The organism is Leptospira abararensis (assembly GCF_016918735.1).
Taxonomy (GTDB): Bacteria; Spirochaetota; Leptospiria; order Leptospirales; family Leptospiraceae; genus Leptospira_A; species Leptospira_A abararensis.
The window spans coordinates 1-57,118 of record NZ_JAFFPR010000035.1 but is presented as its reverse complement, the minus strand read 5'-3'; the positions used below and the strand labels follow the sequence as shown (position 1 = coordinate 57,118).

At 38.9% G+C, this 57,118-nt stretch carries 60 protein-coding genes and 1 pseudogene (1 of these 61 cut by a window edge); 24 read left to right on the top strand and 37 right to left on the bottom strand.

What is annotated here, in order from left to right; all coding sequences use genetic code 11:
- The 11 genes in view from JWG40_RS10845 to JWG40_RS10795 are tightly spaced (at most 57 nt apart) and all read right to left on the bottom strand, a layout consistent with a single transcriptional unit that may run on beyond the window.
- Positions 1–2,219, bottom strand: the 5' portion of a protein-coding gene (locus tag JWG40_RS10845) for an ATP-binding protein (RefSeq protein ID WP_205285820.1). The gene continues 106 nt to the left of window position 1, outside the view; 2,219 of the gene's 2,325 nt are visible here — the first part of the coding sequence; it begins with the start codon at positions 2,217–2,219; its stop codon lies off the left edge, out of view.
- A 57-nt stretch (positions 2,220–2,276) separates the two neighbouring features.
- Positions 2,277–4,109: a molecular chaperone HtpG gene (gene htpG, locus JWG40_RS10840; protein WP_205285819.1), complete on the bottom strand. Its 1,833-nt coding sequence runs from the start codon at positions 4,107–4,109 to the stop codon at positions 2,277–2,279.
- 3 nt (positions 4,110–4,112) lie between these two features.
- Positions 4,113–5,681 carry a BatD family protein gene (locus JWG40_RS10835; RefSeq protein ID WP_205285818.1) on the bottom strand — a complete coding sequence of 523 codons (1,569 nt, stop codon included), beginning with the start codon at positions 5,679–5,681 and terminating at the stop codon, positions 4,113–4,115.
- Entirely contained in the window at positions 5,665–7,296 is a 1,632-nt protein-coding gene (gene batB, locus JWG40_RS10830) for a VWA domain-containing protein BatB (protein ID WP_205285817.1), read from the bottom strand. Before batB ends, JWG40_RS10835 begins: the two co-directional genes overlap by 17 nt.
- Positions 7,293–8,246, bottom strand: a complete 954-nt coding sequence (batA, locus tag JWG40_RS10825) for a VWA domain-containing protein BatA (RefSeq protein WP_205285943.1) — start codon at positions 8,244–8,246, stop codon at positions 7,293–7,295. The genes batB and batA overlap by 4 nt, the downstream gene beginning before the upstream one ends.
- Before the next feature lie 2 nt (positions 8,247–8,248).
- A complete protein-coding gene (locus JWG40_RS10820; protein WP_205285816.1) occupies positions 8,249–9,088 on the bottom strand; it encodes an LB_053 family protein in 840 nt (279 codons plus the stop codon).
- Positions 9,081–9,899, bottom strand: coding sequence for a DUF58 domain-containing protein (locus JWG40_RS10815; RefSeq protein WP_205285815.1), 819 nt, complete (start codon positions 9,897–9,899; stop codon positions 9,081–9,083). The genes JWG40_RS10820 and JWG40_RS10815 overlap by 8 nt, the downstream gene beginning before the upstream one ends.
- Positions 9,900–10,880 (bottom strand): AAA family ATPase, encoded by a 981-nt coding sequence (locus JWG40_RS10810; protein ID WP_205285814.1) that lies wholly within the window; start codon positions 10,878–10,880, stop codon positions 9,900–9,902.
- Complete coding sequence (locus JWG40_RS10805) at positions 10,871–12,190, bottom strand: LIC20035 family adhesin (protein WP_205285813.1); 1,320 nt, start codon at positions 12,188–12,190, stop codon at positions 10,871–10,873. The genes JWG40_RS10810 and JWG40_RS10805 overlap by 10 nt, the downstream gene beginning before the upstream one ends.
- Positions 12,187–12,729 carry a PaaI family thioesterase gene (locus tag JWG40_RS10800; protein ID WP_002991511.1) on the bottom strand — a complete coding sequence of 181 codons (543 nt, stop codon included), beginning with the start codon at positions 12,727–12,729 and terminating at the stop codon, positions 12,187–12,189. Before JWG40_RS10800 ends, JWG40_RS10805 begins: the two co-directional genes overlap by 4 nt.
- Entirely contained in the window at positions 12,726–13,586 is an 861-nt protein-coding gene (locus tag JWG40_RS10795) for an alpha/beta fold hydrolase (protein WP_205285812.1), read from the bottom strand. The genes JWG40_RS10800 and JWG40_RS10795 overlap by 4 nt, the downstream gene beginning before the upstream one ends.
- Positions 13,587–13,678: 92 nt before the next feature.
- Between JWG40_RS10795 and JWG40_RS10790 the strand changes: the two genes are divergently transcribed.
- Positions 13,679–14,107, top strand: coding sequence for a hypothetical protein (locus JWG40_RS10790; RefSeq protein ID WP_205285811.1), 429 nt, complete (start codon positions 13,679–13,681; stop codon positions 14,105–14,107).
- On the top strand, positions 14,104–14,358 hold the full coding sequence (locus JWG40_RS10785; protein ID WP_205285951.1) for a hypothetical protein: 255 nt from the start codon (positions 14,104–14,106) through the stop codon (positions 14,356–14,358). The genes JWG40_RS10790 and JWG40_RS10785 overlap by 4 nt, the downstream gene beginning before the upstream one ends.
- Here the strand turns inward: JWG40_RS10785 and JWG40_RS10780 are convergent.
- From JWG40_RS10780 to JWG40_RS10765, 4 genes are read right to left on the bottom strand one after another with little or no spacing between them, the layout of a single operon-like run.
- Entirely contained in the window at positions 14,344–15,615 is a 1,272-nt protein-coding gene (locus tag JWG40_RS10780; protein WP_205285810.1) for an NAD(P)/FAD-dependent oxidoreductase, read from the bottom strand. The genes JWG40_RS10785 and JWG40_RS10780 overlap by 15 nt on opposite strands.
- Positions 15,603–16,091, bottom strand: coding sequence for a low molecular weight protein-tyrosine-phosphatase (locus tag JWG40_RS10775; RefSeq protein ID WP_205285809.1), 489 nt, complete (start codon positions 16,089–16,091; stop codon positions 15,603–15,605). Before JWG40_RS10775 ends, JWG40_RS10780 begins: the two co-directional genes overlap by 13 nt.
- Positions 16,092–16,766, bottom strand: a complete 675-nt coding sequence (locus tag JWG40_RS10770) for a M48 family metallopeptidase (protein WP_205285808.1) — start codon at positions 16,764–16,766, stop codon at positions 16,092–16,094.
- Positions 16,767–16,789: 23 nt separating this feature from the next.
- Positions 16,790–17,836, bottom strand: coding sequence for a putative porin (locus tag JWG40_RS10765; RefSeq protein WP_205285807.1), 1,047 nt, complete (start codon positions 17,834–17,836; stop codon positions 16,790–16,792).
- A gap of 182 nt (positions 17,837–18,018) precedes the next feature.
- Between JWG40_RS10765 and JWG40_RS10760 the strand changes: the two genes are divergently transcribed.
- Genes JWG40_RS10760 through JWG40_RS10745 form a run of 4 tightly spaced genes read left to right on the top strand, consistent with a single transcriptional unit; the run spans position 18,019 to position 20,887 of the window.
- Positions 18,019–18,945: a ParA family protein gene (locus JWG40_RS10760; RefSeq protein WP_205285806.1), complete on the top strand. Its 927-nt coding sequence runs from the start codon at positions 18,019–18,021 to the stop codon at positions 18,943–18,945.
- Positions 18,929–19,639 (top strand): ParB/RepB/Spo0J family partition protein, encoded by a 711-nt coding sequence (locus tag JWG40_RS10755; RefSeq protein WP_205285805.1) that lies wholly within the window; start codon positions 18,929–18,931, stop codon positions 19,637–19,639. The genes JWG40_RS10760 and JWG40_RS10755 overlap by 17 nt, the downstream gene beginning before the upstream one ends.
- A gap of 7 nt (positions 19,640–19,646) precedes the next feature.
- Positions 19,647–20,288, top strand: coding sequence for a DUF1569 domain-containing protein (locus tag JWG40_RS10750; RefSeq protein WP_205285804.1), 642 nt, complete (start codon positions 19,647–19,649; stop codon positions 20,286–20,288).
- Positions 20,285–20,887, top strand: coding sequence for an NADPH-dependent FMN reductase (locus tag JWG40_RS10745; RefSeq protein WP_205285803.1), 603 nt, complete (start codon positions 20,285–20,287; stop codon positions 20,885–20,887). Before JWG40_RS10750 ends, JWG40_RS10745 begins: the two co-directional genes overlap by 4 nt.
- On the opposite strand, the gene JWG40_RS10740 is transcribed toward JWG40_RS10745, so the two are convergent.
- A complete protein-coding gene (locus JWG40_RS10740; RefSeq protein WP_205285802.1) occupies positions 20,829–21,908 on the bottom strand; it encodes an acyltransferase family protein in 1,080 nt (359 codons plus the stop codon). The two genes, JWG40_RS10745 and JWG40_RS10740, sit on opposite strands and share 59 nt — an antisense overlap.
- Positions 21,909–22,017: 109 nt before the next feature.
- Here JWG40_RS10740 and JWG40_RS10735 point away from each other — a divergent pair, with 109 nt between their 5' ends.
- Positions 22,018–22,458 (top strand): Crp/Fnr family transcriptional regulator, encoded by a 441-nt coding sequence (locus tag JWG40_RS10735; protein ID WP_002975769.1) that lies wholly within the window; start codon positions 22,018–22,020, stop codon positions 22,456–22,458.
- On the opposite strand, the gene JWG40_RS10730 is transcribed toward JWG40_RS10735, so the two are convergent.
- On the bottom strand, positions 22,459–22,710 hold the full coding sequence (locus tag JWG40_RS10730) for a hypothetical protein (RefSeq protein ID WP_205285801.1): 252 nt from the start codon (positions 22,708–22,710) through the stop codon (positions 22,459–22,461).
- Between the two features lie 2 nt (positions 22,711–22,712).
- Entirely contained in the window at positions 22,713–24,215 is a 1,503-nt protein-coding gene (locus JWG40_RS10725) for an HDOD domain-containing protein (protein WP_205285800.1), read from the bottom strand.
- A gap of 87 nt (positions 24,216–24,302) precedes the next feature.
- On the opposite strand from JWG40_RS10725, the gene JWG40_RS10720 reads away from it, so the two are divergent.
- Complete coding sequence (locus JWG40_RS10720) at positions 24,303–24,830, top strand: hypothetical protein (protein WP_232369323.1); 528 nt, start codon at positions 24,303–24,305, stop codon at positions 24,828–24,830.
- On the opposite strand, the gene JWG40_RS10715 is transcribed toward JWG40_RS10720, so the two are convergent.
- Together JWG40_RS10715 and JWG40_RS10710 are read right to left on the bottom strand one after the other, a co-directional pair.
- Positions 24,739–25,287: a hypothetical protein gene (locus tag JWG40_RS10715; protein WP_205285798.1), complete on the bottom strand. Its 549-nt coding sequence runs from the start codon at positions 25,285–25,287 to the stop codon at positions 24,739–24,741. The two genes, JWG40_RS10720 and JWG40_RS10715, sit on opposite strands and share 92 nt — an antisense overlap.
- Positions 25,288–26,565: an STAS domain-containing protein gene (locus JWG40_RS10710; RefSeq protein WP_205285797.1), complete on the bottom strand. Its 1,278-nt coding sequence runs from the start codon at positions 26,563–26,565 to the stop codon at positions 25,288–25,290.
- A gap of 177 nt (positions 26,566–26,742) precedes the next feature.
- Here JWG40_RS10710 and JWG40_RS10705 point away from each other — a divergent pair, with 177 nt between their 5' ends.
- From JWG40_RS10705 to JWG40_RS10675, 7 genes are all read left to right on the top strand, one after another.
- Positions 26,743–27,048: an HU family DNA-binding protein gene (locus JWG40_RS10705; RefSeq protein WP_205285796.1), complete on the top strand. Its 306-nt coding sequence runs from the start codon at positions 26,743–26,745 to the stop codon at positions 27,046–27,048.
- Positions 27,049–27,089: 41 nt separating this feature from the next.
- Entirely contained in the window at positions 27,090–27,542 is a 453-nt protein-coding gene (locus JWG40_RS10700; protein ID WP_205285795.1) for a VanZ family protein, read from the top strand.
- 87 nt (positions 27,543–27,629) lie between these two features.
- Entirely contained in the window at positions 27,630–29,246 is a 1,617-nt protein-coding gene (locus JWG40_RS10695; protein ID WP_205285794.1) for an FAD-binding oxidoreductase, read from the top strand.
- The gene (locus JWG40_RS10690; RefSeq protein WP_205285793.1) at positions 29,246–29,887 is read left to right on the top strand and encodes a TetR/AcrR family transcriptional regulator; all 642 of its coding nucleotides are present in this window, start codon (positions 29,246–29,248) and stop codon (positions 29,885–29,887) included. The genes JWG40_RS10695 and JWG40_RS10690 overlap by 1 nt, the downstream gene beginning before the upstream one ends.
- Positions 29,887–30,813 carry a diacylglycerol/lipid kinase family protein gene (locus JWG40_RS10685; protein WP_205285792.1) on the top strand — a complete coding sequence of 309 codons (927 nt, stop codon included), beginning with the start codon at positions 29,887–29,889 and terminating at the stop codon, positions 30,811–30,813. Before JWG40_RS10690 ends, JWG40_RS10685 begins: the two co-directional genes overlap by 1 nt.
- A 4-nt stretch (positions 30,814–30,817) precedes the next feature.
- Positions 30,818–32,458, top strand: a complete 1,641-nt coding sequence (locus JWG40_RS10680) for a glycerol-3-phosphate dehydrogenase/oxidase (RefSeq protein WP_205285791.1) — start codon at positions 30,818–30,820, stop codon at positions 32,456–32,458.
- Complete coding sequence (locus JWG40_RS10675) at positions 32,459–32,881, top strand: acyl-CoA thioesterase (RefSeq protein ID WP_205285790.1); 423 nt, start codon at positions 32,459–32,461, stop codon at positions 32,879–32,881.
- A gap of 74 nt (positions 32,882–32,955) precedes the next feature.
- Here the strand turns inward: JWG40_RS10675 and JWG40_RS10670 are convergent, their stop codons facing one another.
- Both JWG40_RS10670 and JWG40_RS10665 read right to left on the bottom strand, forming a co-directional pair.
- A complete protein-coding gene (locus tag JWG40_RS10670; RefSeq protein ID WP_205285789.1) occupies positions 32,956–33,948 on the bottom strand; it encodes a P-loop NTPase family protein in 993 nt (330 codons plus the stop codon).
- 98 nt (positions 33,949–34,046) lie between these two features.
- Positions 34,047–36,065 (bottom strand): protein meaA, encoded by a 2,019-nt coding sequence (locus JWG40_RS10665; RefSeq protein WP_205285788.1) that lies wholly within the window; start codon positions 36,063–36,065, stop codon positions 34,047–34,049.
- 101 nt (positions 36,066–36,166) lie between these two features.
- On the opposite strand from JWG40_RS10665, the gene JWG40_RS10660 reads away from it, so the two are divergent.
- On the top strand, positions 36,167–37,498 hold the full coding sequence (locus tag JWG40_RS10660) for a hypothetical protein (protein ID WP_205285787.1): 1,332 nt from the start codon (positions 36,167–36,169) through the stop codon (positions 37,496–37,498).
- Positions 37,499–37,508: 10 nt separating this feature from the next.
- On the opposite strand, the gene JWG40_RS10655 is transcribed toward JWG40_RS10660, so the two are convergent.
- The 3 genes from JWG40_RS10655 to JWG40_RS10645 form a co-directional block, all read right to left on the bottom strand.
- Positions 37,509–38,141: a lytic transglycosylase domain-containing protein gene (locus JWG40_RS10655; protein ID WP_205285942.1), complete on the bottom strand. Its 633-nt coding sequence runs from the start codon at positions 38,139–38,141 to the stop codon at positions 37,509–37,511.
- A 51-nt stretch (positions 38,142–38,192) separates the two neighbouring features.
- Complete coding sequence (locus JWG40_RS10650; RefSeq protein ID WP_232369322.1) at positions 38,193–38,561, bottom strand: response regulator; 369 nt, start codon at positions 38,559–38,561, stop codon at positions 38,193–38,195.
- 80 nt (positions 38,562–38,641) lie between these two features.
- On the bottom strand, positions 38,642–40,045 hold the full coding sequence (locus JWG40_RS10645; RefSeq protein ID WP_205285785.1) for an aspartate ammonia-lyase: 1,404 nt from the start codon (positions 40,043–40,045) through the stop codon (positions 38,642–38,644).
- A 65-nt stretch (positions 40,046–40,110) separates the two neighbouring features.
- On the opposite strand from JWG40_RS10645, the gene JWG40_RS10640 reads away from it, so the two are divergent.
- The 7 genes from JWG40_RS10640 to JWG40_RS10610 all read left to right on the top strand — a co-directional run bounded on the left by JWG40_RS10640 (position 40,111) and on the right by JWG40_RS10610 (position 43,415).
- On the top strand, positions 40,111–40,467 hold the full coding sequence (locus JWG40_RS10640; RefSeq protein ID WP_205285784.1) for a hypothetical protein: 357 nt from the start codon (positions 40,111–40,113) through the stop codon (positions 40,465–40,467).
- A 37-nt stretch (positions 40,468–40,504) separates the two neighbouring features.
- Positions 40,505–41,188 carry an SH3 domain-containing protein gene (locus JWG40_RS10635; RefSeq protein ID WP_205285783.1) on the top strand — a complete coding sequence of 228 codons (684 nt, stop codon included), beginning with the start codon at positions 40,505–40,507 and terminating at the stop codon, positions 41,186–41,188.
- Positions 41,189–41,280: 92 nt separating this feature from the next.
- The gene (locus JWG40_RS10630) at positions 41,281–41,661 is read left to right on the top strand and encodes a TIGR04452 family lipoprotein (RefSeq protein ID WP_205285941.1); all 381 of its coding nucleotides are present in this window, start codon (positions 41,281–41,283) and stop codon (positions 41,659–41,661) included.
- 95 nt (positions 41,662–41,756) lie between these two features.
- Positions 41,757–42,209, top strand: coding sequence for a Spy/CpxP family protein refolding chaperone (locus tag JWG40_RS10625; RefSeq protein WP_135660925.1), 453 nt, complete (start codon positions 41,757–41,759; stop codon positions 42,207–42,209).
- 3 nt (positions 42,210–42,212) lie between these two features.
- Entirely contained in the window at positions 42,213–42,737 is a 525-nt protein-coding gene (locus JWG40_RS10620) for an RNA polymerase sigma factor (RefSeq protein ID WP_205285782.1), read from the top strand.
- The gene (locus tag JWG40_RS10615; RefSeq protein ID WP_205285781.1) at positions 42,718–42,981 is read left to right on the top strand and encodes a hypothetical protein; all 264 of its coding nucleotides are present in this window, start codon (positions 42,718–42,720) and stop codon (positions 42,979–42,981) included. Before JWG40_RS10620 ends, JWG40_RS10615 begins: the two co-directional genes overlap by 20 nt.
- A 146-nt stretch (positions 42,982–43,127) precedes the next feature.
- Complete coding sequence (locus JWG40_RS10610; RefSeq protein ID WP_205285940.1) at positions 43,128–43,415, top strand: hypothetical protein; 288 nt, start codon at positions 43,128–43,130, stop codon at positions 43,413–43,415.
- A gap of 83 nt (positions 43,416–43,498) precedes the next feature.
- Here JWG40_RS10610 and JWG40_RS10605 read toward each other — a convergent pair whose 3' ends face one another.
- From JWG40_RS10605 to gltB, 12 genes and pseudogenes are all read right to left on the bottom strand, one after another.
- Complete coding sequence (locus tag JWG40_RS10605; protein ID WP_205285780.1) at positions 43,499–44,185, bottom strand: sulfite exporter TauE/SafE family protein; 687 nt, start codon at positions 44,183–44,185, stop codon at positions 43,499–43,501.
- On the bottom strand, positions 44,163–44,360 hold the full coding sequence (locus tag JWG40_RS10600) for a cbb3-type cytochrome oxidase assembly protein (protein ID WP_002975779.1): 198 nt from the start codon (positions 44,358–44,360) through the stop codon (positions 44,163–44,165). Before JWG40_RS10600 ends, JWG40_RS10605 begins: the two co-directional genes overlap by 23 nt.
- Positions 44,342–46,804: a heavy metal translocating P-type ATPase gene (locus JWG40_RS10595; protein WP_205285779.1), complete on the bottom strand. Its 2,463-nt coding sequence runs from the start codon at positions 46,802–46,804 to the stop codon at positions 44,342–44,344. Before JWG40_RS10595 ends, JWG40_RS10600 begins: the two co-directional genes overlap by 19 nt.
- Positions 46,801–47,292 (bottom strand): FixH family protein, encoded by a 492-nt coding sequence (locus JWG40_RS10590; RefSeq protein ID WP_232369320.1) that lies wholly within the window; start codon positions 47,290–47,292, stop codon positions 46,801–46,803. The genes JWG40_RS10595 and JWG40_RS10590 overlap by 4 nt, the downstream gene beginning before the upstream one ends.
- Positions 47,292–48,611 (bottom strand): cytochrome c oxidase accessory protein CcoG, encoded by a 1,320-nt coding sequence (gene ccoG, locus JWG40_RS10585; protein WP_205285778.1) that lies wholly within the window; start codon positions 48,609–48,611, stop codon positions 47,292–47,294. Before ccoG ends, JWG40_RS10590 begins: the two co-directional genes overlap by 1 nt.
- Before the next feature lie 2 nt (positions 48,612–48,613).
- Positions 48,614–49,144: a c-type cytochrome gene (locus tag JWG40_RS10580; RefSeq protein ID WP_205285777.1), complete on the bottom strand. Its 531-nt coding sequence runs from the start codon at positions 49,142–49,144 to the stop codon at positions 48,614–48,616.
- Positions 49,145–49,149: 5 nt separating this feature from the next.
- A complete protein-coding gene (locus JWG40_RS10575; protein ID WP_135578242.1) occupies positions 49,150–49,299 on the bottom strand; it encodes a cbb3-type cytochrome c oxidase subunit 3 in 150 nt (49 codons plus the stop codon).
- A 4-nt stretch (positions 49,300–49,303) separates the two neighbouring features.
- Positions 49,304–49,999 (bottom strand): cytochrome-c oxidase, cbb3-type subunit II, encoded by a 696-nt coding sequence (gene ccoO / locus JWG40_RS10570; RefSeq protein ID WP_205285776.1) that lies wholly within the window; start codon positions 49,997–49,999, stop codon positions 49,304–49,306.
- A complete protein-coding gene (gene ccoN / locus JWG40_RS10565) occupies positions 49,999–51,429 on the bottom strand; it encodes a cytochrome-c oxidase, cbb3-type subunit I (RefSeq protein WP_205285775.1) in 1,431 nt (476 codons plus the stop codon). Before ccoN ends, ccoO begins: the two co-directional genes overlap by 1 nt.
- A 194-nt stretch (positions 51,430–51,623) precedes the next feature.
- Entirely contained in the window at positions 51,624–52,595 is a 972-nt protein-coding gene (locus JWG40_RS10560) for an LA_0442/LA_0875 N-terminal domain-containing protein (RefSeq protein ID WP_205285774.1), read from the bottom strand.
- A gap of 208 nt (positions 52,596–52,803) precedes the next feature.
- On the bottom strand, positions 52,804–54,246 hold the full coding sequence (locus JWG40_RS10555; RefSeq protein ID WP_205285773.1) for a glutamate synthase subunit beta: 1,443 nt from the start codon (positions 54,244–54,246) through the stop codon (positions 52,804–52,806).
- Positions 54,239–56,872 (bottom strand): annotated as a pseudogene (gene gltB, locus JWG40_RS10550) (glutamate synthase large subunit); the annotation flags it as partial. The pseudogene gltB and the gene JWG40_RS10555, both read right to left, overlap by 8 nt.
- A 55-nt stretch (positions 56,873–56,927) precedes the next feature.
- Here gltB and JWG40_RS10545 point away from each other — a divergent pair.
- A partial coding sequence (locus JWG40_RS10545) for a glutamate synthase central domain-containing protein (protein WP_232369318.1) occupies positions 56,928–57,118 on the top strand: 191 nt, incomplete at its 3' end.

The following is a 57,118-nucleotide window of genomic DNA, read 5'->3' as shown; positions in this document are numbered from 1 at the left end:
ACAATGGAGAGTCCAAGGCCTGTCCCCCCAATTTTTTTATTATCAGAGGATGGGATTCGAAAGAAACGATCAAAGATTTGGTTTTTGTAATTCGGGTCAATCCCTATGCCTGTATCTTCCACAGTGATTTCAATTTTGCCATTGGTTTCGCGGATAGAGATTCCGATTTTTCCTTTGAATGTATACTTTAGCGCATTCACATAGAGATTGGTTATGATTTGTGAAAATTCAAATTTAATGCCACGTAAGAAAAAACCTTTTTTCAGTGAAAGATTCCATTCGATTGGTTTTCCTTTTGCAAGGTGAGAGTTCATATGAATGACATCTTCAATGACTGGAACTGGGTCAAAAATTTCAATCACCTCGGCTTCTTTGTCTTTTTCTCTAGATGTAGTTAACTTTAATAAGTTTTCGATTAAGAAACTTAGACGTTTGGCATTTTTGTCGATTACTTCCAACATGTTTTTATGTTCGGTGTTAAACGGTAGCGAAGTGTCCGATTTAAAAAATTCCAAATATCCTCTAATATTTGTCATAGGACTTCTGAGTTCATGGCTTACATTGGATATGAATTCATGTTGCAAGCGTTCTTGTTCTTTTCTCTCAGAGTTGGGTCGGAATTGTACTTGGTAGCGTTTTTTTGGTGAAAGGAGAATTGATGTAAAGCTAATGTCTACATCTAGTTTACTTCCATCTTTTGCCAGGATTTCTACATCGGGGAGAGATAACATAGTATCAGAAGAGAGGTCCGAACCAAATCGGAGTTGGTTAGAAACTTGATTTCCCAAAATGATATCTTCAATATTCATTTTGGTGGTATCGCCTCGAGTATAGCCAGTTAGTAAACGGAATTGATTGTTTGCTTCTAATATACTTCCTGTGTCGGCATCCACGAGTGCAATGGCCTCTCTGGAAAATTCAAACAAATACCTATACTTTTCTTCGGAATATTGTAAATCTACGGCAGATCTATCTAATTTGATCTCTAAAATAGAAATTAAATTTTCGAGTTCAGTGATTTCTTCTCTTTGGAGCTCTAACTTTGCATTAAATGAGTCTAACATTGAGTTTACGAGAACCTTCACTCTGTTGTCTAATTGTAATGTTTCATCGGAGTTGAGTCTTGAGTTATAATTGCCCTGAAGGATATCTAATACTACGGAATTTACATCAACGATTAGATGTCTCACTGCATTGAGTTTTCTGTAGTTGATTTGAGAGGGTGCATGGAGTTTGGTTTCTGTTGGCTCTTGGAAACTACTAAGTTTACGCACATCAAATACTTTTTTAGGTTCCAGTGCTGCTAAGATTTCATCAAAATCAAAAGCATTTTTTACAGCATCGGGTTGGATAACCCTACGAATCAGTCGGAAATACACATCTTTTAGGAGAGGATAAAGTGTAGTTGCATCTCCCTTGTAAGAAAAAATTCCTTTTTGGATGAGAGGATGTGCATTCAGAAGATTTTTTGTCTCCCCTACTCGGAGGTGCGGGTAAAAATGAGAGAGTTGTAAATCTTCCCAAAGATTTCCATTACTGAGTTGGTTTGTGTTTTGTAACAGATCGATGGCTTTTTTGACGGCAAGAAGAACACCGGAGATTTCTCTTCCTGTTTTTAATACAGCGTCTCCACTAAACGCTAGTAAGGTGGATGGGAAAAAGGATTTGGTTTCTAAAATCGGTAGTTCAAGTGTATTGGCAAAATCTTGAAAGTTCCTAAGAAAAGGGCTAGAAAATGGATCTGATACGAGACCAAGGCAAGAGGGCTTTAGGAATTCTTTTTCCTCTAAAAATCCTGGTGTATCAATATAACGAACCTTGACTGGATTTTTGGGAGCATACTCTTCTAGAAATTTTTCTGCATAGAGTCTTTCCACAGAGTATTGGTGCGGAACGGGCAAAATGTACGCTTTGTTTCTTGTGAGATCTTCTGGTTTGAATTGGAACCGGGAATAAAAGGAGAGTGGAGAGTGGTAGAGATAAATTCCTTTATAAATGCGTTTTAGTTTGGATTTTTTTAAAAAACTATCTTGTAGGTAGGCGATGGTAGGGACTTCTCCCGCTTCTACTCGACCAGCGTCTAGTAATGGCATAATCGCCTTATGGTGGGTGTTGACGTGAAGCGTTACCTTCACACCAAATTCTTCAAAGTATCCTTTTTTATAGGCAACTACAACCGGTAAAGAACTAAGGCGACTTGTTATACAAATCTGGATCACATGGCAACAATTCCAAAAATAGGAATCGTTGCCAAATCATTATAGGTGGATTTGTGGCTATGTGGAAAAAATCTCTTGGAGAAATTCCGTTGTTCTTTTGGTATACTCCGAAACTTCTTTTTCATCCATAACCTTTGCCGAAAGTAAAGAAAGGTCATAAATGATCCTCGCTAATTTTTTTCCTTTTTCTGGATTTACACCTTCGAATGCTTGTAAGGCGGACTTTACTAGCGGGGATTTCGAGTTTACCATAAGTGTATGTGATTTCAGAATGTTTTTCATGTCTTCTCGGTTTAACATTGAATTCATTTCTGACATTCGTCGCATAAACTCTGGCAAAAGGATGACGCCCGGTACATCTAAAGATTTTAAGGCCTCTACTTTTACTTCCACACCCTCGGACGGTAACGAAGACTGAAACAATGATTGAATTCTGTCGGATTCTGTTTTATTTTCTTCATTTACTAAATCTTTTGCAGCTTCTTTGTCTACGATCTGGTCAGCAATTTCCGAATCCACTCTTTGGAATTTCCAATCAGGGTTTTTCATTTCTAAGTGTTGGATAAGGTGGGAATCAATTTTGGAATCAACTAGAAGTGCTTCCAGTCCTTGCGACTTAAGTAGTTCCATATAAACAGAACCCATTTCCGTTTCATTGGCGTAGAAGATTTTGTTTTGATTCTTATCTTTGTTTTTCTCCCAATATTCGGAAGTTGTTGAGTATCCACCTTCTGAATTTTTGAAAATTAGATAGTCTTTCATTGCATCGTAAAACTTTTCGTCAGTGAGAACTCCGTATTTTACAAACAACGATATATCATTCCAATTTTCTTCATATTTGGTTCTGTTCTTTTTGAAATCTTCGATGAGACGATCGGCTACCTTTTTGATGATATGGTTTGAAATCTTTTTTACTAACGGATCGTTTTGTAAATAAGACCTAGAAACATTCAAGGGAAGGTCTGGGATGTCGATGGTTCCTTTAAGAATGGTAAGGAATTGGGGGATGAGTTCACTAGCATTATCACTGACAAAAACATGATTACAAAATAGTTTGATCCCATTTTTTGAAGCTTCTAGCTCGTGGGTGAGCTTTGGAAAATACAAAATTCCTTGTAAACGGAACGGGTAGTCCACATTCAAATGGATATGGAAAAGTGACTCACCAGAAAATGGGAAAAGGTAAGAATAAAAATCTTTGTAGTCTTCTTGAGAAACCTTTGCCGGTTCTTCGGACCACAATGGTTTTTCTCGATTTGCTTTTTCATCTTGTACATAAATTCCAACAGGTAGAAAATCGCAGTACTTTTTGATTAACTCTTTCAATTTCCATTTGTCTAGGTATTCGCCGGACTCACTGTCCAGGTATAAAGAGATTTTAGTGCCTCTGGTTTCTTTTTCTATTTGTGAGATGGTAAAATCAGTTCCTGATTCACTTGACCACAAAACAGCAGCTTGGTCTTTTTTGTAAGATTTTGTTTCTATTGTGACCTTTTTGGAAACCATAAAAGAGGAGTAAAAGCCGAGTCCAAAATGGCCGATGATTTCAGCTTTGTTTTCTGCATTTTGGTATTGTTTTGCGAAGTCTGTTGCGCCAGAGAAAGCAATTTGGTTTATGTATTTTTTTACTTCTTCTGTGGTCATACCCACACCATTATCTTCGATGGAGAGGATCCTTTTCTCTACATCAAAGTTTAGGTCGATTTTGTATTCGTTTCCACCTTCAAATTCTTCCGATAAGGAAATCTTCTTTAATTTTGTGATAGCATCACTTGCATTTGATACTAATTCCCTTAAGAAAATATCTTTTTCTGAATATAGCCATTTTTTAATGATGGGAAAGATGTTTTCTGTTTCTACACTAATTTTTCCTGTTTCTTCAGCTGACATATGTTACTCCTTGATTTTTAGTTGTTTTTTTATTAATATGACTTTTGTTCTTTCTGGTTTGGATAGATTATGAAACGTTTTTTCTATGGTGTGAATATCCAAATCTCCTAGAAGGTTTATGAGATAGTTTGAAGCCTCTTTTGAGATTCCATTTTTTTCTAAATAGTCTGCGAGGAATACATTTCTTTTTTTTCCAAAGCTCTGAACCATTTCGAGAAATTCCCTAGATTGTTTGGTAAACGTATATCGTTTATATCCTAAGTAGGAAAAAACACCAAAAACCGCAAGAAAAACTAAAAGAAAAATGGAAGGTGGATTTGGGAGGTTAGATTTTTGGGGAGGAACCTGCAGTTCTCTTTTCTTTTCTGGAAGAATTGAAATTTCTGGAAATTGAATGGAAAGTGTTTTATATCGATTCTCTCTTAAAGAGAAAAAGCTAAACTGGTAAGGTGAAAGTTGATGATTTCCTTTTGATTGGATTTGGTACCCATAAAGAAATTTGACTACAGAGTAAAATCCATAGTCACCAGAATCTAATTTGCGAAAAGTTTTGTTTTTCGTTTGTGAGAGAAGTTGGTTTTTCGGATCGGACTGTGGAATCGGATTGATCCCTTCGTGTCCCCCCTCCCCTTCGATCGTAATTTCATAATAAGCTGTTTCCCCTTGATGAACGGTCTTTGGAAAGTTTGTTAAGTTTAATTTGAAATTTCCAATGGCTCCGGAAAATTCTTTTGGTTGATTCGGTGGAAGGTTAAGTACTGTCACAGTTGCTGGCGTTGTATTTACTGTTTCTTGTAAAGAATTAAATCGCAAACTATCGCCGGAAATGAATTTTGTTTTTCCGATTTGGAATCGCCCAGATTTGATCGCCGTTAATCCATAGATTTCTTTATCATAGACTAAGGTTTTTTTTAACCTATTGTTTCTTAATACTTCGGGTTCAATTTGTACGGATACTTGTCTTAAGGTTTCTGATAGAAAATATGGGAATGATATGGATTGGTTTGGATCTCTCTCTAGGAAAGGTTGTCTATATCCATTATAATAAAGTACATAATATCCGACGATCGGTTCTCCTTTATAAAAGACAGATTTATTTGTATGAAAGGATACTTCGGGCGATTCGTCAGAAGGCATCTCATCGATTTCGATAGGGAATGGATTAAAAAATTGGTTTTGGGAGTGTTTGCTTTTTTTGCTTACTTTAAATTGGGTGGGTGGAGATGAATAAGTTTTGTTGTCGTATTCTACGGAAATTTCCGGCAGTTTGAAAGTCCCTTCTGATTCAGTATCAACATAAAAATTTAATATCTGTGATTTAGAAACTTTGAAATTTATGATTTGCGTTTCGGTTCCACTGCCAACAAATCGGACACGAACTCCATTTTGTTTTATATTGGTTTGCAGAGCCCGGAAAGGTTTTTCGCCATGGGCTCGCACTTCTAGTTTTGCATGTTCTCCTAGAGAAAATTCGTTAGGGAAAAATTGAAATTCCACATCAGATGCAAATATCGTACGGAAAGGAATGATGCAAAAGAAAAGAAAAAGATTAAGTTTACCAAAATTTTTCATTATCGAAAGAACCTCCTTTTTTGTTTTTTAATATGGAGTCTTGGGAAAATGGATCTAATATCCTCTCTGCATCAGATTTATCTTCCTTTCCTTTATCCTTTCTTTCTTTTGGCTGATTCTCTGGATTGGAATCATTCTTTTTTTGTTTCTGGTTTTGTTCGGATTCTTTTTTCTTAGTTAGATGTTCGATATTTTTTTTCGCAGATAGATGATTTGGATCTATTTGGAGTGTTTTTGTATAAGATTTTAAAGCTTTTTTTTTGTCACCTAATCTTGAGTAAATGTTCCCGAGATTAAAATTTGTTTTTGCTTTTAGGTCGTTGTCAGATTTAGGATGTGCGAGAATTTTTTCTGCAATTTCTATTGCGTCTTTGTATTGCCCTAGTTGGTAGGCTGCTGATGATTCATTGTATAATAACCTTGGATCGTCAGCAATGTATTCTTTTGCTTTTTCGAATTCTTTTTGGCTTTCATTATAATTCTTATTATTGTAGGATTTGACCCCTCTTTCAATAGAATTACCACCTGGGTCTAATTCCCAGGCTTCCAGATTCCCAACCCCAAATGATAAGAATAAAAGAAGTGGTAAATAAATTCCCTTTGGTGTTTTTTGTAAAACTAAGTTTAGGATTCTTTCTAAAAATAGAAATATAAAAGCTGCGATTAAATAAGGATGAGCTCCATCTTCGTTTTTAAAACGTTCAATCGTTTGGATTTTCTTTTTTTTGACAGTTTGGATGGTATCTAAGAGAACGTAGGCTCCCTCTGCTTGGAATGACACATCATAATAGGATCCGTTATTTTGTTCTGCGATGGTTTTTAGTCTGTCTGGATTTAATTTTGAAGTAACTAAATTTGGTGCTGTTGGAGAAGTAGCGATTCCTGCGTCAATCGTTACATATCCTCCCTGCCCTGTTCCAGGATCGCGATATTCGATATTTCCTCCTTCTTGAGTTCCTATTCCCCATATGATCACCTCGCCTTCGATAGGTGGTAGGTTCTGGCTTTCATGGTCTTCTCCGTCAGAGACAAGAACTGTAATTTGCGAGGTGAGGTTGTTGTTTTTCTTTCTTATTTTGTTCACTCTCTCGAGGGCCAACGCAAGATCTGTACCTTTAGCTCCAACCATTTCAACACCTAGCGCTTGTATGTAGTCGGAGACGGCGGTGATATCTGAAGTTAAGGGACAAAAGGAAAATGATTGGCCTGCAAAAACAACAATGCCTAGTCGATTCCCTTTTAGGTTTGGAAGGATACGTAATGCTAAGTCTTGGAATCTTTTGAGTCGAGTTGGCCGTACGTCGACTGCATTCATTGATAAACTCACATCGACCACGAACAAAATGTCCGCTGATTCGAAATCTTTGGTGGATTCCATTTCTGTTAATTTTATTTTAAATAACGAATAAAATGCAAATATCAGTGAGAAAAGAAAACAAATAATCCTTGTAAGATAGATTTTTGAATTTGCTGTATAAATTCTGTTTTTTAAGCCCTTATGGTCTTCTTTGAACTGGTTTGCCTTGATGTTAATGTATAATTTCCCAGAAAAAATGAGGATCCAAATTGCTATAGATATGATGGCAATTGTAGCTATAGAGTCTAGGTCGATCATAGTTTTTCTGTTAGTGGATAAATCATGAATATTCCAGCAATTCCGAGTAATGTGAAAAAAATAAATAAGGCAATAGGGAAATGGGTTTCATGAATTTCCATGGGTTTGGAAGGAAGTTCTACTGTTTCCAAGCTGTTGATTTCATTTAAAACCTCTAGTAAAACTTCTGGGGACTCTGCACGAAAAAATCTTCCATTCGTGCTTTGTGAAATTGCTTCCAATGATTCATAATTAACTTCATATTGGCCTTGTTCTTTTCCAATGCCTATACAATAGACTTTGATTCCGAAGGTTTTGGCTGCATACGAGGCGGTTTCTGGATCCAGTTTTCCTGTATTGGAAACGCCATCAGTAAGTAAGATGATGACTTTAGATTTGGCTTGGGAATCTTTGAGTCGGTAAGTCGATAATACTAACGCATCCCCAACGGCGGTTCCTTGTTCGTTGATATCTTCGTCGGAGGTATCTGCAATCAATTCGTCTAACGCGTATATATCGTTGGATAGGGGTGATTGCAGATAGGCAGCACCAGCAAATAAAACAATTCCAATTCGATCATATAACCGCTTTTGAATGAATTCCCTCAGAAGTTCCTTTGAAACGGTTAATCGATTTTTGGGTAGAAAATCGTAAGAATTGACCATGGAACCTGAAATATCTAATGCAATCATGATATCGATTCCGTTGGTAATGTCTGGGGTTAGTTTGTATTTTTCTCCTGGACCAGCAGAAGCAAGGATCAGAAATATTCCAGCAAAGTAAAATAATGTCTCGGTGAAACTTAAAAAGAACTTTCTTAGTTTTGTAGGTAAATTTGTTTCAGGCTTTCGATATCTATCAGATTGAATGAGTAAAATGGCTCCGAAAGGTTTTTTTCTCCATTGGTATGCAGCAAGGATTATCAATGGGATGATAAGGAAAAGTAAGTAAGGCCGTTGGAATTGGTCCATGCTCATAACTCAAAATCCTTTTTGATTTTTTCCCATATGGATTGCGCAGATTCTTTTTTTATTTCGATATGATTCGCACTGTACTTCGTATTTCTGAAATAAATTCTAGTTTCTCGTAAAACAGAATCATCAATATGAGTTCGATCAAAAAGTTCTGCCAGAAATTCTGAATCTGTTTTTCCTAATAAATCTTTGTCTAATTTTTTGGAATAAACTGTTTTTAAGTATTCACTGATTTTGAATGCTAATTCTTTTTCGTATATTCTTTCTGATCCTAAATACAGTTCAATGGAATGCAGTCTTTTTGTGGTTTCTTCCAATATGGGCTGTCTTTCCCAAATAGCATCCATTACTTTTGGTTTGGATTTCCAGTAGATATAAAGAGCATACAATAAGTAAATATTGATTGCGGTGAAGGCTAGGATGAGGAGGAGCCGAAAGAAATAAGGTCCAGAAAAATTTATAGGAGGTTCAATATCTTCGATATCGGTTTCATACCCGAGAAGTTGCGATTTAACTTTAATGGTCTCCCTGGATTGAATTCTTTCGCCGTTTTGATCCCAGCTAACAGGTAAGATGAAGTTACCTGGTTTGTAAAAAATAATACAAGCCTTAAGTTTTGTTTTTTCTTTTACAACATCAAAAATTTTATATGAGGGCATTGTGTCGTCTTCATAGATTTCGCCTTCCGCCAAATCTAAGTTGGATTCATCAGACTCTGTGAATTCGATTTGGTAGTGGATCGTATCCCCCACATAAACATTAGTTTCAAATACTATCTCTTTCGGTTTAGCGTATAGAGAAACGGATGATAGTAAGATGATTACAATGTATTTAGCCATTTCTTTTGATCTTGAACAGCGGTAGGATTTGGTTCGAAAGTTTGGTATTGGGATTGATTTGTACAAAATTCACGCCGAAGAAAGACTTTGCTGCTTTTAGGTCTTTTGGATAGGTATTTTCTCGCTTGCGAAAATTGACCTGTTCTTGCGAGATCTCTTGAGACATGCGAAGCCAAAAGGGTAGTTGTATTGTATCTAATTCATCTTGAATCCAAACTCCGATCGGTTCCCAAACTTTATGGATTCTACTTGTAGTAATGTATTTTGAAAAATCTATGAAATCGGATATCCAATAAGATACAGCAAATTTGGGATAAAGTCTGAATGCAAATTGGTAGGCTTCTGCATAATCAGTAGTGTTACCTTGAGTTTGTTTTGTGATACTTGTAAATGTTGAAAAAACATCGGATTCTGTTCTTAACCATTTGCCTGTCGATAGATTATTGCCTGAAAAAGTAACGAGTAAAATCCGATTCCCCATTTTGGTGTGGAATAAGGATAAAAATAGTGCAATTTGGAATGCAGTGTCTTTTTTGGAGTCGCTCATTGAGTCACTCCTATCATAGAATATGATAATGGAAGCATCTCGTTCTTCATGATATTCTTTAGTGTAGAGCTCTCCAGTTCTCGATGTTACATTCCAATCAATATAACGTATATCATCCCCGAAATGATAATTCCTAACTTCTTTAAAATCGAGTCCCCTCCCCCTCTCCGGCATTGCCAAGAATCCTTGCCTAGTGGAAGAAAACTTTTTTTTAGTTTCCCATTGTAAAACTTGAAGGAGTCGTTTTAGTTCCGGAGATAACATTTAAGGAACTTCCGTAACAGATAGAATTCTTTTTATAATAGAATCTGTGCTGATATCCTCGCTAATTGCATCAATCGTTAGGTGAAGTCGGTGTTTTACAATTTCCGAGAAAAAACGTTGGATATCTTCAGGGATAACGAAATCTCTTCCATCCAAGAGAGCGTTGATCCTGCTCACTTTAAGCATCGCAAGACTTGCCCTAGGACTCACGCCATGTTGTATGAAATTTTTTAATTCATTATCGCTTGTGGTTTGGGGTCTTGTGTTTCTTGTGAGGTTTACGATATAGTTTTGAAGTTTTGGTTCGACAAATACTTGGTTTGAAATTTCAGAAATTTTTTGGATTTCTTTTGGTTTCATAATCTTTCTGGCTTTTTTCTTGGAGAAGTCCAGATTGCCATGTTGGTGTAAGATTGCAACTTCATCATCAAAGGATGGATAGGTGACAAGCACTTTGAATAAAAAACGATCCAATTGTGCTTCCGGCAGTGGATAAGTCCCCTCTTGATCGATGGGGTTTTGAGTCGCTATTACAAAAAAAGGAGGTTCAAGATCAAATGTTTCATCGGCAATGGAAACTTGTCTTTCTTCCATACATTGAAGTAGAGCTGATTGTACTTTTGCCGGAGCCCTATTAATTTCATCAGCTAACAGTACGTTGGTGAATATGGGCCCTTTCCGAATTTCAAATGACGAGGTCTTTGGATTAAATATATTTGTGCCGGTGAGGTCAGCGGGTAATAAGTCTGGAGTGAATTGGACCCTTGAAAACTTAGCATCAATGATCGATGCTAAGTTTTTGGCAACAAGCGTTTTCGCAAGACCTGGCATACCTTCGAGTAATACATGTCCGTTGGCAACTAGCCCTACAAAAAGGGACTGGATCACATTATCCATCCCCGAGATTGATTCGGATAGTTCCGATCTAAGTAGTTTTACTTGATCGGAGATTTCTGTAATTTGTTCTTTGTTTATTTGCATTGTGAAGGAGTCATTTTTGGCATTGGTTTGTCAATCATATAGTATTCTGTTTTGCCTCCAATGGTCCAACATCCCATCTTTCTTCCTTGAGGTTCCACAGGTCCTTTTCCTAATTCTCTTCCATCTTCCGAATATTCGGTGGCATCTTCAGTCGAACGAATCACCATTCTTTTTTTCCCAGAAGGATAGAAGTAAGTATAAGGAATGCTTGGTTTGTAATTAAGTTTTAGATCTTGGGTTTCTTCATCGATTTTTACTAGTGAAAAGAATAATTTTCCTTCTCCAAGAATTTTTCCGGTGTTGTCATATACTCTAGCAGATTCTAACATACTTTCGTTTGCCATATTGCCTTGGTACCCAATCTGCCCATTCTTATAGTAGAACTTCCATTCTCCGGTTCTAGTATGTTTTCTAGGTCCAGTTCCAAATATTTTTCCGTCGGCATAGTATTCTTTCCAAATTCCAGTTCTTTCATACTTAATGTCTAAGTTTTCTGAATTCTCTTTTTTGGAATAAGTTCCTTCTGCTAAAACGTTCCCTTTCTGTCCAAACATCTTCCACATCCCAGAACGAACATCTGATATATAAGATCCTTGCGATTCTATTGCCCCATCTTTATAATAATTAATTTCTTGTCCGTTTTTCAGTCCGTTGTTATAGGAAACTTTTGTTTTAATTCCATTTCCATCGGCACCTACAAAATGGTAGGTCCATTCGCCATCTTCCTCGTTTTCTTTGAAAGACCCTTTTTCAACCCACTCACCCTTGTTATTCTTTCTATAGTAAGGACCATTTTTTTTATCATCTATATAAGTTGTTTCTGAAGTTACATTGCCTTGTTTATCGAAAGTTTTAGCGATTCCTTCTTTTTTCCCATCGATCCAAGGAGTTTCTGCAAGGAATTTTTGTGGACTATCAGGATCTGGCTTTTTCCAAATTCCTGTTTTTTTACCATCTATATACTCACCCACTTGGTCTAGAGTAGATTTGTATTTTGGACTTTCTGCTGTTGAGCCAGGTTGTTCGAATTGAATGTATTCTTCCCAAGCTCCATGTTTTGGTAATGACTTGATTTTTGCAGGAGCAAACTTTGCCACTTGGTCTTCTGTGCATCTGGCCCCACCGCATTCCGCTTTTACTTCGCCAACCGCACGGATACCTCCAGAGTTTTTGAAACGTTCTGTTCGAATCCATTTCCCTTTGGAAAATTTTAGTTCGAACTCTTGGTCGCCTGACCCGTCTTTTATGGAAGCACCAGAACATTGTATGGCCAAGGTTATGGTGAGTAAGTAAAGAAGTTTTGGTTTCATGTTTCTATCCTATCAAAGAGATGCGCGCGTTTCAATTTATTTACCGATAACAATTCGTTCGCAATCGCTATTTTCCCGCCGGTCAACTTATCCGAGAAAAAACGGGGAGGTAAAATATGAAAGGCGCCCTCCCCTTTTACATAAAGAATCTCTCCATCGAGTGATGTGAGTTCACATTCTAATAATACTTTGCGTTTTGCTTTTTTGATGGGCCAAGCACGGATGAGTAATTCTTTTTCAACGGGTGTTGCTTTGTGAAATTTAAAACTCATGGTATCTGTCATCACAATATAACCTAAATGAAAGCAAAGACCACCCATCGCTTCATCTAGAACGGTTGATAAAATTCCTCCATGTACAAAACCTGGAGCACCATTATACATTTTTTTAAAACTATAGGTAAAGTTTACTTCCCCAGTTTCATCGTGAAAGGTGAAATCTGCGACGAGTCCTAATGGATTTTCTTTTCCACATCCAAAACATGTGTCATGATGGATTTCATAGCCATGTTTAGAAGGATTTTCTATAGGTTGGTTCATTCATTGTCCTTAATTGTTTCATTTTCTAAAAATTGTAAAACTGCCGAAGAAACTTCTTCTGGAGAATCCATATGTAAGTGGTGTCCACCAGGTAGGATCACTTCTTTTAAATCTTTTACAGCTTCTTTTCTGTTTTTATATTTTTCTGCTATGGGGAATCCCGACTTATCACCTAAGATCAGTAATGTTGGACATTCAATTCGGTTACAGAATGATACAATTTGTTCTTCAGTGTATCGAAAAAATGAATTGTAGTGAAGCCTTAAATCTCTTCTTGGTTTGAACCCTTTGGGAGTTTTTTCTATTCCTCGTTCCATAAGAATGGCAGCGGATTCTATTTTCATATCCCCTGCTCGCATCCGAACCCCTACTGCAGACTCCATATCAGGAAAGAAGGTTTCTTTTTTGCTTCTTGGATGGAGAATTTGTTTGATTGCTTCTGTAAGAATGTCTGGGGCAGAATCGGATAAATTGGTTAATGGACCAAGGGATTCGATTAAAACAAGTTTTTTGATTTTTAAAAGATTTGTTCCTGCAACTAACGTGGAGACTGCGGCCCCCATAGAGTGAGCCATAAGAATGAAATCTTCTAATCCCAATGCTTGGGCAATCGATACAACTTCAAGTGCATATTCGGCGAAGTAGTAAACGGTATTTTCGGGTTTGTGACTTGATTTCCCATGTCCTGGAAAATCGATAGAGATAAAACGATAGTCCTTAAAATATTTTGCGAGTGGTGCAAAACTATTGGCATTGTCCAACCAACCATGAAAGGCAAGGATCGGTGTTCCCTGTGGATTCCCCCACTCCACTCCCTCAATGGAGTGAAATTTTGTGCGAATCGAAATCGGTAACATATACCTAAGGCTTTTCGATTCCGTACCATTGTAAACATTTATCTTTTGGATTTAGGCTTGATTCTTTTTTACTTTTTTAATGAAATTTGTTCATGAGTCGTTTTCTTTTGATTGCCATATTCATTCTGATTGGGTCACCACTATTTGCGGAGTCCACATCAAAGCTTATTTGTGAAAGTATATCGGACTGTCAAAAAAAATCCGACGAAACTCAAATCCATCGAAAAAAAATCAGTTTTTTATCCTTTGCTATTACAGAATATTCCCAAGGGGCTTCTTTTAAGAATTTAGTTCCTTTGTATATGAATAGGGCAAGGGCAACAATTCTGGAAGCCAATGGTGACACAGGTTATAAGGGTGATGTGGTTTTAAAAGTGAGCCACAAACCTGAATACAAACAAACTCAATTAACTAAAGCGGAAGAAGACTTACGTTTTCTTGAATTAAATCAATCCTCTTTATCTAAGAATGAGCTTGCCGAACTTTTAGAATTAAAAGCTCTGTTAGGTCAGTCCAAATGATACGATTTACTTATCTTCTGGCCTTACTCATTTTGGCTTGTTCTCAACTCTCTAGGGAAGATCAATTCCGAGAGGAGTGTGAAAAAACAAGGAACAGAAGTTATACTTTTCTCTTACCAATTTTGGAAAGACATACAGCGGATGGAAATACAGAACTCAATAGAACCGTTTGGATTGGCAATGCTGAGTTAGCTTATAAAAAATGTATTTCCGAGGCTGAAAAAAATCGATATAACTTAAGGTCTAACTGAAAGTTCATCCATCTCTTCTTGGATGAGCCGTGACCCTGCTCGAAATGTTAAATAACTCCAGACCCAGCTAAGCAAAGTGCTTACTTTATTTTTAAATCCAACTTGGTAAACAAGATGGACAAAAAGCCAGCCGAACCATCCTAAAATTCCTTTTAAACGAAATTTCCCGAACTCTGCGACAGCATCGGTTCTCCCAATGGTAGCCATATTTCCTTTATCAAAGTAGTGAAACGGTGAAATCGATTTTTTCTTTTCGATTGATTCGATGATTTTTGCAACATACCTTCCTTGTTGCATGGCAACAGGAGATACACCGGGAAGGGGTCTTGTGAGTCCTTTGCTATAGTTTGCGGCATCTCCAATAACAAATACTTCTGGGTATTCTATGGTTCGACAATATTCATCTACTATGATTCTGTTCGCCTTATCTTTGTTAATTGGTGTATTTTTTGCTAATTCAGATCCCTCTACACCTGCTGCCCAGATTACTGTTTTGGATTCGATTGTTCTGTCACCTAGAATCACTCCCGTATCTGTGATGTCTAAGACAGGAGAATTGGTGAGAACCTCAACTCCCCTACTTTCTAATTTCTCTTTTGTGAAGTTACTGGATTTTTCACTAAAGGCTGCAAGTAACCTCGGCCCTGCTTCTATGAGTGTGACTTTAGTCATACCGGAATCGATATTCCTAAAGTCCTTTCTTATAATATTGTGTGAAAGTTCCGCAATAGAACCTGCAAGTTCTACCCCTGTCGGCCCACCTCCGATAATGACATAGTGCATAAAACTTTTTGCTTTTTCGTAGTTACCAATTAATTCTGCTTGTTCGAAGGAGAGAAGGATTCTTCTTCTAATCGCTAAAGCATCTTTTAGGTTTTTTAGTCCGAGTGTTTTTTCTTTCCAACTATGATTTCCAAAATAACTAGTTCTTGCTCCTGTTGCTAGAATTAAATAATCGTATGATTCCGAATTGTTTTGGAATTTTACTTCTCTATTTTTGAAATCAATTTCTGTTACATCACCTAGTAGAATTTTTACATTTTTGTATTTCGTAGTAATGGATCTGGAAGGAATTGCAATGTCAGCCGGTGACAACACGGCAGTGGCGACTTGGTATAAAAGAGGCTGGAAGAGGTGGTGGTTTTTTTTATCAACGACAGTGATATCGAAGGATTTATGGTTTGCGAGTGATTTGATTACTTGTAAGCCACCGAACCCCGCTCCAACGATTAATATTTTTTTCTTTATTTGAGACATTTCTCTACCCCTAAGAAATTTAGAAAGCCAAGAGAACAATCCTCCACTAGATCTTGAACCAATTCAAATGCAGATTCATTTTTATAATATGGATCGGGAACAATAGGAACACCTTGATCACTTCTAAATTGTCCAAACAGGAATATTTTTTCCTGAATTTTTTTATCATTAGTTAGACTGATTATATCTTGAAAGTTGTTCTGATCCATGACTAATAAATAATCAAAATGAGTTAAATCCTTACTGGTTAATTTCCTGGATCTATGGGTTAAGTGGATTCCTCTTTTTGCTGCAACTTTTCTTGTTCTCGGATCAGGGAGATCCCCATCATGATATCCGGACGTTCCGCATGAATCGATTTCAAACAGATTTTCTAAACTTTTATTTTTTACAAGTTTTTCAAATGCGCCTTCCGCTGCAGGAGACCGGCAGATATTTCCTAAACATACAAAAAGAACTTTTGTTTTTTGTTTCATTTAATTAAGGTAATAGATATTTTTTTTCCCTACTTCTTTCAGCCATTTTTCTGCATCTTTATAGTTAGGGTTCTGTGATTTAACAATTTTCCAGAATTTCGAAGAATGGTTATGTTCGATTGTGTGAGCAATCTCATGTAAAATTATATATTCGATAATATGATCTGGGCAATGAACCAAACTTAGGTTCAGAGAAATTTGGTTTTTGGAATTACAACTTCCCCAAAGGGATCGCATTGTTTTGATTGAGATCTTGGAAACTTTTGTATTTAAGTTGGTGGATACAGAATCGATCATAGGTTCTATTTTTTTTAAAAGTAATTCTTTTAAGATAAGTTTACCTTTGCGGATTCGAGAAAGTTCACTTTTTGTAGCTGGAATCTGGAGGATTTCGTCAAGGAAGCTATATTTTTTTTGCTCAGTCAAGTGGATGGTTGTTAAGTTTCCAAAGATATGAATTTTTTCACCCGTTGTAAATTTAAGTCTTTGAGGTATGTCCTTAGGAATTTGGTTGAGTTTTGACTGAATCCAATCTCTTTTTTCAGATATAAATTCATCTAATTGTTTTTTGGGTACTCGTTCCGGATGTTTTAATACAACTTTTCCATTTTGATAAACTACGAGTGAAATGTTTCTTCCCTTAGTCGTTTTTCTTTCGATTTTGAAATCTATCATTGTTTATTAGATTCTATTATTTATTATTCAGTTTTTGAGTCAATTTTTTCGGGATTTTCTGATTTTGATGACCAATCTAATTTATTGAGGACTCCAATTTCGATTGAATAGTCTTTTATATTGATATGTGATTTGAATCCGCTGACTAAATTGGAAGCTATGTCCTCCGTTGTTAGCCCACCTTGGGAAGTAAACCTACCTTCAGAAAAGAATCTACGGTGATTGATTCTGAGGTAACTTAACCAACTAGAATTGATTTTGTAACCTACTTCTACTTTTGATGCCCAGCCTAAACCATAGTTTTCTGAGAAGAAATTAATGGATCTTTGTACGTGAAAATCTCGGGTTTTGATTCTCCCAAATGAGGGCATAAAATTCAGGTCTAAATAAAAATCCCCTGAGGAATAACGATAACCACCACCGGCAAAGAATTCCCAAAGATCGTTGGAAAAACTGAGACCAATTCCGATGGGTCCGTAAAAAACTGGAGTCGATTCGATAAACTGATTCACATCATAAAAAAGGTATTTGAAGTATGAATATCTAACTCCGGTTGACAGGAAAAATCCAGACCCATTAACCCAGTAATTAGGATTTGCATCTTGAAAATAATATCTTCCATACAATTCTGCTCTATTTTCAAAAACTGTAGACTTTCCTTTCCCATCCGCGAAGTTGCGGCTTCCTGAGTAAATAGTTGCCGAATCTCTATAACTCCACTCGCGGGTTGCGATATTTGTGGTATTCTCAGATGAGATAGTGCCTAGGACAAAGTCTTCGTCTCGTGCTTGGCCTGATTTTTGATACCAACCAGTCGTTTTTAGGGCACCATTAATTTCCCATCGATCTTTTGTGAAGATTCCTTGGATTCCAAAGAGTGAAAAAGTTCGTGGGAAGGTAATTCTAGATCCTCCACGAATTCCCGATAGGTTCGGGTATTTATTTCCTGTCTCGAAAATATATTCCCCGCCGGACTTTTCAACTGTCGGACCCCAGATTATTTCCGCTGAGACTGAAGTTATGTTTAGGAATAAAAATATCAGGGGTAACTTTGAAATTTTAGGCACCAACGTAGGTTCTATTTTACCTATAAGTTGTAAATTCCGAAATTAAAACTGAGGGAGAAGTGAATTGAAGGTTTGTGGTAAGTTTGACCGGTGCGCGCTGTCTCTTAGGGGTGAAACCATTTCACCCCTAAGAGACATAATTAAATTGACAGTATGGGGAGACTAAAGCACTCTTTGGGAAGGTTATGGGCAAAACAGATCCTACATTGACTGAAGAAGAAGCTGCCAAATTTGTTGGTTTGAACATAGATGAGTTTTCTCTTAAGGCATCAAGTTTAAAGATACCTGGGTGGAAATCAGGAGATTTCAAACAATCTGTTTTGCTTAAGTATTTTGAACCAACTCGATCCGATGGTTTTGATAGTCATGTCATTGCGGTATCGAACCAAAAGGGAGGGGAGGGGAAGACAACTATCAGTTTGTATTTAGCGGAGGCCCTGGCTGAAAACCACAAAGTGCTTTTGATTGATTGGGATCCTCAAGCGAATGCAACTCAACTTTTTTTGAAAGATGATGTTCCTTCGGTCATGGATTATTTGGGGTATCGCGGGAAAAAAGCACGGAACATTGAGCCTGCAATCAAAACCATAGGTGAAAATTTCGATTTACTTCCTTCTACTTTGGAGCTCGCAAACTTAACTACACCTTACGAAAGAGATGATTTCGAATTATTAAATGAAGCAATCCTTCCTTTACGCTCAAGATATGAATATATAATTATAGATTGCCCTCCTTCTCTTGGTCTTATTTTAGAGAATGCTTTGATTTGCGCTGATTACATTCTGGTACCGATCCAAACAAGGGCTTTTAGTTTGCAAGGGATCAGGGATTTGTATGAAACCTTTCAGAAAATCCAAAGGAAGGCAAACCAGAGATTGAAATTATTAGGGGCTGTCTTAAATCAATATGAGGGACAAAAGGCATTAGCTGGTTTGGCCGAAGGGGTAAAAAAATATTTCCCCGTTTTTGAAACTGTCATTCAACGTCGCGAAGCTATTCCGCAGGCTCAGGCAAAAATGTCTTTTTTAGCCAAAATTGACTTAACCACAATGAAAAATTTTAGAGATCTTGCTGTAGAGGTTAAAAGTAAAATAGATGTCCAAAAAAACTGAATTCCAAGCTTTAGATTTAATCTCCGCTTACTCTGAAAAGAAAAAAAATCCGTCTCATTTGGAGCTTAGTCAAATTTTCCCAAACCCAACACAGCCACGTCTAATCGGTCGTGACGATACAACGGATTTAGTCCCTTCGATGGAACGTTTAGGGCTCATCGAGCCGATTTTAGTTAGGAAAGATAAGGGTAAATATTTAATTGTTGCAGGGGAACGTAGGTATCGCGCCGCAGTTAAGTTGGGATGGAAAGAAATTCCGGCAATTATAACGGATGCGAATGAAGATGTTTGTTACGAGATGTCCCTTGCTGAAAATGAAAAACGGAAGAACTTAAATCCTTGGGAAGTCGGCAAAGCGATCCAATTTCTCCGTAAAGAAAAAAGGAAAACTGCTGAGGAAGTTTCTGAATTGTTGGGTTACAGCGGAAGGTATGTAAAACAACTTAGTAGTATAGCTAGGTTGGATCAAAAATCCGTAATGGAATTAATGATTAGTGGGAAACCGCTCTCAGTAAAGAACCTTGAAGAATTACTAAAACGCAAAGAAAACAGAGGGGGTGAAATGATTTCACCCCGAGTAACGCCTGGTTCAGGCCGTATTAGTATCAATGTGGGTAAACTTAGCGGAAAGGTCAGAGACAACTTTATAAAAGAACTGAGCTTACTCAAAAAGAAATACGGAATTAACGAATAGAGGGAAAATGAAGTCAACTTTAAAACTTAAAACGATAGACGATATCGACAGAGAGTTATCAATCATTGTAGCTTGTGAGAAAAAAAAGAAAGCGGACATTAGTTTAAGCCAAGTTTATGATTTTCTAGCAGAATCCATAGAGTTATCTATTCAGAGAATTGGATCTACGAATAAAAGAAATACGATCAATAAATTATTGGGGAAATACAAATACGCTAAACTCCTTTCTAAAGGGAATTACACCAAAGCAAATCAGATCCTCGGGTTCCCTCCAAAGGATTTAGGTGATGAGGATTCAGCTCTCCTTAGATTAAAAACTTCCTTAACCGCTTTTAGGTTGCACTCTGGACCTTTCGCTGAACATTCAGTTTTTGGTGAGTTAGATAAAAAACAATGGGAACGAATCCATGCCATACTCGCTGTTTTTTTGTTTGGTTACATCCAGTTATTCGGTGATGAAAAGTTAAGGTTTGCTAAAGAAAGAGAGCAAAGAAAAGAAAAAAGTTTCGCAGAGAAAAAACACCATCATCCGCAAAAGAAAAAAGATGATCGCGATACAAAACCAAGCGGTCACAATAGTCGTAAATGGAAAAACAAAAAGAAACCTCACCACAAAGGAAATAAAAATCAAGGTGGTGGTCCTAGATGAAAATCTGTATTGTTGTCGGAAGTCATAGAAAGAATTCCCAATCTTTAAAGGTTGGTAAATTTCTAACAAAAACTCTAGAAACAAAGGGAATCGAAACTTTGCTTTTTGATTTAGGAGGAAAGCCACTTCCGCTGTGGGAACCTGCCATGTGGGAGAAAGAGTCTGAAATTAAAAAATTTTGGTTAGAATATAGTGCCGGATTTGCAAGTGCTGATGCTTATGTATTCCTTTCTCCAGAGTATGCAGGCATGGCCAGTCCTGCGCTCAAAAACTTCTTTCTTTATCTAACGGGCGGGGATATCTCGCATAAGCCTGGTCTTATCATTACGGTTTCCAGCGGAATGGGTGGCAGTTATCCAAATGCAGAACTTAGAATGTCTAGTTATAAAAATACACGGATAGTTTATATACCAGATCATGTGATCGTTCGGCATGTAGAGTCTGTATTGAATTCTGAACTTCCTGAAGGGAAAGATGACGAATACATCAGAACAAGACTCAATTATACTCTTAATGTATTAGTCGAATATGCAAAAGCCCTTAATCTGGTTCGCCAGAGTGGCGTAATCGATTTAAAGACTTACCCTTTTGGATTATAATAGCTATAATAATCGGAATCCCTACGTTCAAAATCAAAGTTACTATATAACCTAAGAAGGGTCCTCCGAATGTATAAGGGTCTACACTGTGCATCAAATGAATGACAAATGGATGTAAAAGGAAAATAAATAGACTATTGTTTCCTATATAACTAATCCAATGGTTTGCGGTTTGACTAAACTTTGGTAAAACTTCCCAAATTACAAAAAAGAAAAATATCGGGTAAACCAGGTGATGGTTCTTAAAATCTAAGGAATAAACCATACTGAATAGAATGAGAAAGAATATTACAACTAAAGATAGCGATCCGAAAAGGAGAGAGACTTCAGCTCTGGGTTTGTTTTTTCCTTCGTTTGAAAGCCCAATTTGGATCCCCAGTATAAAGAAAAATAGATAATTTAGAATGGAAATCGAATGATATTCATTAGGAAGTATTGAGTCGAATAATCCTAGGTTTGAAGTCAGATTGATTAAAAATGATAAAAGAAGGAATAGTTTGGAGAATGATTTGTTGATGAGAAATTTATCAAACAGATAAAATAAGATATAAAACTGGATTAATAGTGGGACAAAATAGAAAGGCGCAAATACTTTTCCTAAACAATAAAACTGAATAAATTCCCATAAATCATAATTATTATATTTTATCAGATACCCAATCGTGGAAGCAAAAGTATAAGGCAAAAGAAGATTCTTTAGTTTCGATATCCAGTAACCATCTTTTTTTCTAAGGAAAATAGCAGACGTTAGTATAAACAAAGGGACTGAAAATCGAGATAAGTTAGAGAAAAAGAGAGTAGTATGAACCACCTGAGTGTCTGCTGGATGAAAGAACTGAAAGTAAGAATGTATATGAATTAATACAATTCCTACCATGGCAAATCCTCGAAGGATATCAAAACGACTTTCTCTTCCTTGTTTAGTTGCTAAAGGATGCGGAAGAGAGTAGGGGATTTGGAACACCCAAAGATACAGAGCCCCAAGTCCTGCTAGTATGATCCCTAGTAATTCCCATTCCATAAATGCTATCCCCTTTACGGCATTTTCTTTTCAGATTTCCTGGGGGAAAGGAAAATGAATTCAGATTTTAGGCAAAATAGCCAAAAATAGATACAGGAGCCACGAATCAATGAGCAAACTCAACATTCCGCCAAATCAGAGGATCTTCAAAGAAGGGGAACTGAATAATGCGATGTACATCATCCTTCAAGGGAACGTTGAGATTTTTTTTACAGTGAACAATAGCCAAACTCGATTGGCTTTGATGAAACCAGGAGATTTTTTCGGTGAGATGGCTTTGTTTAGTTCCAATCCAAGAAGTGCTACTGCTAGAACGATTACAAATTGTGAAGTTGCAGTCATCGAAAGTAAACAACAGTTGGAAAATTTTCTTGTTAAGAATCCAAAGTTTGCAGCAAAGATGGTTTCGATTATGGCAGACCGATTGGCTCGTACAAATGAACTACTCATCAGTAGTATGGAGAAATCCGTGGCGAAGAAAATTGAATTTAGTACGGATGTAGGAAAAGAACACCAAATTGGAATTAGTGATGTTCAGGATGTAGAGTGATTATCCATAGATCGTCGGTAGATTTTTTTTGATCAATGTAATTTCTAAGATGGGAGCATAACTAAGTAGATTTTTTATATTTACGATTTGCCCTTCTCCTTTCAAAAATTCAGTTAGAATTTCAAGTATTTCTTCTGGTGGAAGTTCGGAAATACTTGGATATTCCGGATGTCCCACTAAATTAAATGTTTCCGCAAGTTTTGGATCTTCTAATTGTTTGTCATTTAGGTTGAGTAATTCTTTCCAGTTCATAATTAAATTAAGAGAGTTTGGTATTCTTCTCTATGTTCCTCGAATTGTAGTTTAAACCTTTCCTGCATATCGCGAAATTCCTTTTCTGAAGTAATTTCGAAATATTCCAGTACCTCTGGTTCCACAGTAAAATAGTTTCCTTTTCCACGGCCAATATTTGCTAGAATGTCTGCAAGATAGATGATTTGACAAAGGATATTGTTTCTGGATTTGCACTGCCACGGTTTGTGGTGAAAACGAATGACATCGAGGATCTCTTCGGGGAAATTCCATTTTTCCGCCATTAAATAACCGATTTCTGAATGCGTCGTTCCTAAGGTATACTCTTCCACCCATTCAGAAATCTCGTTCGTATCGTCGCTTCTAAGAACTCGGATTTGGTTGACCTGACTCAAATCCAACGAGAGTAGGACCATCCTTCCTAAATCATGGAGTAGGGCAGATATGATGGCTGGTTCCAACAACTTTAAATGTTTTTTTCTGTCTTCTATAAGGAACCGAGCGTACATGGAAGTTTTGAAAGAGTGAGTCCAAACTAAAACTTGTTTCGCATAACGAGAGTTAAGTACTTTTTTCGCGCCCAATGTCAAAAAAATAGATTCGAGGTTTTTTAAGCCAATTCGTTTTACACCTTCAAACACCGATATAATGGGAATATGGGCACCAAATAAAGGTGAATTGGCTATTTTTAAGATCTCTGCTGTAATGGCTGGATCTTTTTCTACTTGGCCTGAGATTTCATGCCAATCGACATCCTTTTTCTTAGCAATCAAAATTAGTTTTTGAATTTGGGGTGGTAACGGAGGAAGGCTACTGACTTCGCGCACTAAAAGATTTTTTATATTGGTTTGGCTTTCTTTTGGGATCAGTTGTTTTGGAATTCTGATGATCACCTCCGTATAATCTTCTGTTGTCATCAGCTGGAAAAACTGGTTTGATATTCCTGAGTTTCTGAGTAAGATATGGATAAGAACAATTCCAAGACCGGAGCTTTCTTCGTTATCAACTGACTCTCGGTAGGCGTCATTTATGTTTTTGTATTTTGCCGAGGCTTGTACTCGCTTTAAAATTCTGTTTTTTTCTTCTGGGAGGATTTTTGCGTTATTCCTGACTTTAAACTCGATATAGTCTTCTTTGAAAATCGTGCTTAAGGTGATTTTATACTGGGAGTGATCGAGAGCTAAAAACACTCGCTTTCGATTATGGCCAAATTCATCCTTATACATAGGAATACCTCTGACATAATCCTTCTCGTCCCAGAGGTTTAACCCTTGTTCTTGGAAGAAAACACGTTTGCCATTAGCCTTACATCCGTTTACTAGTAGTTCGCTGAGAATGGTGAAAAGAATTTCATGTAGGAATTCTAAGGATATGCTACGAACCACTCTTCCAATCCAAACGTCCAATTCCGGGCAGTCGATTTCCGAAAAGTGGACATATTCTTTGGAAATTAGTTTTCCGGAAAGAAAGTCCTCCTGGAAGGTAATGAGTGGGGGAATCGACATGATAAACCTGTTTTGAACCTTGTTTCTCTTTTTGAAAACCGAAAATTTTATTTTGAAATTTGAGTCAGGAATCCGATAATGAAGACTATGGAACTCTCGAAAAAATCCCTTTTGATTACCTTTGTATTATTTGTAGCAGTTGTGTCTATTTCTGCCCAGGACAGTAAACCGCAAGTTACCTCCACTGATGTGAGCCAAGAGAATCACGATGCGAAAGAGGGACAAGATAAAGAATTATTCGAGTACTATTATAAAACTCGCCCCGAAAACTTGCCACCTAATAAAGCGAAACTAGAGTATAACTTAATTAAGACGTTAAAAAAAGAAATAGTAAGCCGAGACTATTCAAAAGAGTCTGCAGAAGCGATCAAAAAAATCGACGCTACCAACATTCAATACGAGAGAGTATATCGAGAGAGTAAATGGCTTCGTGGTTTTATGACGCAAAACACTCATTTAAATTACTCAGAATTTATGTATGTAGTAAAACATGATAAATATATGTGTTTTGTAAGTTTTGATGTTAATCCTGAGACTTATTTACAACAATCTCGTCAATCGCATTTGGTTTTTGCTGCGAAGGATAAGTTCGAGATAATAATCCCAAAACCCTAATAACTAAGGTAAGAACAACTAATACGAGTAAATAGATAAAGCCATATTGAAAGTATCTTTCTAAGTTTTCCAAGAGGGGGAGTGGCTCTTCATTCCCCTTAATTCGCGAAATTGCTGTTTGTTTCCCAAAAATTCTGATTTCCCTTTTGTAAACTTCAATCGTGTCACCTAACCGCAGTTTTTTGTAAATTGAGTAGGGGATTCTTTCTGTAATTTCAAAGAGGGAACCATTGCTGAGTCCAAAACTATAATGGCATTGGTAAGCAATAGGAAATTGATTTTTGACACGGGAAAGTTCCTGAACAATCGCAAAACTTCTGTTCTTTTCTTCGTTTAAGGTTGTTGTTTGTGATTTCAGGTAGGAATTTTCGAAATAAACAAGAGAATAGAATAGGGAAATGACTATAAAAGATACGAAAACCGAATTGGCGATCCAAACGGGAATTCGTGGAGACATCTAGGACTTAGATGGCTCCTCAAAAGACTTCAATGCTTCTTCACGATCAGCATAGAATTGAAAAGCATTAGAAAGCCCGAGCAAATGAAACACCTGCAGGATGGAACTGGTCACCCCCACAAGAGCCATTTCCTTATTTCTTTTTTGTAAGTTCATTTTAACATCCAGAATCATTCGAATCCCAAGACTAGAGATGTATCGAAGTTCGGAAAAATCCAAAATCAGATGTTTTCTGTCGGTTCCGACCATTTCGTCTAAAATCGTTTGTGTGATACGGTCGAGTGGCCCCGACTCCATACGACCCTTGATTTGGACGATGACGGTTCCATTAATGCGTTTTTGCTCTATTTCGTATGGTAAGTCTTGCATGGATTCCCCTCTCTTTAGCGGAACAATTACAAATAATTTCTCAGGCGATAACCGAATCGTCGCCTTTGCGTAAGGTGGGAACGGATAATGTCTCTCTGTAAGAGAGTCAACCGCCAGTCCACCATTCATTTCGGAAATAACTTCCACTTGATCTAAAGCCCTAAAATCTGCCAAGGAAAACTCTGTTTCTCGGGACTTCACTCGTATTTCTCGAGAATAAACATGGAAAAAGGCCTCATGTTTTGAAAATGGCGGGAATTTTTTTGGAAAACAGGAACTGATCCATCCAGTGGATCCTGCCCCAGTGTAAACAAGTAGTCCTGAACATTTTTGTTCTTCTTTTTGGTCTCGGTAGGAAATCCAAAACCGTGAAGTAAGATCGGGGCTGTTGTTTCGAATCGAAAGTTCGCAGATAGCCGGGACTGTTTTTAGTTTTGTTCCGTTTGGATAATGAATTTCTGTATCAAGTAGAGACCATGACTCGAGTTTCGTTTGAGAGAAGTTATTTTTAACAGCATTTTTTAGTTCTTCTGCCGTAAAGCCAAGGAGAGCTCCCACAGAGGAATTTGGATCCGAATTACATCCAATTAAGTGGGTATTTCCTGCTAAATGGGCCACATAAGTGAAATGATTATCGCCACCATGGGCCACAATTAAGTCATACTTAGTTCCACCTTCGGGATCAAAGTTTTCTCGAAACACAAAGTCGGCGTTTGGAAATACTTGAGATTTCAGAAATTCGCGAGACTCTAATTGCCTTTCATGTGATTCCAATGTTCTTTCAAAGACTTCTGGATTTTGACGTGCGACTTCTTTATAGGCCTGAATGGAGCCATAAGTTTCCAAATCCAATTCGTATTTGGTACGTTTGAAGACCACTACGACCTGTTTATACTTGGTTGAAGCCATGAGTTTTGGAAGAAATTCCTATTTTCCTTAGGGAAATAAAGGTTTTTTTACAAAAACTTCGTTTTTCTTAGGAAATTTGCAGAAAAATTGTATCCAAAATCAATTTAATCTTGTACCAAATCATGTAGTTTTATAAATAATGTGTAACCGTTAAATGGTTTAGAGGAAAATCAAAGTATGGCAACAACTCCTACCCCAATGAAGAAGTCCGAAATGCTCAGCGAACTAGCTGAAATAACTGGTATGACCAAAAAGAACGTAGCAGCGTTCTTAGACTCCTTTGTTGATCTCGCTTATAAAGAAACCAAGAAAAACGGTGCCTTCATCATTCCAGGTTTGGGAAAACTTGTTAAACGCAATCGTCCTAAACGTAAAGGAAGAAACCCTGCAACCGGTGAAGCCATTGTAATTCCTGCCAAAGTAGTTGTTAAATTCACACTCTCTAAAACTTGCAAAGATGCAGTTGTGCCTCCTAAAAAATAATTTAGTTTGTGAACCCAGGAGGATGTCCCCCTGGGCATTTTATGGATAAAAAACCTTATCCGTTTTTACCTTTCGAAGATTCTCTCGTTGGAGAGAAAATTCTTCTCGTTTGGCAGGGAAGCCACCATTCAGAGAAAAATCTAAAAGACCATTTATTAAAAGCACTGGAGCTCACAGAAGACCAGATTGTTTTTACTCCTAACGCCATTAAACAAAAGTTAATGGTATCTTACCCAACAGAAATTCGTTCTTTCATTGAGAAGGGAGAACCATCAAAGATCACCGATTTGTTGTTACAAATTGCTAAGGGTAAGTCGGAGTCATATCCCGCACCGGCACTTGACATAACCTTAGAACTCGTCGAATGGATTTTAACTGGGTTTGATTTGGATGATGTGCTAGTAGAAACCTTATCCGCATTATTCGGAACATCCCTAGCGAATGAATTCATTGATCATGTGAGAGCAGAATACATTAAAGAATTCCGTGGTTGAAGAAATTTTAATGACCAAGGTTATTTTGATTGTCAAATATTGAACTTAGTTCAATATTTGGAACAAATAAGGACTTTGGTTACCAATATGCAAACTCGTACAATTTATAAATGGGGATCTCCCGACGTAGAAGAAAAACTTCCAGAACACACATTGAAATTTTTGGAAGGGCAGTTCCCCGTAGATAAAGAGTTTAAAACATCACTTCCCAAAGGAGAACTTCCTCTTAAGTCCTTAAAAAAATCAAAAATCTCCACTGCCACTCTCACAAAACTAAAACAAATCGTTGGTAAAGACTATGTTTTGTTAGACGATGCATCAAGAGCGAGACATTCCATTGGAAAGTTTTATACGGAAATTTATAAAGCTAGATTTGGTGAAGTCACAGATGTGGTGGATGTAGTTGTATCACCAAAAAATGAACAGGAAGTGATAGAAATCATTGCAGTCGCGAGCGCGGGGAAAATTCCTGTGATTCCTTATGGGGCAGGTTCTACAGTTACCAAAGCCTTACAAGCTCCCAAAGGTGGAATCTCTTTAGATTTATCTCGGCTGAATCGTATCATTGAATTCAATGCCATTGATTCTACTGTCACTGTAGAGGCTGGAGTTTATGGTCCTGTTTTAGAAAAACATTTGAATGAACGCGGTTATACTTGCGGTCACTTCCCTCAATCCTTTGAGTTTTCTACCGTAGGTGGTTGGATTGCTGCAAAAGGTGCGGGCCAAGCCTCCACTGGTTATGGAAAGATAGAAGATATTCTGCTTAGCTTAACAGCCATTACTCCTTCAGGAAAATTTGAATCCAAAGCTTATCCTGCTGCTTCCATTGGCCCGGATCTATTTCGTCTGTTTCTTGGAACCGAAGGAAGTTTTGGAGTCATCACAAAGGCAACTTTAAAAATCAGAAAATACCATCCAGAGAATTCAGCAAAAGGTTCTTTTATATTCAAAAACTTTGAAAAAGCTGTGGAGACAATGAGAGATGTGATGCAAGCCGGATTTGGTAAACCACATTTCTTTCGTATCCAAGATCCAGAAGAAACTGACATTTCCTTCCATATGAGTGGACTTCATGGTGGAAAAGAAGATTTGTTTTTACGATTCATTGGTTACAAACCAATGGAAAGATCCCTCATGCATATCATTGTAGATGGAGATTCGTCTTATACCAAAGAAGTATTAAAGAAGATTAAAAAAATTGCGAAGCGGAATGGTGGGTTCTCCACAGGGGAATCTCCAGTGAACAAATGGTTACACCAACGGTATTCTAGTGCTTACCTTCGAGATTATCTTATGGATGAAGGAATCAGGATAGATACCTTAGAGACGGCTGTTAGCTGGTCTAATTTACATGAACTTTGGGAAAAAACTCGCGCTTATATCAAAAGCCATGAAAACACATCTTGTATGGTGCATATTTCTCACGCTTATGAAAACGGAGCCAATTTGTATTTTATTTTCCTAAGTCCGATGAACCAAAAGAATGAAACTGGTGATTTTATAAAGTTTCACAAGGGAATCATTGACAGCATCCATAAACATGGGGGTTCTTTGTCTCACCACCACGGCATTGGCCGGATGTTATCTCCTTGGATGGAAGGGGAAGTGGGAAAAGAGGGGCTTCGAATTTTGTCTTCTTTAAAGAAAACATTTGATCCAAAAGGGATCATGAATCCAGGCGGATTGTTAGGACTTAAATAATGGGTGTTTCTGAAAGGAAAAAAAGAGAGTTCGCACAAAGAGAAACAGATATACTTCACTGTGCCATTGAGCTTTTCCGAACGAAACATCCATCCCTTGTAAAGATGGATGATATTGCAAAACAATTGGAGATAGGTCGGGGAACGATCTATCTCCATTTTAAGAGTAAAGATGATTTGATGGCTCGCATTTCCTACGAGGATTATGTAAGGCTCCGTGTGCGTTTGGAAAAAGCCTTTGATGCTCAAACTGCCATTGAAATGTCAAGGAAAGCAATTAGGGCTTATATTGATCATTGTTTAGGGGACCGCCATATGTACCTTGTTGCTAAACAATGCGGGGTCAATTTAAACATTGATAATGTTTCTGATGATTTGAGGAAACTTTTGACAGAGGAAAGAACAAACCGCTTAACACTTTTAGAAAAAATCTATAAACAAGCAAAACAAGAAAACCTAATCAATTCCAGGGGAACATATCCCAATGTAGCCGTTGCTTGGGGAATGATCCGTGGTGCGGTGGAAGTCATTTTAGATGGGCACTTCCAAAATGAAATTAAAAGTGAAAAAGCCTATCTCGAAACGATTGAACATGTTTTATTCTATGGATTATTTTCTGGTGGTAACAAAGGAGAGACTTGATGAGAAAGATTAAAGTAATTCTAAATCCTGTATCAGGTGGAGGTCTCTCTGCAAAAGTCTGGAAAAAAATAGAACCCGAGTTACAAAAAAAAGGGATTTCTTATGAATTTGAAGCTACCACCAAAGAAAGAGCTGCTCGCGATATTGCCAAAGACGCCGTCAAACAAGGGTTTCATTGGATCATAGGCATTGGTGGTGATGGCACATTCTCAAATATTATTAATGGTCTTTTTGAAAACGGAAAGTTAATCCACAAAAATGCAATTTTTAGTCCCATCCCTGCAGGACGGGGAAATGATTTTATAAAAACTGTCAAAGTTCCCAAAAATCCAATCAAAGCCTTAGGACAAATTCTCAACGGTAATGAAAGGTTAGTTGATTTAATCGATGTCACTTATACCAAAGCGGACAAAACAAAAGGGAATTATCTCTGTTTGAATTTGGCTGACTTTGGAATGGGCGGGGAAGTTGTTTATAAAGTCAATCGTTCTAGACTTGCCTCCATTATCGGAGGAAAGGGAGTGTTTTTATTATATACGGTTCTCGGTTTATTTACTTATACCAACAAAAAGATCACTCTAACACTCTCCAAGTTTGAGAAAATTACAAACAAATGTAGGTTAATAGTTTGTGCTAACGGCGAGTATGCGGGTGGCGGAATGTGGTTTGCCCCTAAAGCAAAGCTCGATGATGGTAAAATGGACTTACTTGCCATTCAAGATGTGACTGTGATGGAAACTCTTAGAAAGTTCGGTTATCTGTATCGCGGAAAGTTATCAGACGATTCCAAAGTGATTTCCAAACAAATTACTGAGCTCTCAGCTGATTCGGAAGAAGATGTTTTTATCGATGTGGATGGTGAAAATATGGGCCAACTTCCTGCGCATTTCAAAGTTCTACCGAAAGTTCTGCCGATCAAATGTTAAACGAATGAAACATATTACAAAACTAGAAAACTCCCGATTAAAAAATCTTAAAAATGAATACGACATTATCATCATTGGCGGTGGAATCACAGGTGCCAATGTCCTTTGGGATGCCACCCTTCGTGGTTACAATTGCCTTCTTGTAGAAAAAAATGATTATGCTTCCGGTACAAGCCAAGCCACCTCAAAATTAATTCATGGGGGACTCAGGTATCTAAAGAATTTAGAGTTTGCACTGGTTCGTGAATCGTTATCCGAGCGCAGGTATTTGGCAAAAATTTCCCCCCATGCGGTTCGGCCTATGGGTTTTATCATTCCTATCCGATCTTGGTTCCAACGCATTCAATTGTTTTTGGGAATGGAATTGTACAATGCTTTATCCTTTGATCGGAATAAAGAAATTGATCCAGATGTGCAGCTTCCCCGATACCGATGGAATTCATTAGGAGAAACCATATATAAAGTTCTTGGACTTAGTCGAAAATCTCTGAAAGGGAGTTTTCAATACTACGACTATGCTAATCCCAATCCGGAAAAACATACAACAGAGTTTATTTTATCAGCTAAAGAAAAGGGTGCACATGCTTTTAATTACCTTTCTGTCACTACGTTAAAGAAACAAAATAGCGGCGGTTATACGGTTGGTCTTACCGATTCTATTTCTGGAAAAAAGGTATTGGTATCGACCAAGATGGTTGTGAATTCAGCAGGTCCATGGGCCGATGTGATTGAGTCGATGACTGGTGTCACTGCAGAAAAAAAATTGGTTCGCTCCAAAGGAATCCATGCTGTGGTTCGTAATATTTGTGGCAATGAATGTGTGGTTTTATCTAAAAGAGACGGATCACATTTGTTTGTCATCCCATGGCGAGGAAAAACCATTGTAGGAACTACGGATACTGCCTATGAGGAGGATCCTGATGTTTTTAAAGTCAAACAATCTGAAATTGTAGATTTATTAGATGAAGTGAATTATAGTTTTGGATTTGCAAAATTAACTCTGAAAGATGTGGATTATTACTATGGTGGTCTTCGCCCTCTTGTAGAAGATCCGGGAAGTACGGAAGGTACTTATTCTGCATCACGGAAATCAGAGATTTTTCACTATGAAAAAGAAGGGTTCCCCGGATTCTTTTCTGCATTAGGTGGGAAATATACAACAAGCCGGGCCGTGGCCGAAACTTTAGTGAATGCGATTGATTTGTATTATAAAGGCGCGGAATCAACCTGTGTTACAAAATTCACACCGTTACTTGGGGGGAGATACCAAAGTTTAAAAGAACTTACAAATGAATTAGAGTTTAAATTTCCAAAAGCTGCAGGATCTAAAATTGATACTTTGGCGAGACGGTATGGAAGTGTGGCTTGGAAAATTTTGTCTTTGGAAAGAAACGATTCCTATCGAATTCCCAATGGAGAAATTTATTACGAAGAAGAAGTGGAATATTTGGTAACTCATGAAGAAATTCTCCACCTAACGGATTTTTATTTTAGAAGGTCGGGAGTCGGAACTGTAGGAAATCTGGATCCTTTAGAAAGGACTCGGTTGGATAAAAAAATTGCTAAATTGCTCGGATGGAATGCTGACAGAACCAAAGAAGAGATAAAAGCCGTTGACCAAAGATACAAGTGGTTTGTGGATTAAATGGCAAGAATTACTATCGATATTCCAGAAAAAGAAATTTTCTCTACGGATCTTAGTGTTCGGATCTCGGACATTAACTTTGCAGGTCATTTGGCTCATGATGCGATTTTGACCTTAACTCATGAATGCCGGGCTCGATTTTTCCATTTTCATGGTTGGACAGAAATCAATGTAGAAGGAAAGGGCATTGTAGTATCTGATGTGGCCATCGTGTATAAATCGGAGGCCTTTTTCCCAGATGACTTAGAGATGTTACTCTATGTAGACAACATATCCAAAAAGTCTTTAGAGATGGTGTATGTCATCTCTCATAAGAATGGAGGTAAAGAAATTGCAAGAGCCAAAACTGCCATCGTATTTTTTGATTATGCGGAAAGGAAACCTTGTCCTATACCCGAAGTTTTTTTAAAAGTATTGGCCTAAGCTGGTTAAGTTAGGTTAGAAACGGTATGGTTACCGTTAGGGAATTTCGACCGTTTAGATCATCACACAAATAGTTATATTTTTATTTTTGTTTGGATGGAGGAAACAATTTTACGTTCCTCCTCTTCATACTTTAATTTATGAATTCCACCCAGTGGGTTTTGTTTGACGGCTCTGTTCCACTGGGACGATTCGAGTTCTTCCCAAATCGAAATTCCCCACCTACCATATTCATTGCGAATCCATTGTGTGAGTTGGGTGAGTGTTTCTGCATTTTTATCCTTTCTCTTTTGATATTTAAGGATGTATTGTAATAGCTCTTCGATACCTTTGCGTTTCGTAACTGATGTTTTGAAAATGGGAGGAAGCGAGTGGTTAGGAAGGATGTCTTTGATAAATTCCAAAGTGGATTGTAACATATAGTAACTGGAATTGGCCAAAGACTCTTCGTCACATTTGTTGATGATAAATGCTTCTGGAACTTCCATAATTCCAGACTTCATAAATTGCACTTGGTCACCGCCGAGGGGTTGCATCACAAGAAAGGACAAATCAGAGATTAGGGATACTGAAATTTCGTTTTGGCCAATGCCTACAGTTTCAATGAATACATAATCAAACACTCGTCGCAAAAATCGAATGACATGGTAAGTATAGGGATTCAGTCCACCGAGTTCCAATTGGGATGGTTGGGAGCGAAAATACAGTCGGATGTCACGTCTTGGGAGAGTGACACGAGTTCTATCTCCAAGGATGGATCCACCGCTGACATTGGAAGAGGGGTCAATGGCAACAATGGCCATTTTTTTATCGGGAGCAAATTCCAAGAAAAGGCGACAGAGTTCCCCAAGTAACGAGGATTTGCCGGCCCCAGGAGTTCCCGTGATCCCAATGGTGAGTCCTTCTTTATAATCTGGTTTTTGGAGGGATAGTTCCTGGAATAATGATTCCCGAAATTCTAAATTTTTTTCGGTTTCGATTCGCGAGATGATTTTGGCTATCGGATATTTTTCCCCGAGGAGAGCATCAGAAACCAATTGGGGTAAAGATTCTTTCGTATCAATCAAGGGATGTTGCCATAGTTTAGAATTAAAATAGAGTCGTGGAACCTTCCATTGCAGATCCGCATTAACAGTTGCAATGGAAGTGGAAAATTGGCCTTCGTTTAAACGAGAACTGGTTCTACGGTGATGATATCGATGATTTTGTTCATAATCGACATGAGATCATAATCTTTTGGTGTAAAGATTTCCCGAATTCCCATAGCTCTTAGTTCTTCAAAGTCGGATTCAGGAATGATTCCGCCAATCACTACAGGGATTTTTGCCTTGTAGTGAGTAAGTTCATCAAACAACTGTTTTACGATTTCTTTGTGAGAACCAGAAAGAATGGATAGTCCAATGACATTGGCATTCTCTTCGACGGCGGACTGAACGATTTCTTCTGGAGAAAGGCGAATTCCTGAATAAATCACATCAAAACCACTGTGTTTTGCGGATACTGCAATCATCTCAGCCCCATTCGAATGGCCGTCAAGTCCTGGTTTTCCCACAACAATTTTGGGTCTATGTCCATTGGCTTTGGTAAAGGCGTCCACTTTCCCACGAACTGTAGAAACTTTATCATCCGACAAAAATAACTTTTGGCCATCCACACCAGTGGGTGGGTTGTATTCCCCATACACTTCGCGAAGAGCATCCGCCCATTCCCCTGTAGTCACAAGTGCTTTTGCACAAGCAATCGAATAAGGCATCAAGTTTTTCCCATCTTTCGCTGCTTGTTTTAGTTCCTCTAAAGATTTTTTTGCTACTTCCGCGTTACGGCGAGTTTTTGCTTCCGCTAATACGTTTAATGTTTGTTCGGCGGATTTAGGATCTACTTTAAAGATACCTCCATCCGAGTCAGTCATGAGTGGAGATTTGATTCCGTCGGTCCATTTGTTTTTTCCAACAATCACTAGTTCGTTGGAATTGATTTTGGAAAGTCTCTCTGTTTGTGATTTCACAAGTTGAGATTTCATGTATCCATTTTCAATCGCAACAAGGGCTCCGCCCATATCGATTATCTTTTGAATCTCGAGTTTGGCTTCTTCTTTGAGAGCCTTTACTTTCGATTCAATGACTTTGGATCCTTCGAAGATGTCTGGGTATTCGAGAAGGTCTGTTTCATAAGCAAGTACTTGTTGTAAACGGAGTGACCATTGTTGGTCCCAAGGTCTTGGGAGGGAAAGGGCTTCGTTCCAAGCAGGGAGTTGGAGGGCACGGCATCTTGCATTTCTAGAAAGTGTCACACCCAGGGATTCAATAAGAATCCTCCACGCGTTGTTTTCCGGTTGTTCTTCTGTAAGTCCAAGGGAGTTGACTTGCACTCCATAACGGAACACTCGGTATTTTGCTGTTTTTACGGCATAACGTTCTGTTGTGATCTCTTCCCACATTTCTGTGAAGGCGCGCATTTTGCACATCTCTTCCACAAAACGAATCCCTGCATTGACAAAAAAGGAAATCCGACCCACACACTGCTCAAATTCTTCTGCTGTAAAACAGTTTCTTTCTTTAATGGCATCTAACACGGCAATGGCGGTTGCTAGCGCAAAGGAAAGTTCTTGGACAGGAGTGGCACCTGCTTCTTGTAAGTGGTAGGAACAAATGTTAGACGGATTCCATTTAGGAATTTTGTGTAAACTATACTCATACATATCCACGATGATTTTCATAGATTCTTTAGGAGGATAGATATAGGTTCCGCGCGCTAAGTATTCTTTGATAAGATCGTTTTGAGTGGTTCCATTGAGTTTTTCGAGTGGGACACCGCGTTCTTCAGCAAGGGCAACATATAGCGAAAGTAACCACATGGAGGTTCCATTGATGGTCATGGAGGTGTTCATCTCTTCAATCGGGATCTGGTCGAATAAAATACGAAAGTCTTCTAAAGAGTTGATGGGAACTCCCACCTTTCCGATTTCTGGGCGTGATACCTCGTGGTCGGAACTATAACCACACTGTGTTGGGAGATCAAATGCAATGGAAAGCCCTGTTTGGCCTTTAGAAAGGTTCTTTCTGTACAACTCATTGGAGGCTTTTGCATTGGTATGCCCTGCATAAGTCCTAAAAATCCATGGTTTGTCAGGTTTTCCCTGCCCATTCTCGTCCACGAGAAGGTAATCTTTTTTTTCGGCGGACATTCTTTGCCTCGTTTTATAAATTCTATGTATAATTGAAAATCTTCTGGAATATTTTCACCTAAAAATTTATACAGGACTAGGCAATTTGAGCCTTTTCCAAGATGCGAGACCCTAAACCTTTTTCACCACTTCCTTTCCTTTTTAGCATCTTACTCTTAAGTTTGGGCTTTGCTCTGTTTTCTTATTTTAGACCATTTCCTACTACCGAGACCGAATGGGAGTTTTTGGCCAATACCAAGGCCGCAACAGAAGAAGGGGGACTCGTTTCCGCCAGAGAACCACTCGCTATCTGGTTTGTTGTGGCATGGAAAAAACTTTTTGGGATGAATTATATCCCATCCTTTCTTGTGTTAGCTGGACTTTTTTATAGTCTTTTCCTTCATCTTTTTATGTTGTTACTAAAACAAGAAGAGTGGAAACGAAACCATTACCTTTTGGTTTACCTGGCTGCTTTTTTGCCGTTTTCCTATGGTTTCCCTACTTCTTATTTCACTGAGACACTTTGTCTCGTGTTTTTACTTCTTGTCTTTTTAACTTTTCGATTGGAGAAGATGACAGATCTTCTCATCTTTCCTACCTTTACTGCTTTTGCTTTTTTTTCTAGTTTTATTATGTTTTATCTTGGATTTACTTTTTTTGTAATCTTTACTGGAATTCGTGGGTCTCGTAAGGCCGCGCAAAAAACTTCTGTATTCTATAAAAAGAAAAACATGCCCTTCCTATTTTTACTGGGGTATCTTGGTTTTTTTATCCTCTCTCTCGTTTACTTTTCCTATACAGATTTTTTTGGACCAAACTCCATCTCATTTTTATTCAAAACTTGGTATTCATCAGCGTTACTCATCCTACTGCCACTCATCGTGCTTGGGATTGGCCATGTGTTATTAAAAACAGAAAAAGAATTAAATACGATCACTGCATCGATTGTCATTGTTCTTTGTATTGCTGGCTCTATCTATTTTGTTTTCAAAAACTTAAAATCATTGAACAAAGAACCATGGGAACTCCAATCCAAAAATCTGACCAAGGCTTTTGGACAAGCTCTGATTTTAAAATCAGATCCCATTTATCTACCAAAAGAATTTTCCTTTGCTTTCTATTTCCAAACGGGTACGAAAACGAAATACATGCGTGAGGAAAAGGTTTCCGATAAATCGTTTTTGTATGTGGATGGAATTTGGAACCAAGACATCCAGCTGATACAAAAGTCAGGACTGTTTCGTCGTAATTCTCGGTCCTTTGCAATCGTTCCTGTCAGTGAAGCGGATGTCCTCATCCAAAGAGCCACAGCAGAAAAGATCAAAAATGAAAAGAGTTTGCAATTTATTGTGAAAAAAGTAGACGAAGCTTGGCTAGGTACTGCCATCAAACGTCCGTTTGATGTGTATACAGCCGGCCTGCAGAAAAAGTTTGGATACCTAACTTTTTATTAGATTCTAAATTTTAAGAACTAAAATCTTTATAGTAACGTTTGACTTTGTTTACGTATTTTTGTGTTTCTTCGTAAGGAGGAATGCCTTTGTATCGTTTCACTGCGCCTGGCCCTGCATTGTAAGCCGCAATGGCTTTTTCCGGATCTTTGAATTCTTTCATTAGGCCTTTTAAAAATTTCACACCACCGCCAATATTGTCTTCGGGATCAAAGGGATCTGCGACTCCTAAAGATTCTGCTGTTTCTGGCATCAGTTGCATAAGGCCCATGGCACCTTTGGGAGATACAGCTTGGGGTTTAAAATTCGATTCTGCTTTGACCATGGCTTTTACCAAATTGGGATCCATCCCTTGGGATTTCGCAATCGATTCAATGGTTCCGAGAATGTCTGTTGGTTTGTTTCCAAGATCCGTTGATGACAGAGTGGTTTTGGACCTTTCTTCGGGAAAGGGGAGGGAGATGGAATCAACGGGCTTTATTTGAGAAGGAACTACTGGCAGGTTTTGTGCTGGGTTTTGTTTGTTCCATTCCCTCTCTAAAACATCAGGAAAAGAAACCAACGACTTCGGATTTTCCGAAAGTTTGGAAAGGGATTCCATCCGATTTAACACAGAAGATACAGAGGGAATATCAGTCAGTCTCACATCTAAAAGATCGGCCAAGAAGGGAAAAACTGAAGAAAAAAATATGTCTCATTAGCCCACTGAGGGGTTGATCGATTGTAAATCTCTAAGGGAGAGGGGTTTTACAAGGTAGCCTTTTACATTTTTGAATTCTGCGGAACGAGCCTTGTCAGTGGGGTCAATGGAAGAGGTGAGGATATAGATGGGAAGTTTTGCGTATTTGGGATGTTTGCTTATAGCACTTAGGAACTCCCATCCATCCATGATGGGCATATTCAAATCTAAAAATAATAAGTCAGGGTCGACAGATCCGCTTAAGAGGGCATTTAAGGCATCCTCACCATTTTGGAATCCATGGATTTCGTCTGCAAAAGAAAATTTCTCCATCAAAGTTTTGATGAGAAATGTTGTGATCACATCATCTTCAACTAGGTATACCATACTTAATTGTTTCATAAATTACGAATAGAGCCGAGCGTATTTTCCAAAAAAAGAAAAAGAAAGCAAGAAATAAACCTATTCTAAAGTGTATGGGGTGATGTGAGGATTTCTGGTCTCAGAATCTCTTTTAGTTTAGTTTCTTCTAATAATCCGAGTTCAAGTACGATGGATTCAACCGATCGGTTCTCTAATAGGGCTTTCTTTGCTACAAGGGTTGCGTTTTCGTACCCAATGTATGGATTTAAGGCCGTGGCAAGGCCTGCAGAGGTTTTGACTCGAGATTCGAGTAGTTCACGATTGGCTGTAATTCCATTGATACAATTGGTTTCTAATGTTTTACAACCGGCTGTTAGGTGCTCAATACTTTTAAAAAGACTATGGGCGATAATAGGTTCGAAAGCATTCAGTTGGAGTTGTCCCGCTTCTGCCGCCATTGTGATCGTGATGTCGTTTCCAATCACTTCATAAGCGATTTGGTTGACCACTTCTGGGATGATAGGGTTTACTTTTCCCGGCATAATGGAGGATCCTGCAGCTTTGGCAGGAAGATTGATTTCGTTAAACCCACCTTGTGGCCCACTGGAAAGAAGTCTTAGGTCATTACATACTTTAGAAAGTTTGGTCGCAATTCGTTTGAGAACACCAGATAACTGTACAAAGGCGCCTGTGTCTTGGGTGGCTTCGATCAAATTGGGTGCGGCAATTAGACTAAGCCCTGTGTCGTTGGATAAAATATCCGTGACAATTTGAGAATACCGAATGTCTGTATTGATTCCGGTACCGATGGCCGTAGCCCCTAAATTGATTTCTCCAATGAGGGAGGTAGCTTCTTTTAATCGGCTGATATCCTCACCTAACATAACATCGTAGGTAGAAAATTCTTGTCCCAGGGTCATAGGCACTGCATCTTGCAATTGGGTTCTACCAATCTTTAAAATATCCTTGAACTCTTCTGATTTTTTGCGGAAAGCTAATTGGAGCCCTTCCATCGCCGCGAGTAATCCTTTGATGGCAAACACCGCAGCAACTTTAATGGAAGTGGGGTATACATCATTTGTACTTTGCGACATATTGACATCATTTAAGGGATGTAGGTGATCGTAGTCTCCCTTTGAAAATCCATTCATTTCTAAAGCTATATTTGTAATCACTTCATTGGCATTCATATTGGTGGAAGTCCCAGCCCCACCTTGGATTACATCTACAACAAATTCAGAATGGAACTCACCGTTTAGGATTCTATCGCAGGCTTCCGTAATCATTTTTGTTTTTTCTTTGGAAAGTTGTCCCAGTTGTAAATTGGCTTTGGCAGAGGCCCTTTTGATATAAGCAAGGGCTCGAACTAAGTCAGAATAGGTTCCGATGGTTTTACCAGTAATGGGATAATTTTCTAGGGCTCGCAGGGTATGGATGCCCCAATAGACAAAGGCCGGGAGATCTCGCTCCCCCAAAAGGTCGTGTTCTCTGCGTGTGGCTTGGTTCATAGTTTCCTAAATTCTCTTGGATAGGACGAAAGATACTCGACCAAATCCAAATGGGAAGAAGATTTATGTTGCCGATGTTTAAAATCAGACTTTCACTTCTCGTTCTCCTATTTCCTTTTTCCCAGGCAGTTCTCGTGGGAAAGGAAAAACAACCCACTAATGTTTCTTGTAAACAAAAAGAAGAAACCGTAAAAACCATCTTTCAACTATTACCGGAATCGGAAAGATCCTGTGTCGATATCGCCAAACTAGTGCTTACAGAAGAAGACGAAGAGGGCGAAAAATTGGACAAAGAATATGCCGACCTATTTTTGAAAGTATGTGAACTCAAACGGAAAAAACTTTCATTAGAAGAAATCCGGGAAAATCTTGGGATCGCAAAACAATGTGCCATTGCCGTAAATATGTCGAAAAAGAATTGATTCTTTACAGGTTTGGTTTATCCTTCTCGCAAGTTTTATGCTAAAATACTACACATTTCTTCTTCTTTTTTTCCTCGTCCCTACAATTCTCTTACCTTGTGACCCTTTTACATCAAAAACGTTAACACCTATCGACCATTCGGCGAAGGATAAAAGTTTTGTTGAATTCAAAAACAAATTCCAAAAAATCCTGAAATCCAAAGACCGGAAAACCTTGGAAGAGGTAATCGACAAAGACATTCATTTTTCTTTTGGTGGGGAGGAGGGAAAAAAGGATTTTTTAAAATCATTCCAACTAACAGAAAAACCATCATCTTCTAATTTTTGGGAACTGATGGAAGAGGTTGTCAAATTGGGTTTTCGACAGAACAAAGAAGGACAAATGGTGGCTCCCTATTTTTTCGAAACCTTCCCTGGTGATTATGATCCCTTCACTCATTATTTGGTCATTGGCAAGAATGTCAACGTAAGAGAAGATGCTTCCAAAGAATCAAAATCCATCGAAAAGCTTAGTTATCAAATTGTGAGAGCAGAAGCAGATGATTTGGATGGAAGGCGTCTGGAGAAGGAAAGTAACTGTAACTGGAAAAAAATATGTACACCGCAAGGAAAACCAGGGTACGTATGTGACCGGTTCTTACGTAGTCCTCTTGACTACAGAGCCTTCTTTGAAAAAAAGAAAAACAATTGGTATCTCACTATCTTTATCGTAGGCGATTGACCACTGTTAATTAAAGAATCACTCTAGTTTTTTCTTGAAACACAAATATGGATGAATTAGATTTGGTGAAACCATTGTCCAAGGAAACATTTATGTTAAAAAAATTACTTTTTGTTGCTTTAGCGTTTTCGCTAACTAACTGTTTGATCTTAAATCCAGCAGGCGCAACGATCGATCGTGAAAAAGGTTCTGTTGCGGCTTCCCGAATTACTGATGCGGCTATCCAAACGGACTTAGTCAGATCTATCATTTTAATTGGTAGAGCTGACATCAGTATACTTAGTTTAGTGGCGCCGGATATTGCAAATATCCAGTCTGAAAAATACTATGTCAAAGCTGATATAGATCAGTGTATTACTGACATCCAAGGGTTTAAAGGAGTGGTCCTTGGTCCAACAATCGCCAATATCATTTCATGCCAAGATTTGAAAACAGATGGTTATATTACGGGAGACCCGTTTCCAAGTTTCTAATTTAAATTTTTTAGTCCCTGCCTCTTTTTTTCAGAGGTAGGGAACTCTTCCTCGATCTTCCGGGTCTTATTTCCCAAACAAACAAGGAAGGTTTTATGATCTCTCTCAAACAAGTTTTAAAAATCACAACAACAGTCGGTCTTGTATCCGTTATGGCATTTGCCTTCGGAAATTGCCGTGGACATAAAGATTTCGAAAAACGTATCGAATGGGTGGCTTCTAAACTGACATCCAAATTAGATTTGGATGAAACACAAAAAGCAAAATTAGAAACCATCAAAGCGGAACTCATTGCTAAACACAAAGAAATGAAACCAAAACATGAATCTTGGGCAAAGGAAATGGCTACACAGATTCGGGCTGAGAAAATTGATACCAAGTTATTGGATAAAATGAGTATCGAAAGAGAAACTCGCCATCAAGAGATGCGTAAGTTTTTTCAATCCAAACTTGTTGAATTCCATGCAGTTTTAAAACCAGAACAAAGGGAAAAATTTGCTGATCTAGTGGAACGTTTCGCAAGCCGCCACCAACCACCGGAAGAGTAAACAATGCCAGAGTTTGACTTCGAAACAGTAGTCAAAGAAACCAAATATTTGGTTCTTAAAACGGTCGGTGATACTCTCATCGACCGTTTTGATGATGCTACAGAAGATGTAGTTCAGGAAGTATACTTTCGTGCTTTTAAATCTTTGGAGAAGGGTGGGTTTGATGGAAGGTCCAAGATTTCTACTTGGATCTACACCATTGCTCGTAATGAATCCTTACGTATGAATGAAAAACGATTACGAGAAGAAGAGAAAGCAAAACGATACTTAGTAAAAAACAAAGTTCAACTTTCGGGCGCACGCGATGCAGCTACATGGGAAAAGGAAGACTGGATCGAATCCATGCTTGACAGGATCCCTGAAGTGTATCGCCAAACCTTACGCCTTTATTTGGCTGGTAATACGATGGAAGAAATTGCGAAGGAATTGGAAATCCAACAAGGAACAGTAAAGTCACGTTTGTTCCGAATGAAAGAATGGATCCGCAAACACATACCAGGAGGAAAAAATGAATTCCAAGAATCCTAAAAAATGGGAACAACTTTTGAATGATTCTGATTTCGAATTACGTTTAGTAAGACAGACCAAAGTTAGGATCAGAACCGAGAAGACTAAACGCAAAATTTATGTCGCTTTAGCTACTTCTAGTTTGGTCTTTTCCCTATTATTTTTTAATGAGTTGATCATTGAGCCTAGTGAACTATCAACTAATATCCATTATCTGGTGGATGAACTCAGTTCAGAATCGATTGTGAGTTTGAGTATGGATTGACATTTATCAATGATAAAAGTTAGGAAAGAGAACAGAAGGTTTTTTTAAAAAGGGTGTGATTTTGTTTTCCTTTGCGTCATAATTTAGGAAAGGGAAGTGAAAATATGAACGCCTGCATCCTATACCTCAACAAAAAACGAATTGAGATGATCAAATTTGAATCAGACCAAATGCGATCTAAAACTTGGGAGAAACCGATGGAATCGGATGTCTGGGATTTTGAGGAGATCACGAATACCTTACAGTCACCAAGCGAGGTCATCCTTGTAGGAGAGTCGGAACTGAATACTCAGTATAGACGATGGTTAGTCAATCATGACCGAAACTTAGCAAAAAAACTCATCGCCGTGATTGGCAATAACAACGATACCAATATCAACCAAGACTTAGTGAGTCACTTCAAAGAAAAATATTTCCGAGGGAGAAGTTTTTAAGTATACGGCACTAGTGACCGTATTTCAGTATTAGGTGGATGTAAGCGACAGTTTAACTGAAATAAGTTAAGAGAACACTGGAGTTACAACAAGTGGTCACAAGATTCTCCATGATTATGGAAAAACAATCTATAGAGTAAAAAACTGAGAGAAGTTAAAATCATAAGAGTTCCAAAAGCTGGAATCCACTTCGGTTGGATGTGGTGCCTCCATTTTCCTACAAGGATACTCAGTCCGGTGAGTGCCGGAACTGTTCCCAAATAAAAGAAGAACATCACAAGACCTCCTGTGAGTAGGTTTCCTGTGGCAAAGGATGCTGCATAGGCTGGATACAAAACTCCACAAGGGAGTAGGGCACTCACAATTCCGATTCCAAATCCAAGTCCATTTTTACTAAACCGAGAACGAACCTTCTCTAAAAACTTTCGAATCCCTTGAGGCAAAGCTCCAAACGTTGAAGTTGATTTGAGGGAGTAGGTGCGGATGGCAAATACAATCAGAAATAAAAAAGTAAATACTCCTGCAACACCTTTGATCGCAGTTAGATCTCCTAAGGCATTGGCTCCTTTGCCAAGAAAGCCAAGTACCATACCTAAAAAAGTATAAGAAATCATTCTTCCTAGGTGGTAGAGATAAATGGGAATGGGTTTTCCTTTTTCTGTTTGTAGAAGCGAAACAAAGGGACCACACATCACCAAACAATGAAAACTGCTGACGAATCCATACACAAGTATGGATACAAAGAAGCTAAGATTTGCTAGTTGGTCCATCGGTTTGATTTGGTTTTGACTTACTTTGTGGGTATTCTTCTTCTTCGAAGAACATTCTATATTTGGGAGATTCTATGTCCTCAAACTGGCCTTTGCGAAAAGCAGTGATAAAGACATAGAGAAAGAAGGCGGCAATACACATTGCCATAGGGATGGTTAAGTAGAGGGCTTCCATTGGGGGATCCTAAATCTAATGGAAAGAGAATTGAGAAGGACTGTCAAGCTAGAACATGCCATAAACACAGCACAGATTACGGGCAACATAAGCCCGAACATGGCAAGTGGTAACATGATGGAATTATAACAGAAAGATATGATGATATTTTGTAAAATAACCTCTCTTGTTTTTTTTGCAGAAAGTAGGGAATGCACAAGCCCATTCAAATTGCCTGAAGTCAAAACAACATCTGATTTTTCTAAAGAGAGGTCTTCTGCTTCTGTATGAGAAATGGAAACATTGGCCTGTGCCAAAGACAAACTATCATTGATCCCATCTCCCACCATAATGACAATATTTCCTTTGTTTTGGGATGCAGCGATGAGGCCGCGTTTGTCTTCGGGGGAAAGGTCAGAGGAATATTTTTCGATTCCGAGTGTATCTGCAATGAACTTCACAGCTGCATAACGATCCCCAGAAAGGATAGATAGGTTCGGAACAAAGTGTTTGAGTAAGGAAACAAAAGACCTGGCACCAGGTCGTATTTCATCTGCGAGTAAAAAACTTCCCCGATAAGTTCCATTCACAGCAAGTAAAATCAAAGATCCTTCCCCTTCGGGCATTTTTTCCATCGGGATTTGTTCTTTTTCGAGTAAACTTCTGTTCCCAATCAGCACGGAAAGTGAATTAGAATCCATTTCTAATTCTGCTTTCACTCCACGCCCAGGGATGTTTTCTAAATTTAGCAGCCTGATGGAGTTTGCTCTTTTAGTAACAGAACTAAATGGGTCTAAATATTTCACAAGTGATTTGGCCAAAGGATGGTTCACTTCTTTTTCGATTCGATAAACAAGTGGTAGGTGGTCATCGGATACAGATACTTGTCTTACTAAAAATTTACCTTCGGTTAGAGTCCCTGTTTTATCTAAAAAGATGGTGTTGGCTTTGGCGAGTGCTTCCACAACAGAAGGATTTTTTAAAAGTACACCTTTATCGGCATTGAGAATATGATTGGTAACAAGGGCTGTGGGAACAGAAATCCCCAATGCACAAGGACAGGCCACAATCAGAACAGAAATGGTTGTCACAAGGCTTTGTTCTAGGTTCCCACCTGATACAAAGTACCAAACAAAAAAACATAAAAACGCCAGTCCAAAGACTACAGAGATAAAATACGAAGCGATACGTTCTGTGAGAATTTGTAATTTTGGTTTGAGATGGAGTGCTTCCTCTAACCTGAGTTTGAGGGAAGAAAGAGTGGAGGCATGATAATCAGAACCTGCGACGATTAGTGCTGGGTTGTCCATTGCGAGGGAACCGGCAAGGATACTGTCCCCTCGTTTTTTTCGAATCGGTAAAGACTCACCAGTGAGAAAGGATTCGTCTACATAGGTTTGTTCAGAGATAAGGATGGCATCCACTGGAATGCGTTTTCCTGGAGCCACACGAATTTTGTCTCCAGTTTTGATTTCACTACTGGGAATTGTTTCTTCCCCAGAGTCTGTCACTCGGATGGAAGTCTCTGGAAGTTTACAAAGAATGGATTCTAATTTATCAGAAGCAAACACTCTGGCTTTTTCTTCGAAGTACTTCCCAATCAATATAAAGAAGTAAATCATCGCCACCGAATCAAAATAGACCTCACCCACATCAGTCAGTGTTACATAAACCGAATAAAAATAGGCCATGGAAATTCCTAAAAACAATAGGAAGTCCATAGAAAGTGTGCGTCGTCTGACACTTGTTAAAAAGCCAGACATAAAAGGATATCCGGAATATAAATACGCAGGAGTGGCAAATACCCAAGAGGCATAGTGGAAAAGGCGTTTGATATCTAAGTCAATTCCAGTGAAATATCCTGAATATAAGGCAACACTTAAGATCATGATATTTCCAAAACAAAACCCGGCCACACCGATACGAAGGAGTAGGGTTTTTAGTTGTTTTGTTTTTTCGAGTGTTCCTTCTGTTGGGGAGAATAGGACAGGTTTGTACCCAATGGCACGAATGAGAGTTAGGATTCGAGAGATTTTGATTTTGGAACGATCAAACCGAACTCTTGCTCTACCGGAGGCAAAATTGATTTGAGTCGAGAGGATTCCCTCTTCTTCGTTTAAAACTTTTTCATTGATCCAAACACAGGCAGAACAATGGATATTCGTGATTTGGATGGAAACTTCAGAATGATTTCCTGAGGTGCGAACAAACTTTTCGTATACAAGTTCGTTTTCCAGATCCAGATCGTTATCTTCGATGTTTACAGGATCAAGTTTTGTGTTTCCCTTTAAGTTGTAATAGTAACTTCCACCGAGTGAGTTGATGATGGAGTAAACTGTTTCACAACCTTCGCAACAAAAAACTTTTGTATCATTTGCGACCTTTGCTTCAATCCTTACCAATCGGATGGGATTTCCACAATGGTCACATTCTGTTTTGGTTAGGACTGAAAGGTTTTCGTTCATCGAACGGAGATCTTTCCTTCTCTTTCAAAGGATTTACCATCAATGTCTGCAACCAGCCGCAAATTCCAAGTTCCCTTTTCTAAAAGTGGAATTTTGCCGCTAAATCCATTTGCGTTTGGTTTTAAGTTATAATGTACTGTGTTCTTTGTCGTTGCATTTCGTTCTAAATACACGACCATAGACTTTGCAGCAGTAATAGTTCCAGCTTTTTCCAATTGGACTGAAATTTCGGATTCCCCGAACGGAATGAGGTTCAAGTTGTCCCAATTGGATTTTAAGACATACCCCTGTTTCAAAAGTTCCTTTTGGTTCTCAATTGCCTTTTCGTAGTTGAGTCCGATTTCGTAATAGTTTTTATCCATTACCGGTTCAAAGTTTTTGTAAGTAAGACGAATGGTATAGAACGTGGCTGCCACAAGAGCAGTAAAACTAAAAAGTACCACATACATGGCGTTTCGTAAGCTTGGGTGTAATTCTTTAAACATCATTACCTCCTTGGTAATGTTAAGGAGAGTTTTTTCTCCAACCGTTCGTCTGGATCTTGTGCATTGTTTAACACAATAGAACCTGGTAAATATCCTTCATTTAATTCTTGTTCTGTGAGAGATTGTGTCTCTAAAACCACAGAAATACTTTTGATTTCGCCTGATCCCAATTTGAATTGGTTGTTTTCCTCACCGGAGCGAATTAAAATTTCTTTTCCATGTCTTGTATCAAATGCAGAGAGATGGAATTCCTTTTCAATTGGCGCAATATTTTGAATGCGTAGAGCGACGAATGCCCTGATTTTGTTTTCGGGAATTAGAATCGGGGGCATGGATTTATTAGATGCGGCAATCATCGACATAGGACTTCTTGTAATGAGTTGGATGATCGCTCCTGAAATGACCACTGTCAAAAGAATCGCATAAACAACGGTTCTTGGACGAATCCATTTGATTTTGGCACCGGTTTCAATTTGTTTCAGAGAGAAGTATCCGATCAGTGTTTTTTTGTCTTCTTTTGCCATGATGGATGTGCATGCATCTACACATTTTCCACAAGCCACACAACCAACTTGTAGACCTTCACGGATATCGATCCCGGTAGGGCAAACAACCACACACATATTGCAAGAGATACAATCCCCGATTTTGGTTTTCCCATCGCGGCGAGGTTCCCCTCGTTTGAAGTCATAAGTCACATTCCAAGAATGTTCATCCATTAGGAGGGTTTGGAATCTTGCATATGGGCAAGCATAACGGCAGAACTGCTCTCGGATAAATCCGATATCGATAAACATAGCCGCAGTAAAGAATAATGTAAAATAAAAGTAAGTTTGTGAAAATGCAGCTAAATTGGTATAGTCAGCTAACATTTCATAGGGACTTACAAAGTAAGCAATCCAATGGAAGGAAGCAATAAAGGATACAACAACCCAAAGAAAGTATACTGTGAGTTTTCCGTGAATCGATGCATCCTTCTTCCCATATTTAGAATCCAAAACAAACCGACCAATTCTATCGAATAGATCGGTATAAATGGTTTGAGGACACCCCCATCCGCACCAAACACGGCCAATGACGGAGGTGAAAAAGAAAAGAGAGAGCCCCATTGTCAGCAGGAAAAACCATAAAATTAATCCTTCTTGTGGGATAAAAAGACCACCAAACAGGTGAAACATCCTATGAGGGATGTCCAGCCGGATGAGAGGGCTACTATCTGGTAACACTACCCATGGCGCTGCTAAAAATAAACCTACGAGAAAACTCATAACGAAGTTTCTACGTGTTCTTACTTTCCCTGTCTGTGGTCTTGAAATGATCATCTTTATTTAGCCTTTACCAAACTACTATTTTTAGTGGCAATCCATGCCATCACGGCATACACTTTTTCAGCACCTAAACCTTCCCAAGCTGGCATTCCCCCTCGGTTGAGTTTTTGTCTTTCTGGGCCAATTCCTTTCATGATATTGTTAAACACTTCTTTGTCAGTGTTTCCATGAATCCAATCTTTATCTACAAGACTTGGTCCTACAGCACCTTCTGCAGTTGGGCCATGGCAAGCGGAACAAATTTGTTTGTAAGTTCCTTCACCTTCTTTGATAGCAACTGCATCGTCACGGTAAGGGTTTGATCCATCTTCTGTGTTCGCAACAATTGCTTGTTTGGCTGGAAATTGCGCTTCGTGTTCTGCAACTTCTTTTTCAAACGCAACTTCTTGCGGCCATTCAGAATACCAGTGAAAGTATACAACATAACCGATGGAAACGATGATACTGATGAGCCAGACCAATTTCCACCAAGTGGGCATCGGGTTGTCGGCTTGGAAGATTCCGTCTACTTCTTTTGGTTCTTTCATTCGTATTAATCCTCCTCAAGCATTCTATACTTGGGTTTCTCCATTTCGTCTTTCGTACGTTTTTTATAAACGTAGTAGGTGATGTAAGAGATTGCGATCACGAGTATCGGCAATCTCAGACTTTTATAAACGAGTAGAATGTCTGCTTCGTTCATGATCTTACTTCATACCTTTTTGCAACTCTGCAGAATCTCTTCCCAGTTTTTGCAAATAAGCTACGAGGGCTTGTCCTTCGGTTTTGTCCTTTAGAAGAGATGGTGCATTGGCAAAGTCTTCTTCTGTGTAAGGAACCCCGATGGATTTAAGAGCCTTCATGTTAGATACTACTTGTTCTACATCTATCTTATGTGATTCTTCGAATAACCATGGATAGGCTGGCATAATAGAGTTAGGTACTCCACCCACTGTTCTCGGATTGATCAAATGGTTTTTATGCCATTCGTCAGAACGTAACATTTGAGATTCATGCGCTAAGTCTGGACCTGTACGTTTGGATCCCCAAAGGAAAGGGTGATCATAAACATACTCTCCACCTTTAGAATATCCAGTTCTTCCGTAAGCCTTTGTTGGGTCAAAACGGTCCACTTCCCATTTGAATGGTCGAACCATTTGCGTGTGGCATCCGATACATCCTTCTTTTTGGTAAGTGTCACGTCCTGCCAGTTCCAATGCGGAATAAGGTTTTACAGTGGAAATGGGTGTTACCGTTTTTGTCAAAAAAAACGGTGGGATTAGTTCAAAAAGTCCACCAATCACAACGGCAATCGTTGTATAGAGAGTAAACTTAACACCCTTTGTATCCCAACGGTCTGCAATTTCTGAAAACCAATCTAAGAATTTGTTAAATCCAAACATTATGATTTCACTCCTATACGTAAGTCTTGTTCTACAAACCCACTATCTTTGTTTTGAATGGTTTTGATAAAGTTATACACCATAAGTAGAATTCCTGTTAGATAGAGTGTTCCTCCAATCGCACGGAAAAGTCTAAATGGTTTTAAGAACTCAACAATTTCCACCCAGTCTTTATAAACGAGTTCGCCGTTTTCGCCGACTGCTCGCCACATAGAACCTTCCGTAATTCCAGATACCCACATAGAAATGATATAGAGTAGGATACCGAGAGTTCCGAGCCAAAAGTGTGCGTTTGCTAGTTTTTCGCTATAGAGATTGGAATTCCAAAGTCTTGGCACTAGGTAGTATAGAGCTGCGGCAGACATAAATCCGACCCAACCGAGTGTACCTGAGTGAACGTGACCAATGATCCAGTCAGTGTTGTGTCCAAGAGCAGAAACCGCACGAATGGAAAGAAGGGGACCTTCAAATGTAGACATACCATAAAAGGTTACAGCAGCTAACATCATTTTGAGGGTTGCATCCACTTTGATTTTATCTTTTGCTTGGGTCAGAGTAAGGAATCCGTTTAACATACCACCCCAAGAAGGCATCCATAACATGATGGAGAATACCATCCCTGTTGTTTGTAACCATTCTGGAATTGGAGAGTAAAGTAAATGGTGAGGACCTGCCCAAATATAAATAAAGATTAACGACCAGAAGTGAATGATCGAAAGTCTATGAGAGTAAATGGGTTGTTTGATGTGTTTTGGGAGGTAGTAATACATAAGTCCCAAAAATGGAGTCGTAAGAACAAATGCTACTGCGTTATGTCCATACCACCATTGGATGTTGGCATCAAACACACCTGCATATACCGAGTAAGATTTTAAGAATCCTGCTGGGATTACGATGTTGTTTACGATAAAAAGAAGCGGAACAGTTACAAAAGAAGCAATGTAGAACCAAATAGCCACATACATTTGTTCTTCTTTTCGTTTGATCACCGTCATCAAATAGTTTGCAAAGAAAATTACATACCATACAACAATCAATAAGTCGAGAGGCCATTCTAATTCGGCATATTCTTTTGATTGGCTGTATCCAAGTGGTAATGTAATCGCTGCGAGGACAATTGTTAGGTTATACAATGCCAGGTGTATTTTGGAAAGTGTGTCATTCCACATTCTAGTTCGACACAATCTTTGTACTGTGTGGTACGCTGTGGCGAAGATAACACTCAATGCAAATCCAAAAATGGCAGCATTGGTATGTAGAGGTCGTAACCTTCCGAAGCTCGTCCAAGGTAGTTCCAAATTCAGCTGTGGATATACAAGCTGGAAGGCAATAATGACACCGAATGTCATTGATGCGACGCCCCAGACTAACGCTGAAATGATAAACCCTTTTACGATAAAATCGTCATATTGAGTTTTTTCCGTAGCCAATGTTTCTCTCCTTAATCTTTATCAGTTCCAATATATATAGCGAACTAATTCCTTTGTCTATAAAGTGACGAAGAAAAGAAAGAAAAACAGAATCTGGTTCTTTGAATCGCCCCTTGATATTTGTCAAGGGGGACTTTGAGACTTAGACTGAATCTAATTGGTGAGGGGTTGGGTAGCGGACTTTCTAACAGCGGTTAGAAAGTAAACTCATATCCTAATTGTGTACGATGTTCGATACCACGATCTCCCGCAATCGCCGTTGGGTGGTATCCTACGCGATCTACAGAGGAGTGCATGAAGAATTTTTCTTTGCGAGTGTCTTCCATACTTAGGCCAGAACCTGTTGGGTGGAAGTAATAAGCATCAAAGATATTCCAAAAATAGACGAGAAGGGTTGCCACTCCTATATATTGCATTTCCTGATAGTGACGTTCGACAGATTCTCTTTGTCCCTTGAAAGGACCGAGTTGGCTTGCTACCACTGCCTCTGCAGGCGATACCGTAGCGGTACCTTGAGGTGTAAAAGCCGCACGGATCAAACCGTTTGTTGTATAAGGATTTTCTAAATTATTATAATCACGTTTGGCGTTTAAATACATACGGTGTTTGTCGTATGTGAAAAAGAGTCCAATAGCAATGATGGATGGATAAACAATTGCCTGAACCTTTCGGTCTTGTTTCCATTGGCCCCAACCAGGGAGTACTGCCGATCGCCATGCGGCACCTGTTCTTGTTAGGTTTTTGCGGTCGGTTTCGGCTAACTTTGCTTCTTCTTCTTTTTTCCGTTTGGCTTCTGCTTCAGCTGATGCATTTTTTGATGCTAGTTCTTTTTCTAAACGAGCTGCTTCTTCTTGCTCTTTTTTGAGTTTAGCTAATTCTTCTTTTTCTTTTTTAAGCCTTTCTTTTTCTTCTTCGGCTTTTCTGAGTTTGTCTTCCTCTGCAGCAGTTAGGTGGTCTTTATACACCACTTTCAGAATGTCGGTTTTGTTGAGAACAACAGTGGTCCCGTCTTCTTTTCGAATTTTTAGCTTATATTGGTCTTGTTCGACCACCTTACCCTGGAGAGTTCCCCCTTTTTTGAGAAGGATGTTCTCTGCGGATAGGTTACCTGCGAGCACTACCAAAAGTGTTGCGAATTTAATGAATTGTGTAATAGTCAGTTTCAAGGGTATCTCAAGTGTTGGAATATTATATAACAATCTCTATAGTGTTACTTGCTACGTTTCAATTGATCTCTCCAATGATTTTTGCAATTTGGAAGTTAGGCAAGAATTTTTTTGCCAAAGATGGTTCGAAAGTAAGTCCACATTTGGAAACAAATTATCCCTGTTATGACAAGGCATGTTCCAAATGTGGTTCTTAAGGAAAGGAGTTTTATCCTTCTAGGTCTTGCATAAGGAAGTGGTGGACTTGGTCTGCACACTTCCTTCCTTCGGAAATGGCCCAAACAATGAGGGATTGCCCTCGTCTCACGTCTCCACAAGCGTACACTTTTGGTACAGAAGTTGCAAAAGATCCCGGTTTTGTTCCAAAATCCGCCTTTATATTCCCTCGTCCGTCAAGTTCCAGTCCTTCTTTTTGTAAATCAGCGAGTAATCCCTCTTTGACAGGATTTACAAATCCCATGGCTAGAAAGACTAAATCCGCAGGCCATTCAAATTCGGTTCCTGGAACTGGATTGAATTTTCCATTTTCTTCTTTTACTTCCGATCCGTAAATGGCAGTGACTTCGCCTTTTTCATTGGATTTAAAACCCATCGTGGAAACGGCCCATTTTCGACTGACACCTTCTTCATGTGAGGTGGAGGTGCGGAGCATTTTAGGATAAAGTGGCCAAGGAGTCGAAGAGTCTCTTTCCTTTGGCGGTTCTGGGAAAAGTTCAATTTGAGTGACTGATTTGGCACCATGGCGGTTGGAGGTTCCTACACAATCCGAACCAGTATCTCCACCACCAATTACGATGACATGTTTGTCTTTCGCATTGATGATTTCAATATCGTCGCCAGCAACATGTTTGTTGTTTTTGGATAAAAACTCCATAGCATAGTAGACTCCTTTGCTTTTTCTCCCTTCTACGGGTAAGTCTCTTGGAACTTCGGATCCACATGCAAGCACGACAGAATCAAAATCAGCTAATAATTGCTTGGCGGTGATGTCTACACCTACATTGACATTGGTTTTAAAAGTCACACCTTCTGCTTCCATTTGTTTCATGCGGCGATCAATATGTCTTTTTTCCATTTTGAAGTCAGGAATTCCGTAGCGGAGTAGGCCACCAATACGATCATTTTTTTCAAAGACGGTGACTGTATGTCCGGCACGAGCTAACTGTTGTCCTGCGGCAAGACCCGCTGGTCCCGAGCCAACAACGGCAACTTTTTTTCCTGATTTGGAAACGGGTGGTTGTGGAATGACCCATCCTTCTTCCCAAGCACGATCAATGATAGTTCTTTCAATAGACTTAATCGAAACAGGCGGCTCGATGATTCCTAAGGTACAAGCCGACTCACAAGGTGCCGGGCACAACCTTCCGGTAAATTCAGGAAAGTTGTTTGTCTTCGATAAATTTTCCCAAGCCTCTTTCCAGCGACCTCGAAACACAAAGTCATTGAACTCAGGGATGAGGTTGTCAACAGGACAACCTGTATCTCCATGACAGAACGGAATTCCGCAGTCCATACAACGAGCGCCTTGGTCTTTGGCAACAGTCTCTGGGAACGGTTTTTCGAACTCTTTATAGTTCTTTACTCGTTCCTTCGGTTCAATTTTCTGAAGGTATTCTTTTTTAAATTCTAAAAATCCTGTTGGTTTACCCACGAGCTGTTACCCCTTCTTTGTTTGGTTTTCCCGATGCAGTTTCTTCGGCCATTTTTTCTAGAGCTTTTTTATAATCTCTCGGAATCACTTTGATCATTTCTTTGACGACTGTGTCCCAATTGTTAAGAACTTCTTCTGCTCTCTTAGAGCCTGTGTAAGTTTTATGATCTTCTACCATCTTCTTTACTTCCGCAATTTCGGTGGCATCCGTTAACGGATCTAAGTCGACCATTTCTTTGTTGATCTGGGCTTCTTTGTTTTTCTTTGGATCCCAAAGGTAAGCAATCCCACCAGACATACCGGCAGCAAAGTTTCTTCCAATATCACCGAGGATGATAACTCGGCCACCGGTCATATATTCGCAACCGTGGTCACCCGTTCCCTCGACTATGACATGAGCCCCTGAGTTACGAACGCAGAATCTTTCGCCAGCAATCCCATTTACATAAGCATTCCCACTGGTTGCTCCAATAAAACAAGTGTTACCGATGACGATATTTTCTTCTGCTTTGTAAGGGGCCGTTTTTGGCGTTTGGAAGATGAGTTTCCCGCCACAAAGACCTTTTCCTACATAGTCATTGCCTTCGCCAATCAAACGAAGTGTCATCCCTTTGGTAACAAAAGCGCCAAAGGACTGTCCTGCGGTTCCTGTAAATTCGATGTCGATCGTGTCTTCGGAAAGACCATCGACTCCATACTTTTTCGTTACTTCGTGGCTGAGCATTGTCCCTACGGAACGATTTAAGTTCACGATCGTAGTTTGGATTTTGACAGGTTGTTTGTGATCAATCGCAGGAAGTGACTTACGAATCAGTTCGTTGTCGATTTGTTCATCCAAGTGGTGGTTCTGTTCTTTCGCGCGGAATAAACCAGTTGGAAATACAGGAGTTGGTCTATGGAGCACTTTTGTAAAATCAAGTCCCCGTGCCTTCCAGTGGTGGTGAGGTCGTTTGAATTTGATTTTTTCCACTTGTCCGATCATCTCTTCGAAGGTTCTGAATCCAAGTTTCGCCATGATTTCGCGTACTTCTTCTGCAACAAAGGTCATAAAGTTCACAACATACTCTGGTTTGCCGGTAAATTTACTTCTTAAGAATTCATCTTGTGTGGCAACTCCCACAGGGCAGGTATTCAAGTGGCATTTACGCATCATGATACAACCCACGGAGACGAGTGCAGAAGTTGAGAATCCAAACTCTTCAGCACCGAGCAGAGCTCCCACAACCACATCTTTTCCAGTGAGGAGTTTTCCATCCACTGCTAGATACACGCGATCACGGAGTCCATTGGCGACGAGGGTTTGGTGGGTTTCAGAAAGTCCAAGTTCCCAAGGAGTTCCTGCATGGTGAATGGAAGAGATCGGGCTTGCACCCGTTCCGCCTTCATGACCTGCAATGAGGATATGATCTGCATGAGCTTTGGCAACTCCTGCAGCCACAGTTCCTACACCTGATTCAGAAACTAATTTTACCGAGACTCGTGCTCTTGGGTTTGAGTTTTTTAAATCGAAGATCAGCTGTTTTAAATCTTCAATCGAATAAATGTCATGGTGAGGAGGAGGGGAGATGAGAGTCACACCTGGTGTGGAATAACGAAGCCATCCAATGTATTTATCGACCTTGTGTCCTGGAAGCTGACCACCTTCTCCTGGTTTTGCGCCCTGTGCCATTTTGATTTGGATGTCATCGGCATTGGTTAAGTATTCCATAGTCACGCCAAAACGAGCAGAAGCGACTTGTTTAATCGCCGAACGCATGCTATCTCCATTGGGAAGAGTTTTGAACCTGACTGGATCTTCGCCACCCTCGCCTGTGTTGGATTTAGCGCCAATTCGGTTCATGGCAATCGCAAGTGTCGTATGTGCTTCCCAAGAAATGGATCCATGGCTCATCGCTCCTGTTTGGAAACGTTTCAGAATGGATTTCACAGATTCCACTTCTTCAATTGGGATTCCTTTGGATCCTTCGAAGTCGAGATGGAATAAACTTCTAAGAGTGATGGCCTTTTCGTTTTGGTTATCGATTAGGCTTGAAAACTCTTTAAAAGTTTTGTAGTCGTTGTCTTGTGTTGCTTTCTGTAATTTATGTACAGTAATCGGAGTGTAAAGATGGCTATCTCCATTTTTACGGTAGTAGTGAACTCCACCTGGTTCCAAGTTATTAGGGAAGAATGTAGGATCATATGCTGCTTTGTGGCGGCGAACGGTTTCTTCTTCCAACATTTCCAAAGAAAGTCCTTCGATTCTGGATTGGGTTCCTGCAAAGTAAGTGTTGACAAGTTCTGAATCAAGTCCTACAGCTTCAAAAATTTGGGCACCACAGTACGACTGTAATGTGGAGATTCCCATTTTAGAGAATACTTTGAAAAGTCCTTTCCCAATGGATTTGATGTATTTCTTTTTCGCATCCTTGTAATTGGGAACTTCTGGAAGTAAACCTTGTTGTGATAAATCAGCAATGGTTTCAAAAGCAAGATATGGATTGATGGCATTGGCGCCATAACCACATAACAATGCAAAGTGGGCCACTTCTCTTGGTTCGCCGGATTCTAATACAATCCCTGCTTTGGTTCTGAGTCCTTCTCTGATCAAATAGTGATGAAGTCCTGCAACAGCTAGTAGCGAAGGTCATTTCAAAGCCAAAACCTTTGCCATCCTTTTTGATCCATCCAAAAAACATGATATGAGAAACTCACTGGATCGTGTTTGTGCCGATGCAGCCAAAGCGGTTCGTGAACAAGGGGTGAACCTTATCATCTTAACCGATCACGGTGTGGGTGAGAAAAAAGCAGCCATCCCTTCGCTACTAGCTGTTGCAGGACTTCATCACTATTTGATCAGAGAAGGACTCAGAACCAAAGCAGGGATTGTATT

Coding starts and splice junctions, on each gene's coding strand:
- htpG (WP_205285819.1), bottom strand. CDS start 4,109: ATGTCAGCTGAAGAAACAGGAAAAATTAGTGTAGAAACAGAAAACATC.
- JWG40_RS10835 (WP_205285818.1), bottom strand. CDS start 5,681: ATGAAAAATTTTGGTAAACTTAATCTTTTTCTTTTCTTTTGCATCATT.
- batB (WP_205285817.1), bottom strand. CDS start 7,296: ATGATCGACCTAGACTCTATAGCTACAATTGCCATCATATCTATAGCA.
- batA (WP_205285943.1), bottom strand. CDS start 8,246: ATGGACCAATTCCAACGGCCTTACTTACTTTTCCTTATCATCCCATTG.
- JWG40_RS10820 (WP_205285816.1), bottom strand. CDS start 9,088: ATGGCTAAATACATTGTAATCATCTTACTATCATCCGTTTCTCTATAC.
- JWG40_RS10815 (WP_205285815.1), bottom strand. CDS start 9,899: ATGTTATCTCCGGAACTAAAACGACTCCTTCAAGTTTTACAATGGGAA.
- JWG40_RS10810 (WP_205285814.1), bottom strand. CDS start 10,880: ATGCAAATAAACAAAGAACAAATTACAGAAATCTCCGATCAAGTAAAA.
- JWG40_RS10805 (WP_205285813.1), bottom strand. CDS start 12,190: ATGAAACCAAAACTTCTTTACTTACTCACCATAACCTTGGCCATACAA.
- JWG40_RS10800 (WP_002991511.1), bottom strand. CDS start 12,729: ATGAACCAACCTATAGAAAATCCTTCTAAACATGGCTATGAAATCCAT.
- JWG40_RS10795 (WP_205285812.1), bottom strand. CDS start 13,586: ATGTTACCGATTTCGATTCGCACAAAATTTCACTCCATTGAGGGAGTG.
- JWG40_RS10790 (WP_205285811.1), top strand. CDS start 13,679: ATGAGTCGTTTTCTTTTGATTGCCATATTCATTCTGATTGGGTCACCA.
- JWG40_RS10785 (WP_205285951.1), top strand. CDS start 14,104: ATGATACGATTTACTTATCTTCTGGCCTTACTCATTTTGGCTTGTTCT.
- JWG40_RS10780 (WP_205285810.1), bottom strand. CDS start 15,615: ATGTCTCAAATAAAGAAAAAAATATTAATCGTTGGAGCGGGGTTCGGT.
- JWG40_RS10775 (WP_205285809.1), bottom strand. CDS start 16,091: ATGAAACAAAAAACAAAAGTTCTTTTTGTATGTTTAGGAAATATCTGC.
- JWG40_RS10770 (WP_205285808.1), bottom strand. CDS start 16,766: ATGATAGATTTCAAAATCGAAAGAAAAACGACTAAGGGAAGAAACATT.
- JWG40_RS10760 (WP_205285806.1), top strand. CDS start 18,019: ATGGGCAAAACAGATCCTACATTGACTGAAGAAGAAGCTGCCAAATTT.
- JWG40_RS10755 (WP_205285805.1), top strand. CDS start 18,929: ATGTCCAAAAAAACTGAATTCCAAGCTTTAGATTTAATCTCCGCTTAC.
- JWG40_RS10750 (WP_205285804.1), top strand. CDS start 19,647: ATGAAGTCAACTTTAAAACTTAAAACGATAGACGATATCGACAGAGAG.
- JWG40_RS10745 (WP_205285803.1), top strand. CDS start 20,285: ATGAAAATCTGTATTGTTGTCGGAAGTCATAGAAAGAATTCCCAATCT.
- JWG40_RS10740 (WP_205285802.1), bottom strand. CDS start 21,908: ATGGAATGGGAATTACTAGGGATCATACTAGCAGGACTTGGGGCTCTG.
- JWG40_RS10735 (WP_002975769.1), top strand. CDS start 22,018: ATGAGCAAACTCAACATTCCGCCAAATCAGAGGATCTTCAAAGAAGGG.
- JWG40_RS10730 (WP_205285801.1), bottom strand. CDS start 22,710: ATGAACTGGAAAGAATTACTCAACCTAAATGACAAACAATTAGAAGAT.
- JWG40_RS10725 (WP_205285800.1), bottom strand. CDS start 24,215: ATGTCGATTCCCCCACTCATTACCTTCCAGGAGGACTTTCTTTCCGGA.
- JWG40_RS10720 (WP_232369323.1), top strand. CDS start 24,303: ATGGAACTCTCGAAAAAATCCCTTTTGATTACCTTTGTATTATTTGTA.
- JWG40_RS10715 (WP_205285798.1), bottom strand. CDS start 25,287: ATGTCTCCACGAATTCCCGTTTGGATCGCCAATTCGGTTTTCGTATCT.
- JWG40_RS10710 (WP_205285797.1), bottom strand. CDS start 26,565: ATGGCTTCAACCAAGTATAAACAGGTCGTAGTGGTCTTCAAACGTACC.
- JWG40_RS10705 (WP_205285796.1), top strand. CDS start 26,743: ATGGCAACAACTCCTACCCCAATGAAGAAGTCCGAAATGCTCAGCGAA.
- JWG40_RS10700 (WP_205285795.1), top strand. CDS start 27,090: ATGGATAAAAAACCTTATCCGTTTTTACCTTTCGAAGATTCTCTCGTT.
- JWG40_RS10695 (WP_205285794.1), top strand. CDS start 27,630: ATGCAAACTCGTACAATTTATAAATGGGGATCTCCCGACGTAGAAGAA.
- JWG40_RS10690 (WP_205285793.1), top strand. CDS start 29,246: ATGGGTGTTTCTGAAAGGAAAAAAAGAGAGTTCGCACAAAGAGAAACA.
- JWG40_RS10685 (WP_205285792.1), top strand. CDS start 29,887: ATGAGAAAGATTAAAGTAATTCTAAATCCTGTATCAGGTGGAGGTCTC.
- JWG40_RS10680 (WP_205285791.1), top strand. CDS start 30,818: ATGAAACATATTACAAAACTAGAAAACTCCCGATTAAAAAATCTTAAA.
- JWG40_RS10675 (WP_205285790.1), top strand. CDS start 32,459: ATGGCAAGAATTACTATCGATATTCCAGAAAAAGAAATTTTCTCTACG.
- JWG40_RS10665 (WP_205285788.1), bottom strand. CDS start 36,065: ATGTCCGCCGAAAAAAAAGATTACCTTCTCGTGGACGAGAATGGGCAG.
- JWG40_RS10660 (WP_205285787.1), top strand. CDS start 36,167: ATGCGAGACCCTAAACCTTTTTCACCACTTCCTTTCCTTTTTAGCATC.
- JWG40_RS10650 (WP_232369322.1), bottom strand. CDS start 38,561: ATGGTATACCTAGTTGAAGATGATGTGATCACAACATTTCTCATCAAA.
- JWG40_RS10645 (WP_205285785.1), bottom strand. CDS start 40,045: ATGAACCAAGCCACACGCAGAGAACACGACCTTTTGGGGGAGCGAGAT.
- JWG40_RS10640 (WP_205285784.1), top strand. CDS start 40,111: ATGTTGCCGATGTTTAAAATCAGACTTTCACTTCTCGTTCTCCTATTT.
- JWG40_RS10635 (WP_205285783.1), top strand. CDS start 40,505: ATGCTAAAATACTACACATTTCTTCTTCTTTTTTTCCTCGTCCCTACA.
- JWG40_RS10630 (WP_205285941.1), top strand. CDS start 41,281: ATGTTAAAAAAATTACTTTTTGTTGCTTTAGCGTTTTCGCTAACTAAC.
- JWG40_RS10625 (WP_135660925.1), top strand. CDS start 41,757: ATGATCTCTCTCAAACAAGTTTTAAAAATCACAACAACAGTCGGTCTT.
- JWG40_RS10620 (WP_205285782.1), top strand. CDS start 42,213: ATGCCAGAGTTTGACTTCGAAACAGTAGTCAAAGAAACCAAATATTTG.
- JWG40_RS10615 (WP_205285781.1), top strand. CDS start 42,718: ATGAATTCCAAGAATCCTAAAAAATGGGAACAACTTTTGAATGATTCT.
- JWG40_RS10610 (WP_205285940.1), top strand. CDS start 43,128: ATGATCAAATTTGAATCAGACCAAATGCGATCTAAAACTTGGGAGAAA.
- JWG40_RS10605 (WP_205285780.1), bottom strand. CDS start 44,185: ATGGACCAACTAGCAAATCTTAGCTTCTTTGTATCCATACTTGTGTAT.
- JWG40_RS10600 (WP_002975779.1), bottom strand. CDS start 44,360: ATGGAAGCCCTCTACTTAACCATCCCTATGGCAATGTGTATTGCCGCC.
- JWG40_RS10595 (WP_205285779.1), bottom strand. CDS start 46,804: ATGAACGAAAACCTTTCAGTCCTAACCAAAACAGAATGTGACCATTGT.
- JWG40_RS10590 (WP_232369320.1), bottom strand. CDS start 47,292: ATGATGTTTAAAGAATTACACCCAAGCTTACGAAACGCCATGTATGTG.
- ccoG (WP_205285778.1), bottom strand. CDS start 48,611: ATGATCATTTCAAGACCACAGACAGGGAAAGTAAGAACACGTAGAAAC.
- JWG40_RS10580 (WP_205285777.1), bottom strand. CDS start 49,144: ATGAAAGAACCAAAAGAAGTAGACGGAATCTTCCAAGCCGACAACCCG.
- JWG40_RS10575 (WP_135578242.1), bottom strand. CDS start 49,299: ATGAACGAAGCAGACATTCTACTCGTTTATAAAAGTCTGAGATTGCCG.
- ccoO (WP_205285776.1), bottom strand. CDS start 49,999: ATGTTTGGATTTAACAAATTCTTAGATTGGTTTTCAGAAATTGCAGAC.